At 65.2% G+C, this 55932-nt stretch carries 55 protein-coding genes (2 of these 55 running past the window's edge); 33 read left to right on the forward strand and 22 right to left on the reverse strand.

Features of this window, described 5'->3' with window-relative positions:
• Positions 1–224 carry the 5' portion of an FAD-binding dehydrogenase gene (locus JQ603_RS16105; RefSeq protein WP_212340885.1) on the reverse strand. 1435 nt of this gene lie to the left of the window's left edge, so the window shows 224 of its 1659 coding nt (coding positions 1–224); it begins with the start codon at positions 222–224; its stop codon lies beyond the left edge, outside the window.
• 264 nt (positions 225–488) lie between these two features.
• On the opposite strand from JQ603_RS16105, the gene JQ603_RS16110 reads away from it, so the two are divergent.
• The 5 genes from JQ603_RS16110 (at position 489) to JQ603_RS16130 (ending at position 4802) form a co-directional block, all read left to right on the forward strand.
• Positions 489–1010, forward strand: a complete 522-nt coding sequence (locus tag JQ603_RS16110; RefSeq protein ID WP_212340886.1) for a hypothetical protein — start codon at positions 489–491, stop codon at positions 1008–1010.
• A 196-nt stretch (positions 1011–1206) separates the two neighbouring features.
• The gene (locus tag JQ603_RS38310) at positions 1207–1332 is read left to right on the forward strand and encodes a hypothetical protein (protein WP_271581449.1); all 126 of its coding nucleotides are present in this window, start codon (positions 1207–1209) and stop codon (positions 1330–1332) included.
• A gap of 18 nt (positions 1333–1350) precedes the next feature.
• Complete coding sequence (locus JQ603_RS16120) at positions 1351–1941, forward strand: SCO family protein (RefSeq protein ID WP_212340887.1); 591 nt, start codon at positions 1351–1353, stop codon at positions 1939–1941.
• A 90-nt stretch (positions 1942–2031) separates the two neighbouring features.
• Entirely contained in the window at positions 2032–2967 is a 936-nt protein-coding gene (locus JQ603_RS16125; RefSeq protein WP_212340888.1) for a transporter substrate-binding domain-containing protein, read from the forward strand.
• Between the two features lie 191 nt (positions 2968–3158).
• Positions 3159–4802, forward strand: a complete 1644-nt coding sequence (locus tag JQ603_RS16130) for a lysine--tRNA ligase (RefSeq protein ID WP_212340889.1) — start codon at positions 3159–3161, stop codon at positions 4800–4802.
• Between the two features lie 181 nt (positions 4803–4983).
• On the opposite strand, the gene JQ603_RS16135 is transcribed toward JQ603_RS16130, so the two are convergent.
• A complete protein-coding gene (locus JQ603_RS16135) occupies positions 4984–5736 on the reverse strand; it encodes a carbonic anhydrase (protein ID WP_212340890.1) in 753 nt (250 codons plus the stop codon).
• Between the two features lie 90 nt (positions 5737–5826).
• Positions 5827–6480: a S24 family peptidase gene (locus JQ603_RS16140; RefSeq protein WP_212340892.1), complete on the reverse strand. Its 654-nt coding sequence runs from the start codon at positions 6478–6480 to the stop codon at positions 5827–5829.
• Positions 6481–6787: 307 nt separating this feature from the next.
• On the opposite strand from JQ603_RS16140, the gene JQ603_RS16145 reads away from it, so the two are divergent.
• Positions 6788–7132, forward strand: a complete 345-nt coding sequence (locus JQ603_RS16145) for a DUF952 domain-containing protein (protein WP_212340894.1) — start codon at positions 6788–6790, stop codon at positions 7130–7132.
• Positions 7129–8226 carry a quinone-dependent dihydroorotate dehydrogenase gene (locus tag JQ603_RS16150; protein ID WP_212340896.1) on the forward strand — a complete coding sequence of 366 codons (1098 nt, stop codon included), beginning with the start codon at positions 7129–7131 and terminating at the stop codon, positions 8224–8226. The genes JQ603_RS16145 and JQ603_RS16150 overlap by 4 nt, the downstream gene beginning before the upstream one ends.
• A 171-nt stretch (positions 8227–8397) precedes the next feature.
• On the opposite strand, the gene JQ603_RS16155 is transcribed toward JQ603_RS16150, so the two are convergent.
• The 5 genes from JQ603_RS16155 to JQ603_RS16175 form a co-directional block, all read right to left on the reverse strand.
• Complete coding sequence (locus JQ603_RS16155; RefSeq protein ID WP_212340898.1) at positions 8398–9723, reverse strand: MATE family efflux transporter; 1326 nt, start codon at positions 9721–9723, stop codon at positions 8398–8400.
• Between the two features lie 3 nt (positions 9724–9726).
• Positions 9727–10461, reverse strand: a complete 735-nt coding sequence (locus JQ603_RS16160; protein ID WP_212340899.1) for an MBL fold metallo-hydrolase — start codon at positions 10459–10461, stop codon at positions 9727–9729.
• A 21-nt stretch (positions 10462–10482) separates the two neighbouring features.
• Positions 10483–10788 carry a DUF6460 domain-containing protein gene (locus tag JQ603_RS16165; protein WP_018644944.1) on the reverse strand — a complete coding sequence of 102 codons (306 nt, stop codon included), beginning with the start codon at positions 10786–10788 and terminating at the stop codon, positions 10483–10485.
• 120 nt (positions 10789–10908) lie between these two features.
• On the reverse strand, positions 10909–12570 hold the full coding sequence (locus JQ603_RS16170; RefSeq protein WP_212340900.1) for an ATP-dependent DNA ligase: 1662 nt from the start codon (positions 12568–12570) through the stop codon (positions 10909–10911).
• The gene (locus tag JQ603_RS16175) at positions 12567–13604 is read right to left on the reverse strand and encodes a ligase-associated DNA damage response exonuclease (protein ID WP_212341535.1); all 1038 of its coding nucleotides are present in this window, start codon (positions 13602–13604) and stop codon (positions 12567–12569) included. Before JQ603_RS16175 ends, JQ603_RS16170 begins: the two co-directional genes overlap by 4 nt.
• Before the next feature lie 136 nt (positions 13605–13740).
• Here JQ603_RS16175 and JQ603_RS16180 point away from each other — a divergent pair, with 136 nt between their 5' ends.
• From JQ603_RS16180 to pdeM, 4 genes are all read left to right on the forward strand, one after another.
• Positions 13741–14667: a class I SAM-dependent DNA methyltransferase gene (locus JQ603_RS16180; RefSeq protein ID WP_212340901.1), complete on the forward strand. Its 927-nt coding sequence runs from the start codon at positions 13741–13743 to the stop codon at positions 14665–14667.
• A 115-nt stretch (positions 14668–14782) separates the two neighbouring features.
• Entirely contained in the window at positions 14783–16012 is a 1230-nt protein-coding gene (locus tag JQ603_RS16185) for an ABC transporter substrate-binding protein (RefSeq protein WP_212340902.1), read from the forward strand.
• A 172-nt stretch (positions 16013–16184) separates the two neighbouring features.
• Positions 16185–18761 (forward strand): ligase-associated DNA damage response DEXH box helicase, encoded by a 2577-nt coding sequence (locus tag JQ603_RS16190; RefSeq protein ID WP_212340903.1) that lies wholly within the window; start codon positions 16185–16187, stop codon positions 18759–18761.
• Between the two features lie 50 nt (positions 18762–18811).
• Entirely contained in the window at positions 18812–19483 is a 672-nt protein-coding gene (gene pdeM / locus JQ603_RS16195) for a ligase-associated DNA damage response endonuclease PdeM (protein ID WP_212340904.1), read from the forward strand.
• A 140-nt stretch (positions 19484–19623) separates the two neighbouring features.
• Here the strand turns inward: pdeM and JQ603_RS16200 are convergent, their stop codons facing one another.
• Complete coding sequence (locus tag JQ603_RS16200; RefSeq protein WP_212341536.1) at positions 19624–20487, reverse strand: LysR family transcriptional regulator; 864 nt, start codon at positions 20485–20487, stop codon at positions 19624–19626.
• Between the two features lie 96 nt (positions 20488–20583).
• Here JQ603_RS16200 and JQ603_RS16205 point away from each other — a divergent pair, with 96 nt between their 5' ends.
• A complete protein-coding gene (locus tag JQ603_RS16205) occupies positions 20584–21495 on the forward strand; it encodes a DMT family transporter (protein WP_212340906.1) in 912 nt (303 codons plus the stop codon).
• Between the two features lie 175 nt (positions 21496–21670).
• Here the strand turns inward: JQ603_RS16205 and JQ603_RS16210 are convergent, their stop codons facing one another.
• The 3 genes from JQ603_RS16210 to JQ603_RS16220 form a co-directional block, all read right to left on the reverse strand.
• Positions 21671–22438, reverse strand: coding sequence for a TIGR02186 family protein (locus JQ603_RS16210; RefSeq protein ID WP_245003642.1), 768 nt, complete (start codon positions 22436–22438; stop codon positions 21671–21673).
• Positions 22438–23355, reverse strand: a complete 918-nt coding sequence (locus JQ603_RS16215) for a sulfite exporter TauE/SafE family protein (protein WP_212340908.1) — start codon at positions 23353–23355, stop codon at positions 22438–22440. Before JQ603_RS16215 ends, JQ603_RS16210 begins: the two co-directional genes overlap by 1 nt.
• 281 nt (positions 23356–23636) lie before the next feature.
• Entirely contained in the window at positions 23637–23975 is a 339-nt protein-coding gene (locus JQ603_RS16220) for a hypothetical protein (protein ID WP_212340910.1), read from the reverse strand.
• Between the two features lie 184 nt (positions 23976–24159).
• Here JQ603_RS16220 and JQ603_RS16225 point away from each other — a divergent pair, with 184 nt between their 5' ends.
• Complete coding sequence (locus JQ603_RS16225; RefSeq protein ID WP_212340912.1) at positions 24160–25506, forward strand: LssY C-terminal domain-containing protein; 1347 nt, start codon at positions 24160–24162, stop codon at positions 25504–25506.
• 40 nt (positions 25507–25546) lie between these two features.
• On the opposite strand, the gene JQ603_RS16230 is transcribed toward JQ603_RS16225, so the two are convergent.
• Together JQ603_RS16230 and JQ603_RS16235 are read right to left on the reverse strand one after the other, a co-directional pair.
• Positions 25547–29002: a tetratricopeptide repeat protein gene (locus JQ603_RS16230; protein ID WP_212340914.1), complete on the reverse strand. Its 3456-nt coding sequence runs from the start codon at positions 29000–29002 to the stop codon at positions 25547–25549.
• A gap of 309 nt (positions 29003–29311) precedes the next feature.
• On the reverse strand, positions 29312–29902 hold the full coding sequence (locus tag JQ603_RS16235; protein ID WP_212340916.1) for a PadR family transcriptional regulator: 591 nt from the start codon (positions 29900–29902) through the stop codon (positions 29312–29314).
• Positions 29903–30111: 209 nt separating this feature from the next.
• Here JQ603_RS16235 and JQ603_RS16240 point away from each other — a divergent pair, with 209 nt between their 5' ends.
• The 5 genes from JQ603_RS16240 to JQ603_RS16260 all read left to right on the forward strand — a co-directional run bounded on the left by JQ603_RS16240 (position 30112) and on the right by JQ603_RS16260 (position 36263).
• Positions 30112–30498 carry a nuclear transport factor 2 family protein gene (locus JQ603_RS16240; protein WP_211412971.1) on the forward strand — a complete coding sequence of 129 codons (387 nt, stop codon included), beginning with the start codon at positions 30112–30114 and terminating at the stop codon, positions 30496–30498.
• A gap of 57 nt (positions 30499–30555) precedes the next feature.
• Positions 30556–32346: an acyl-CoA dehydrogenase C-terminal domain-containing protein gene (locus tag JQ603_RS16245; protein ID WP_212340917.1), complete on the forward strand. Its 1791-nt coding sequence runs from the start codon at positions 30556–30558 to the stop codon at positions 32344–32346.
• A 9-nt stretch (positions 32347–32355) separates the two neighbouring features.
• Positions 32356–32643, forward strand: coding sequence for a hypothetical protein (locus tag JQ603_RS16250; protein ID WP_212340919.1), 288 nt, complete (start codon positions 32356–32358; stop codon positions 32641–32643).
• A 49-nt stretch (positions 32644–32692) separates the two neighbouring features.
• The gene (locus JQ603_RS16255) at positions 32693–33901 is read left to right on the forward strand and encodes an acetyl-CoA C-acetyltransferase (protein ID WP_212340920.1); all 1209 of its coding nucleotides are present in this window, start codon (positions 32693–32695) and stop codon (positions 33899–33901) included.
• Between the two features lie 148 nt (positions 33902–34049).
• A complete protein-coding gene (locus JQ603_RS16260; RefSeq protein ID WP_212340922.1) occupies positions 34050–36263 on the forward strand; it encodes an FAD-dependent oxidoreductase in 2214 nt (737 codons plus the stop codon).
• 536 nt (positions 36264–36799) lie between these two features.
• Here JQ603_RS16260 and JQ603_RS16265 read toward each other — a convergent pair.
• From JQ603_RS16265 to gstA, 3 genes are all read right to left on the reverse strand, one after another.
• The gene (locus tag JQ603_RS16265; RefSeq protein WP_212340924.1) at positions 36800–37108 is read right to left on the reverse strand and encodes a hypothetical protein; all 309 of its coding nucleotides are present in this window, start codon (positions 37106–37108) and stop codon (positions 36800–36802) included.
• Positions 37109–37304: 196 nt separating this feature from the next.
• Positions 37305–37649, reverse strand: coding sequence for a hypothetical protein (locus JQ603_RS16270; protein WP_212340926.1), 345 nt, complete (start codon positions 37647–37649; stop codon positions 37305–37307).
• Between the two features lie 114 nt (positions 37650–37763).
• Entirely contained in the window at positions 37764–38378 is a 615-nt protein-coding gene (gstA, locus tag JQ603_RS16275) for a glutathione transferase GstA (protein ID WP_212340928.1), read from the reverse strand.
• Positions 38379–38504: 126 nt separating this feature from the next.
• On the opposite strand from gstA, the gene JQ603_RS16280 reads away from it, so the two are divergent.
• From JQ603_RS16280 to JQ603_RS16290, 3 genes are all read left to right on the forward strand, one after another.
• Entirely contained in the window at positions 38505–39002 is a 498-nt protein-coding gene (locus tag JQ603_RS16280) for a MarR family winged helix-turn-helix transcriptional regulator (protein ID WP_018644966.1), read from the forward strand.
• Positions 39003–39101: 99 nt separating this feature from the next.
• Positions 39102–40472 carry a glutamate--cysteine ligase gene (locus JQ603_RS16285; RefSeq protein ID WP_212340930.1) on the forward strand — a complete coding sequence of 457 codons (1371 nt, stop codon included), beginning with the start codon at positions 39102–39104 and terminating at the stop codon, positions 40470–40472.
• 187 nt (positions 40473–40659) lie between these two features.
• A complete protein-coding gene (locus tag JQ603_RS16290; RefSeq protein WP_212340932.1) occupies positions 40660–41226 on the forward strand; it encodes a PAN domain-containing protein in 567 nt (188 codons plus the stop codon).
• Positions 41227–41356: 130 nt separating this feature from the next.
• Here the strand turns inward: JQ603_RS16290 and JQ603_RS16295 are convergent, their stop codons facing one another.
• The 3 genes from JQ603_RS16295 to tldD all read right to left on the reverse strand — a co-directional run bounded on the left by JQ603_RS16295 (position 41357) and on the right by tldD (position 44237).
• Positions 41357–41923, reverse strand: coding sequence for a nucleotidyltransferase family protein (locus JQ603_RS16295; protein WP_212340933.1), 567 nt, complete (start codon positions 41921–41923; stop codon positions 41357–41359).
• Between the two features lie 113 nt (positions 41924–42036).
• A complete protein-coding gene (lepB, locus tag JQ603_RS16300) occupies positions 42037–42813 on the reverse strand; it encodes a signal peptidase I (RefSeq protein ID WP_212340934.1) in 777 nt (258 codons plus the stop codon).
• Positions 42810–44237 (reverse strand): metalloprotease TldD, encoded by a 1428-nt coding sequence (gene tldD / locus JQ603_RS16305; RefSeq protein WP_212340935.1) that lies wholly within the window; start codon positions 44235–44237, stop codon positions 42810–42812. Before tldD ends, lepB begins: the two co-directional genes overlap by 4 nt.
• A gap of 89 nt (positions 44238–44326) precedes the next feature.
• Here tldD and JQ603_RS16310 point away from each other — a divergent pair, with 89 nt between their 5' ends.
• Complete coding sequence (locus tag JQ603_RS16310) at positions 44327–44815, forward strand: GNAT family N-acetyltransferase (RefSeq protein WP_212340936.1); 489 nt, start codon at positions 44327–44329, stop codon at positions 44813–44815.
• 37 nt (positions 44816–44852) lie between these two features.
• Here JQ603_RS16310 and JQ603_RS16315 read toward each other — a convergent pair whose 3' ends face one another.
• Positions 44853–45398: an invasion associated locus B family protein gene (locus JQ603_RS16315; RefSeq protein WP_212340937.1), complete on the reverse strand. Its 546-nt coding sequence runs from the start codon at positions 45396–45398 to the stop codon at positions 44853–44855.
• A 447-nt stretch (positions 45399–45845) separates the two neighbouring features.
• On the opposite strand from JQ603_RS16315, the gene coxB reads away from it, so the two are divergent.
• The 9 genes from coxB (at position 45846) to JQ603_RS16360 (ending at position 52937) form a co-directional block, all read left to right on the forward strand.
• Positions 45846–46685, forward strand: a complete 840-nt coding sequence (coxB, locus tag JQ603_RS16320; RefSeq protein ID WP_212340938.1) for a cytochrome c oxidase subunit II — start codon at positions 45846–45848, stop codon at positions 46683–46685.
• Positions 46686–46774: 89 nt separating this feature from the next.
• Positions 46775–48403 carry a cytochrome c oxidase subunit I gene (gene ctaD / locus JQ603_RS16325; protein ID WP_018644975.1) on the forward strand — a complete coding sequence of 543 codons (1629 nt, stop codon included), beginning with the start codon at positions 46775–46777 and terminating at the stop codon, positions 48401–48403.
• 61 nt (positions 48404–48464) lie between these two features.
• A complete protein-coding gene (locus tag JQ603_RS16330; protein WP_212340940.1) occupies positions 48465–49409 on the forward strand; it encodes a heme o synthase in 945 nt (314 codons plus the stop codon).
• 7 nt (positions 49410–49416) lie between these two features.
• Positions 49417–49581, forward strand: coding sequence for a CoxF protein (locus JQ603_RS16335; protein ID WP_183245705.1), 165 nt, complete (start codon positions 49417–49419; stop codon positions 49579–49581).
• Between the two features lie 5 nt (positions 49582–49586).
• Entirely contained in the window at positions 49587–50225 is a 639-nt protein-coding gene (locus JQ603_RS16340; protein ID WP_212340942.1) for a cytochrome c oxidase assembly protein, read from the forward strand.
• 79 nt (positions 50226–50304) lie between these two features.
• Entirely contained in the window at positions 50305–51201 is an 897-nt protein-coding gene (locus tag JQ603_RS16345) for a cytochrome c oxidase subunit 3 (RefSeq protein WP_212340944.1), read from the forward strand.
• 97 nt (positions 51202–51298) lie between these two features.
• Positions 51299–51700: a DUF983 domain-containing protein gene (locus tag JQ603_RS16350; RefSeq protein WP_212340945.1), complete on the forward strand. Its 402-nt coding sequence runs from the start codon at positions 51299–51301 to the stop codon at positions 51698–51700.
• Entirely contained in the window at positions 51697–52449 is a 753-nt protein-coding gene (locus tag JQ603_RS16355) for an SURF1 family protein (protein WP_212340946.1), read from the forward strand. Before JQ603_RS16350 ends, JQ603_RS16355 begins: the two co-directional genes overlap by 4 nt.
• Positions 52450–52568: 119 nt before the next feature.
• Complete coding sequence (locus JQ603_RS16360; protein ID WP_212340947.1) at positions 52569–52937, forward strand: nuclear transport factor 2 family protein; 369 nt, start codon at positions 52569–52571, stop codon at positions 52935–52937.
• Between the two features lie 119 nt (positions 52938–53056).
• On the opposite strand, the gene JQ603_RS16365 is transcribed toward JQ603_RS16360, so the two are convergent.
• Positions 53057–54376 (reverse strand): ATP-binding protein, encoded by a 1320-nt coding sequence (locus tag JQ603_RS16365; protein WP_212340948.1) that lies wholly within the window; start codon positions 54374–54376, stop codon positions 53057–53059.
• Between the two features lie 86 nt (positions 54377–54462).
• Between JQ603_RS16365 and JQ603_RS16370 the strand changes: the two genes are divergently transcribed.
• The gene (locus tag JQ603_RS16370; protein WP_212340949.1) at positions 54463–55107 is read left to right on the forward strand and encodes a response regulator transcription factor; all 645 of its coding nucleotides are present in this window, start codon (positions 54463–54465) and stop codon (positions 55105–55107) included.
• 547 nt (positions 55108–55654) lie between these two features.
• Positions 55655–55932, forward strand: partial view of a threonine synthase gene (gene thrC, locus JQ603_RS16375; RefSeq protein WP_212340950.1) — the start only. It continues 1141 nt past the right edge of the window; the window shows 278 of its 1419 coding nt (coding positions 1–278); the start codon lies at positions 55655–55657; the stop codon falls past the right edge of the window.

The following is a 55932-nucleotide window of genomic DNA, read 5'->3' on the forward strand; positions in this document are numbered from 1 at the left end:
TCCTGCATCGCGAGCTCGAAGGAGTCCTTGATGCCGAGCCGGCGCTGCTCCGGCGAATCGACCAGGAACAATCCGCCGAACGACCAGAACGCCTGGCCGCCGAGCGACTGCTCGCCTTCCTGGTCCACAACGATGACGCGCTTGCCCGCGTCCGCGATCTCGGTGGCGGCGACGAGGCCCGATAGTCCCGCGCCGACCACGATGACGTCCGTTTCCTCAGCCATGCGTTTCCCCCTCCATGAGTTCCCCCGGTAATTGCCCGGATTGAAGCCAGCGCTCGTAACTGAGATCAAGGGCGCGGCGCGTAAGACCTCATTAACTTGTTCCAGTTTGGGATAGAGACCGGCTTGGTGCAGCGCGGACGCAACACTGGATTTGAATTTGTTTTGATCCAGCCGACCTGCCTAGACAAAACCTTGGTTACGACGGACGCTAGCACTGCATCACCACCTGACACGCAGATTCGAATTCGACCGGGGCGGGGGACAATGAAGTTTCTGACGGGGTTGCTTGCGGCGGTTCTCTTGATCGCGGGCATGGGGGCTTCTCACGCAGTGGTTCGGATCGCGGATGACCGCGGCGGCCGGATTGGAACCTACGTCGACAGATACCAGGACCTCAGGCAATCGGGCGAGACCGTCATCATCGACGGCCTCTGCGCCTCGGCCTGCACCATCGTCCTCGGAGCCATTCCCCACGACCGCATCTGCGTGACCTCGAGCGCGACGCTCGGCTTCCACGCCGCCTGGGATTTCGGCACCAATGGCCGCGCCGTCACCAATCCCGAAGCAACCCAGATGCTCTACGCGATGTATCCCTCGCAGGTGAAACGCTGGATCGCGCAGCGCGGCGGCCTGACCCCGCACATGCTGTTCCTGAGGGGGAAGCAGCTCCAGGCCATGTACAGGCCTTGTTACCTCGACGCCCAGGCCTCGACGATCAAGCCGTCGCGCCGGTCCCTCCCGCAAGTGGAGCAGGTCGAGACGGCCCGGGGCCAGCTCCTCCACTGAAATTCGCCGCATGACGGGGTCATTTGGCTCGCCAGCGGCGCCTTGTCTGCTGGCGGCGCCTTGCCCGCAGGCGGGCTAAAGCCTATCTGAAAGCCTGGGAACCGGGGCCTTCGCCCCCATCGTTGTCATGGCTCAACCACTGCACCCGGGACATCCGCTACAGGACAATTCGCCCACTGCCGGCCGGACGCCGTCCGTGCTGCTCTTGGCGGGCGCGGGTGCCGGCGGGCTGGTCGTGATCGGCGCGTTGGCGCTGTGGTTCCACTACGGCAGCCAGGTGTTCTTCGAAATGATCAGGACCGGTTTCGCCGCCTGCTTCTGACCCGACAGGAAGTTTTCTATGAGTTCCGCCGCCCGTCCGCTGGTGATCGCGACCGCCTTTGCCGCAAGCCTCGTCCTTGGGCTCCTGATCATGTTCTGGGCCATGGGCGGGGTCAGCAAGGTGGCGCAGCCCGCCGCGATCGGCGGCCCGTTCCAGCTCACCGACCAGAACGGCAAGGCCGTCACCGACAAGAGCCTGAAGGGCAAGCCGACCCTGATCTTCTTTGGCTACACCCATTGCCCCGACGTCTGCCCGACCTCGCTGTTCGAGATCTCGGAAGTGATGCGCGCGATGGGCAAGGACGCCGACAAGGTCAATGCCGTCTTCATCTCGGTCGACCCCGAGCGCGATACGCCGGCGGCGATGAAGGACTATTTGTCGAGCTTCGATCCGCACCTCGCGGGCCTTAGCGGCGATCCCGCCGAGACCGCCAAGGTCATCACCTCCTACCGGGTCTATGCCAAGAAGGTCCCGACCAAGGACGGCGACTACACCATGGACCACACCGCGCTGATCTACCTGATGGACCGCGACGGCCGCTTCGTCTCGCCGTTCAACCTGAAGCGGACCCCGGAAGAGGCGGCGGCCGACCTGAAGCGGTATCTTTGAGCTTCACCCTGGCCGCAATCGGCGCTCGCGTTCCCGGGTGGATGGTCTATAAGGCCCTCTGATCCCAACGAAATTCATTGCTTTCGGCCGATGGCTCCATCGCAACAGGCGAAATCGTTCAAATCTGTCCGTGGCTTGCTGGCAGGGCTCGCTGCCGGCCTGTGCCTGCTCACAGGCCTGCCGAGCGCGAACGCCCAGGCCCCGGCCAAGCAGCCCCCCTCGGCGCCCCAGGCGCCCCCGCAAGCCGCGCCCCAGGCTGCCCCCCAGGCCGTGCCCGGGTTCTGGGACCCGCGCCGGCGCCCGGAGCGACCGGACCTGTCGCGCCTCACCGTGATCCGCTTTTTGACCGAGACCGACTATCCGCCGTTCAACTACACCGGCGCCGACGGCAATCCGGCCGGCTTCAACGTCGATCTCGCCCGCGCGCTGTGCGACGAGATCAAGGTCACCTGCACGGTGCAGATGCGCCGCTTCGAGACCCTGGTCGACGCGCTCACCTCCAACCGCGGCGACGCCATCATCGCCTCGATGGCGGTGAGCCCGCAGCTGCGCGCCCGCGTCGACTTCACCGATCCCTATTACCGCGTGCCGGCGCGCTTCGCCTCGCGCAAGGATGCGGTGATGCCGGAGATCCGCCCCGAATATCTCGAGGGCAAGAAGGTCGGCGTCATCGCGGGCTCCGCGCATGAGGCGTATCTGAAGGCGATGTTCACCGACGCCGAGCTGCACCCCTATCCCAACGACGACGCGATGCGCGCCGCGCTTCGCAAGGGCGAGGTCGACTTCATCTTCGGCGACGCCATCTCGCTGGCGTTCTGGATCAACGGCACCGATTCCGGCGATTGCTGCGCCTTCTCCGGCGGTCCCTTCGTCGAGAGCCGCTTCTTCGGCGAAGGCATCGGCATCGCCGTCCGCAAGGGCAACGACGTGCTGCGCCAGGCCCTGAACTGGGCTCTGTTCCGCGTCTGGGAAAAAGGCCGCTACACCGACCTGTGGCTGCGCTATTTCTCGGTGAGCCCGTTTTGATCGCTTCATCTCGTCGCGCTAGCGGCGAGCGAACCGCCGTAGGGTGGGCAAAGGCGCGCCAGCGCCGTGCCCACGTCTTCTAGAATGGTGGGCACGCTTCGCTTTGCCCACCCTACGATTCCCGCGCTAGTTGCTCTGCAACTTTTGCATTCTGCCCGGAAATCGCTATTTTCCGCGGCCCGGAGGCCTTAATGTCTGTCATCGATCTCGCCGCGAACCCGAGCGACCTGCGTGCGCTCGCCGAACAATCCAACGCCTGGCCGTTCGAGCAGGCGAAGGCCATTGTCGCGCGGCTGAAGAAAAGCCCGAAGGACGAGGTGCTGTTCGAGACCGGCTACGGGCCGTCGGGCCTGCCGCATATCGGCACCTTCGGCGAGGTCGCGCGCACCTCGATGGTGCGCCACGCTTTCCGCGTGCTCACCGAGGACAAGATCAAGACGCGCCTGCTCGCGTTCTCCGATGACATGGACGGGTTTCGGAAGGTGCCCGACAACGTCCCCAACAAGGAGATGCTGGCCGCGCATCTCGGCAAGCCGCTGACACGGGTGCCGGATCCGTTCTCCAACGAGTACCCGTCGTTCGGCCACCACAACAATGCGCGGCTTCGCGCCTTCCTGGATCATTTCGGCTTCGACTACGAGTTCGCAAGCTCGACCGACTACTACACATCAGGCCGTTTCGACGCGACGCTGCTGAAGATGTTAGCGGCCTACGACAAGGTGATGGCGATCATCCTGCCGACGCTCGGTCCGGACCGCCGCGCGACCTATTCGCCGTTCCTCCCCGTCAGCAAGACAACGGGAATCGTGCTGCAGGTGCCGATGATCCGCCGCGACATTGCCGCGGGCACCGTGACCTATGTCGACCCTGATACCAACCAGGAAGTCGAAACGCCGGTGACCGGCGGAAATGTAAAATGCCAGTGGAAGGCCGACTGGGCGATGCGCTGGGTCGCGCTCGGCGTCGACTATGAGATGGCCGGCAAGGACCTGATCGATTCCGTGAAGCTCTCCGGCGCGATCGCGAAGGCGCTCGGCGGCACGCCGCCCGAAGGTTTCAACTACGAGCTCTTCCTCGACGAGAAGGGCCAGAAGATCTCGAAGTCGAAGGGCAACGGCCTCACCATCGACGAATGGCTGCGCTATGCCTCGCCGGAATCGCTGTCGCTGTTCATGTACCGCGAGCCGAAGGCGGCCAAGCGGCTGTATTTCGACGTCATCCCGCGCAACGTCGACGACTACCAGCAATTCATCGACGGCTTTGCCAAACAGGACGGCAAGCAGCAGCTCGGCAATCCGGTCTGGCACATCCACAACGGCAAGCCGCCGCAGGGCGACATGCCCGTCACCTTCCAGCTGCTGCTGACGCTGGTGTCGTCGTCGAACGCGGAGAACGCCGAGACGCTGTGGGGCTTCATCGGCCGCTATCGTCCCGGCGTGAGCCCGCAGACGCATCCCAAGCTCGATGCGATGGTCGGCTATGCCATCAACTATTATCGCGACTTCGTCGCGCCGACGAAGCAGTTCCGCGTGCCCACGGACACGGAGCGCGCGGCGCTGCAGGACCTGCGCGATGCGCTCTCGCAGCTTCCGCAGGAGGCCTCCGCGGAAGACATCCAGAACGTCGTCTACGAGATCGGCCGCCGCGAGCCGTTCCTCGACCAGGTCAAGAAGGGCAAGGACGGCCGTCCGGGCGTGACGCTCGACTGGTTCAACATGCTCTACCAGGTCCTGCTCGGCCAGGAGAAGGGTCCGCGCTTCGGCTCCTTCGTCGCGGTGTACGGCGTGCAGAACGCGGTGAACATGATCGACGGCGCGCTGGCAAGGAGCGCGTGAGCGGAGTTGTAGGGCCGCAATGCTTCCTCAGCGTCGTCCCGGCGAAGGCCGGGACCCATACCGCGTGATCCATCGAGGAATGGCGGTCTTCGTCCCTACGAAGGCTTAACTACGAGCCTTCGCCACTGCGCCCTGTGGTTATGGGTCCCGGCCTTCGCCGGGACGACAAAGCTGCTTCAGCTCAAATCGACTTGAGCACGTAACGTCGGTTGTCCTTCTGCACCGGCCTTGCGTTCATCGGGTAGAGCTTTGCGAAGGCGGCGATATCGGTGGCCGACACCTCGATCGGCGTGGTCAGCAGCAGCCATTCGACCACTTCCGAGCAGGGCGGCGTCGTCAGCGAGCCGGAATAGCGGTAGTAGCTGAGCTTCGGCGGCAGCATGGCGAGCGGATCGATGCTCGCATCCGCCTTCACCGCGGGCCCTTCCGCCGTCGGCATGGTCTTGATGACCTTGGCAAAGGCCGGGTTCGGCCTGCCCTCCGCCATCAGCACGCCGACCACGGCGAGCCCGCCGGCATCGTTGCGATGGACGAAATGCGCTTCCATCGGAAAATTCTTGCCGCCGATCATGTGCTCGCTCGGCCGGTGGAAGTGCACCTGGAGCAGCTTGTATTTGACGTCGCCGAGCGTGAGCGTGCTGCCCTCGGCGAAATTGAGCTGGATCGTGTGCCCGTTGTTGACGATGGTGTCGGCGCTCTTGCCCCAGTTCAGCTTCAACGTCGGCAATTGCGACTTGATCGTCGTCTCGATGTCGATCGGCGATTGTTGCAGGCCGACCGCGCAGGCCTTGTTGGCTGCATCGAGATCGCCCCATTTGCCCGGACCGCCGGCGCCTTCATAGCTCCAATGCACGCCTTCCGCGGCGAAGGCCGGCTTGCACACCGGACACAGCGCAAGACCCGCGAGTGCTTTCAATGCGTGACGGCGATTCATCGTGGTCCCCCTCAGATCAATTCGATCGGCAATGCGCGCGCAACCTAGGCGAGAGGGATAGTGAGTCGCAATGGCAATCGCGCGTTGAATCTACTGGCTCGCCCACACGATCCTTGCGACCCACGCGACCTCACCCGTCGCCATCGCGCGCTCGCCCTGCGAGGCATCGAGCGGCTGCAATTCCAGCGCCTTTGCCGTGCGGCGCTTCAGGGTTGCGATCGTCAGCTCGCCCGCTCTGGTCTTCACCACGACGCGGTCGCCCTTGCGGATCGGTGCGCCGGGTGACACCAGGATGACGTCACCGTCACGATAGGTGGGCGCAAGCGTGTCGCCCGCGATCGCCAGTGCAAACGTCTGGCTGTCCTCGGGGATAGGAAGCGCGACTTCGGTCCAGCCCTTGCCCGATGGAAGGCCGGACTCGTCGAAGGCGCCGCTCGCGCCGGCGAGCGCCAGGCCGAGCAGCGGCACCGATCGGCCGTCGCCTGCCTCGTCGTCGACCAGCCTTGCGAAGGTGTCGATCGAGTCGCCGGTCGCCGCCAGCGCTTTCGCGATCGATTCGGTCGAGGGCCAGCGCTCGCGGCCGTCGGAGGTGACGCGCTTGGACCTGTTGAAGGTGGTGGGGTCGAGCCCGGCGCGCTTGGCAAGGCCGGACGGCGACAGGCCGGCGCGCGCCGCCAGCCGATCCAGCGCGACCCAGATCTGGTCGTGGGTCAGCATCCTCTGTGCTTTGGCCTGTCTGACCATGGAAGGTCCAGCCCGTCGCAACTCAGGAAAACTGTCCTCAAATCAACCGGTTTTCCGTTTTTCGCGCAAGGGGTGGCGGGAAAGCGGTTGTCGGGCGAACGGTATACCCGTTCGTGGCAAGGAAAACGCGCCAAAACAGGAATCTGGAGCGCCGTTCCGATTTCATCGGGACGGAATAGGCTCTAAGTCTTGAGTTCGGAAGGAGCGGCCTTTACGGTCGCGCCGGGGGTTTCAGGGACCCCAACAGACGAAAAAACCCAAGAGACTCAAAGAGCTGTCTCAAAGGGCAAACAGGGCTGCGTAAGCGGTGGTCAAGATCTACAAAATCTGTCCGGCATCGGCCTGGCGCGAGGCGGAACGGCAGGGCGTGTACCAGGGCAGCGCGGACGATTCGCGCGACGGCTTCATCCATTTCTCGACGGCCGCCCAGGTTCCCGAGACCTTGCGCAAGCACTTCGCCGGCCAGCGGGCGCTGTTTCTGGTCGAGGTCGACGGCGATGCGCTCGGCAGCGAGCTGCGCTGGGAGCGCTCGCGCAATGACGAGCTGTTTCCGCACCTCTATGGCGAGCTCGATCTCGGCGCGGTGATTTCGGTGATGAACCTCAACATGCGCTCGGACGGCGGTCACGACGTGCCGGAGCTTGCCCCGTGATCCGCGCTTTCGACGCTTTCTCGCTGCCGGTGCTGCGCTGGCTCGATCCGGAGGATGCGCATCGCCTCGCGATCCAGGGCCTGCGTTTCCTGCCGCCGGTCAAGCCGCGCCCTGACGATGCCAAGCTCGCGGTGCGCGCCTTCGGCCTCAACTTTCCCAATCCGATCGGCATGGCCGCGGGCTTCGACAAGAGCGCCGAGGTGCCGGACGCGCTGCTGCGGCTCGGTTTCGGCTTCGTCGAGATCGGCTCGGTGACGCCGAAGCCGCAAGCCGGCAATCCACGGCCGCGCCTGTTCCGGCTCGAGCGCGACGAGGCCGTTATCAACCGCATGGGCTTCAACAATGACGGCGCGGAAGTCGCGCTGCGCCGGCTCGCCGCGCGCGCGCAGCATGGCGGCATCGTCGGCGTCAATGTCGGTGCCAACAAGGATTCGCCGGACCGTGTCGCCGACTACGTCAAGCTGATCGAGACCTTTGCGCCGGTCGCGAGCTATTTCACCGTCAACGTCTCCTCGCCGAACACGCCGGGCCTGCGTAACTTGCAGGAAGGCGCGCTGCTCGACGATCTCCTCGCGCGCGTGATCGATGCGCGCGAGCGTGTCAGGCAGAAGGCCGGCGATACGCCGGTGCTGCTCAAGATCGCGCCTGATCTGAGCCTCGCCCAGCTCGACGACGTCGTGCAGGTCGCGCGCTCGCGCAAGGTCGACGGCATGATCGTGTCGAACACGACGATCGCGCGGCCGAGCACGTTGCGCGAGGAGATGCGGGCGAAGGAGCAGGGTGGCCTGTCCGGCCGGCCGCTGTTCCGCCTCTCGACGCGGATGGTCGCGGAGACCTATGTGCGCGTCGAGGGCGCGTTCCCCCTGGTCGGCGTCGGCGGCGTCGATTCCGGCGGCGCGGCGCTGACAAAAATCCGCGCGGGCGCGAGCCTGATCCAGCTCTATTCGTCGCTGGTCTACAAGGGCCTCGGCCTCGTCGAGGAGATCAAGCGCGACCTCACCTCGACACTGCTGCGCACGGGCCGGGATTCGCTGTCCGAAATCGTGGGCTCCGATGCGGCGACGCTGACTGCGGAAGACTGGCCGGGGCTGTAGCGCGGTCTCGTGCCCCGGCTCTGCGCAGCAGCGTTTCACGCTGCAGCGCGTCCGGGACACGCCTGTTATTGGAGGCTGCGTAGCCCGGATGGAGCGCAGCGCAATCCGGGAATCTCTCCGCGGGCACGAAGGCCCCGGATTTCGCTTCGCTCCATCCGGGCTACGATTCTTCTACGATTTCGGGAAAGTCACCCGATACAGCGCCGGATACCGCGCCCCCTGCAATCCGCCACGCGCGACATAGAACGCGATCAGCGCGCACCACAGTCCGGCATTGCCGAACGACTGCAGCGACAGCCAGACGCCGAAGAAGATCGCGAGCGAGACCAGCATCAGATTGCGCATCTCGCGCGCCCAGGTCGCGCCGACATAGATGCCGTCGAAGCCGAACGCGAACACGCCGGGAATGGGCGCAAGCACGATGAACGGCAGGAAGTCGCGCGCGGCGCGGCGGACGTCTTCGCTCGCCGTCATGAAATTGATGATATCAGGTCCGAACAGCGCGAACAGCACCGCGACGACCAGCGCGAAGCCGAGCCCCCACAGCAGCACCAGCCGGGTCGAATCCGAAAAACCTTTGCCATCTCGCGCGCCAAAGGTGCGGCCGCAGAGCTGCTGGGCCGCGTTCGCAAGGCCGTCGAGGAAGAAGGCGCTGACCAGCAGGAAATTGTTGAGCACGGAGTTCGCCGCCAGCGTGACGTCGCCGGCCCGCGCGCCCTTGGCGGTGAAGAACAGGAACACGGCGATCAGCGCCGCGGTGCGGATCAGGATGTCGGTGTTGACCGCCAAGAGCCGCATCAGCTTTGCGCGATCGAACAGCGTTGCGCGGGGCACGGCAAAACCGCCGGCGGCGTAGCGTCGGCAGACGATCACGCCGAGCACGAAGCCAATCGTCTCCGACAGCAGCGCGGCGATCGCGGCGCCCGCGATGCCGGTGTCGTAGACCAGCACCAGCAAGATCGTCGCCGCCATGTTGATGAGGTTGATGACGACCTGCAGCAGCAGCGCCGGATTGGCGCGAGCCAGTCCCACCAGCCAGCCGAGAATGACGTAATTGGCGAAGGCGAAGGGCGAGGACCAGATCCGGATCATGAAATAGGTCTTTGCGGCCTGCGTCACGCCCGCGCTGCCGCCCATCAGGTCGAACAGCACGGCGGCGAGCGGCAATTGCAGCGCGATCAGCGCCGCGCCGATCAGGCCGGCGACGATGAAGCCGCGCACCAGGATCACCGTCTGCTCGCGCGTCTCGCCGGCGCCGAGCGCCTGCGCGGTGAAGGCGAGCGTGCTCATGCGCAGGAAGCCGAACAGCCAGAACAGGCAGTCGAAGATAACGGAGGCCATCGCGACGCCGCCGAGCAGCGCCGCATCGTCGAGCCGGCCGATCGCGGTGGTCGAGACCACGCCGATCAGCGGCGTCGTCAGGTTCGCGACCATCGCGGGACCGGCAATGGTGAACACCTGCCGGGAGCCGATCTTGAGGGGAACGGGTGCGTGCATCTTTCAGAACACGAGCACCATGCCGTCTTCGGCGGCAAGGTGCGGCACGTCGTCCAGGCGCGACAGCATGTCGTCGCTCATATGGGTGAGGACGAGACGTTTTGCGCCGATTGCTGGCAAGTGCTGTTCCAAGGTCTTCAGGCTGAGATGGTTCTTGACCACCTTCTCGTACATATAGGCTTCGGCGATGAAAAGGTCCGCGCCATGCGCCAGGGGAATGAGCGTCTCCGTCCATTCGGTATCGGCGCTGTAGGCGAGCGTACGGCCCTCGGCCTCGACGCGGTAGGCGAGGAAGGGACCGCCGGATTCGCCGTGCACGACCGGGTAGGATGTCACGGTCACGGCGCCAAAGGATTGGCGTTGCTCGGGCGCAAGTTCGACGACGTTGAGCTCGAAGCGCTGTTTTGTCTTCGAGGAATGTTCGAACAGCGTCTCCATGACCTGCGTCAGCCGCGTCTCGATGCCTTGCGGGCCCGCGACCGTCAGCGGCCGCGCCCGCCGCGAGAATTGCGCGTCGAGCAGGACAAACGGCAGGCCGGCAAAATGGTCGCCGTGGAAATGCGTGATCAGGATCAGGTCGATGTCGTTGCGCTCGATCTCGAGCCGCTTCAGCGCCGGCAGGGCCGACGCACCGCAATCGATCAGAAAGTTCGCTTCGCGCCCCGAGACATGGAAGCAGGTGTTGAGCCTGCCGCCGGAACCGAAGGCGTCACCGCAGCCGACGAAACGCAGTTGCATCGGCTGCGCAACTCCTTGAGGTCAGCGGCCGCGCGGCGCGCCGAACACGCGCGACAGCAGCCAGATCGGGATCACGATCACCGCGCCGAGCAGGAAGTAGCGCCACAGCCAGTTGATGGTATCGAAGCCGAGATCCCAGAGACGCTGGAACAACAGGCGGATGCTGTAGATGATGTTCCAGGGGTCAAAGCCGATCGCGGCGAGCACGACGCCGACCAGGATCGAGAGCAGGACCAGGCGAAACGCCACCGCCAGCGGCGAGCCGCCGAGAAAGCGGTTCAGGCCGTCGCTGCGGCCGGCCGGCAAATCTCTGACGTCTTGGACCATCGCAAACTCCTCGAGCGGATTCGACCCCATTATAGGGCACGGCGAGGCACATGGGGAACCCGCAACGGGGCGTCAATCGGGTTACCGGAGTTTAATTCGGGCGAGCGCCGGGACGATGCCTCACACCTCGATCTCCGCCGGCTCCGCCTTCAGCATCTTTTCCAGTGTCTCCAGCCGGTCAGCCTCGCGCGGCGGCTTGTCCCAGCGCAGGCGGCTGATGCGGGGGAAGCGCATGGCGATGCCGGATTTGTGCCGCGGCGAGCGCTGCAGGCCCTCGAAGGCGACCTCCAGCACCAGCCCCTTGTCGCCCTCGTGAACGACATGGCGCACGGGACCGAATTTTTCGGTGGTGTTGCGGCGGACGAAGCGGTCGATCTGCAGGAGCTCCTCGTCGGTGAAGCCGAAATAGGCCTTGCCGACCGGCACCAGCTCGTCGCCGGCTTCGCCTGCCGTCCAGACACCGAAGGTGTAGTCGGAGTAATAGGACGAGCGCTTGCCGTGGCCGCGCTGCGCATACATCAGCACGGCGTCGATGATGTGCGGATCGCGCTTCCACTTCCACCATTGCCCTTTCGGCCGCCCCGGCAGATAGGGCGCATCGCGCCGCTTCAGCATCACGCCCTCGACGGCATCCGCGTCCTCGCCGGCGCCGGCGCTCGCGGGATCGGCGCGCGCGGCGGTCAGCGCGTCCCAGCTTGCGAAGGGAACGGTGGGCGACAGATCGATGCGGGCATCGCCGAGCTTCCTGACGAATGTCTCCAGCCGTTCGCGCCGCTCCGCGAAGGGCAGCTCGCGCAGATCATTCTCGTCGTCGCCGAGCAGATCGTAGGCGCGAAGGTGGATCGGAAACTCCTTGATCAGCTTTGGCGAGACGACCTTGCGGTTGAGCCGCTGCTGCAGGACGTTAAAACTCTGCACGCGGCCTTCGCGCAGGATCAATAGCTCGCCGTCGATCGCGCCGGGCAGATGCAGCGACGGCACGAGATCGGGAAAGCTGCCGGTGATGTCCTCGCCGGTGCGCGAATAGAGCCGCGCGGTGATGTGACCGCGATCATCGCGGCCGGCGACCGCCTGCACGCGGATGCCGTCCCATTTCCATTCGGCGATGTAGTCGGCGGGATCGAGCGCGGCGAAATCGCTGTCCTCGATCGCATGCGCCAGCATCACCGGGCGGAACGGCGCGGGATCGCGATTGACCGGCTTCTCGGCGCGCCCCTCCAGCCAGGCGAACAGGTCGAGATAGGGCGGGGCGAGCCCCGGCCAGATCAGCTCGATCTCGTGCGGATCCTTGTCGCCGAGCGCAGCCGCCGCAGTCTTGGCGAGGCGCGCGGAAATGCCGATGCGAAGTGCGCCGGTGACGAGCTTCAGGAGGGCCCAGCGGCCGGTCTCGTCGAGCTCGTCGAGCCAGCGTTCGAGCTGCTTCGGCAGCTCGGTCTTGCCGAGCGTGCGCAGCGTGGTCACGACCTCGGTGAGGGTAGGGGGAGGCGGGTTGTTGTGGGCGGCGAGCTCGGCCCTCGGCCACATCAGCGCGACCGTCTCCGAGAGATCGCCGACATAGTCGTAACTCAACCCGAACAGCACCTCATCGGTCCGCGCCGCGATGAGGTCGCGGATCAGCGCCGGCTTGGCGTGCTTGAAGCTAAGCGCGCCGGTCAGCGCGGCCAGCGCATAGCCGCGGTCGGGATCGCCGACCTCGCGGAAATAGCCGGTGATCAGCCGCAGCTTGTTGTTGCGGCCGGGCTCGTAGGCGAGGCGGTCGAGCAGTTCGGCGAAGCGGTTCATGCTTCGGCCTCGTCTTGAAGCGGCGTTTCGCTCTCCTCCTCGTCGCCATAGCCGACGAGATCGAGGGGCTGCGCTTTCAGGCCCTTGCTCCGGCACCAATGCACCAGCGCATCTTCCTGCCCGTGCGTGACCCAGATCTCGCCGGCGCCGGTCGCTGCGATGGTTGCGGTTAGGCCGTCCCAATCGGCATGGTCGGAGATCACCAGCGGCAGCTCGACGCCGCGCTGCCGCGCGCGGGCGCGCACGCGCATCCAGCCCGAGGCGAAGGCCGTGACGGGATCGGGAAAACGACGGGTCCAGAGATCAGAGGTCGCCGACGGCGGCGCCAGTGTGATGGTCCCGGCCAGCGCCGCCTTCTTCACGCCCTTCACCGGCCTGAGCTCGCCGAGGTCGATGCCGCGGCTCTGGTAGTATTCGGTGATCGTCTCCATGGCGCCATGCAGATAGATCGGCGCGTCATAGCCGGCTTGGCGCAGCAGCGCGATCACGCGCTGCGCCTTGCCGAGCGAATAGGCGCCGACGAGATGGGCGCGCTCGGGAAACAGTGCGACGGAGGCGAGCAGCTTCTTCACCTCGTCGCTCGCATCGCCGTGCCGAAACACCGGCAGGCCGAATGTGGCTTCGGTGATAAAGACGTCGCATGGCACCAGCTCGAACGGCGCGCAGGTCGGGTCGGGCGCGTCCTTGTAGTCGCCGGAGGCGACGATGCAGGTGTCCTTAGCTGTCACCGCGATCTGCGCCGAGCCCAGCACATGGCCGGCGGGGTGAAACTTGACGCGGACGTCGCCGAGCCGGATCTCCTCGCCATAGCGGATGACTTGCGTCGAGCCGGCAAAATTCTCGCCATAGCGCAGCCGCATCATATCCAGCGTTTCCTGCGTCGCCAGCACGGCACCATGGCCGGCGCGGGCATGGTCGGAATGGCCGTGGGTGATCACGGCGCGCTTCACCGGGCGGACGGGATCGATATGGAAACCGCCGGGCTTGCAGCACAGGCCGGCAGCAGCTGGCAGCAGGATGTCTTGCGGACGCATGGACATCATATAGGCAGCGGTGCTCCGATATTCACCCGTCATGCGCGGGCTTGACCCGCGCATCCATCGTCCTAAAGAGTTCCTTTTTTGATGGATTGCCGGGTCAGGCCCGGCAGTGATGAGTGTTGGTTCTTCAATGCCGCTCCGCCTGTTCCTGACCTCCGGCGATCTCATGGCCGACCGCCGTTTCGAGTTCGCGCGCGACCTCCAGCTCAAGGGCGACCTGGTCGCCGCCGCCGACCTCCTGGAGCAGGCGATCGAGCTCGCACCGAACTTCACCTCGGCCTGGTTCACGCTCGGCGAGATCCGTCAGCAGCTCGGCGAGCGCGACAAGGCCATCGCGGCCTTTCGCAAGGCCCTTGACTCCGATCCTGAGGACCAGCACGGCGCCGGCCTGCACCTGATGCGGCTCGGCGATGCGCAAGTTGCGGAGATGCCGAAGGCCTATGTGCAGGCGCTGTTCGACCAGTACGCGCCGCGCTTCGAGCACGCGCTGATCAACGATCTCGGCTATCGCGCCCCTGCGCTGATCTTCAAGGCGGTGCTGGCCGCGCGCGTCGCCGCCAAGAAGCCGGCCTTCTTCAAGCGCACCATCGATCTCGGCTGCGGCACTGGCCTGGCGGCCGCCGCCTTCGCCAAGCAGGTCGATCATTTCATCGGCATCGATCTGTCGCCCGGCATGATCAAGGAAGCGCGCGCGACGAACCTCTATGCCGAGCTCGAGGTCGCCGACATGATCGAGGGCCTGCGCACCAGGAGTGACGGATGCGCGAACCTCGTGGTCGCGGCCGACGCCTTCGTCTATCTCTCCGACCTCGCGCCGGTGCTTAACGAAGCGAAGCGCGTGCTCGTATCGGGCGGCGTGCTCGCCTTCACGCTGGAGACGCATGACGGCAGCGGTATCATGCTCGGCGAAGGTTTGCGCTATGCCCACTCGGCGGAATATGTGCGCGGCGCCATCGCGAAAGCCGGGCTCAAGCTTCTAACGCTCGAGCCGGCCTCGCCGCGCAACGAGAACAACGAGCCGGTGCGCGGCCTCGTCGTCGTCGCCGAGAAAACTTGAGTCTAGGCGCTAATTTACGCTGATTTGAGCGTCATTGCGTCGCAAAGCGACGACTTCCTACTTGCGAGCCGAGCTGCGATGTCAGCACAATGCGCGCATCAGGGAGAAACAAATAATGACAAAGAATCCATCGCGGCGCGATTTCGGCGCCGGTGCGCTCGCCACCATTGCAGCATCCACATTGCCTGCGCCCTACGTCTGGGCCGCGGAGAAGAAATACGACGCCGGCGCCAGCGATACCGAGATCAAGATCGGGCAGACCGTGCCGCATTCCGGCCCCGGCTCGCTCTACGGCGTGCTCGGGCGCGTCGGCGAGGCCTATTTCCAGATGCTGAACGAGAAGGGCGGCATCAACGGACGCAAGGTCAAGTTCCTGACCATGGACGATGCCTACAGCGCACCGAAATGCGTCGAGGCGACGCGGCGCCTAGTCGAGCAGGAGGAGGTGCTCGCGCTGTACGGCTCGCTCGGCACCGCGCCGCAGACCGCCGTGCACAAATACCTGAACTCCAAGGGCGTGCCGCAGCTCCTGCTCAACACCGGCGCGTCGAAGTGGAACAACCCGAAAGAGTTCAAATGGACGATGGCGGGCTTGCCGCTCTATCCGACCGAGGCGCGCATCCTGGCGCGGCATGTCGTTGCCGTGAAGCCGAATGCGAAGATCGGCATCCTCTACCAGAACGACGATTTCGGCCGCGACTTCCTCGGTCCCTTCAAGAAGGTGCTGGCGGACGCCGGCGGCACGGCGCAGGTGATCATGGAGCAGACCTACGATCTGACCGAGCCGACCGTCGATTCCCAGCTCATCAATCTCTCAAAGTCCGGCGCCGACGTCTTCTACAACATCTCGACCGGCAAGGCGTCGTCGCAGTCGATCCGGAAAGTGGCCGAGCTCGGCTGGAAACCGCTGCAGCTGCTGTCCGCGGGCTCCACGGGCCGCTCGATCCTCAATGCCGCGGGCCTGGAGAACGCCGCCGGCATCGTCGCCATCCGCTACAACAAGGAGGTCGGCCTGCCGAAATGGGAGAAGGACCCCGACGTGATGGCGTTCGAGGAGCTGCGCAAGAAGTACACGCCGGCGATCGACCCCGACAACACCATTGCCTTTGCCGGCTACGGCCAGGCCGTCACCATGGGCGAGATCCTGCGCCGCTGCGGCGATGACCTCACCCGCGCCAACGTCTTGAAGCAGGCCTCGACGCTCGCGGGCTTCCACTCGCCCTATTTCCTCGACGGCGTCACCTACAGCTACACGCCCGAGGACTACACGCCGATGAAGACGCTCTTCATCTCCACCTTCACCGGCAAGGACTGGGACATCTCCGACAAGCCGATGTCGGAGTAGGGTCTCTCCGCAATCGAGGTGCCGTAGGGTGGGCAAAGCGAAGCGTGCCCACCACCTTTTCCGGTCAGAGAGATGGTGGGCACGGCGCGATGCGCCTTTGCCCACCCTACGGGAGTTCGTCGTAGCTCCCACCCCCTCGACGAAGCCACCCCCACGGCTTACCTCTTATGCCGTGCCGCCCCGCATCCTCAAAATCCCGGCCGAGCCGGCCACGCTGCTGCCCGACCGCTTCAACGCGTGGTTCGCGTCCCGCGGCTGGTCGCCGCGTGAGCATCAGCTGGCGCTGCTGAAGAAGGCGCGCGAGGACGCCAGCGCGCTGCTGATTGCGCCGACCGGCGCCGGCAAGACGCTGGCGGGATTTTTGCCGACGCTGGTGGAGCTTTCGACGACGGCGGCCGAGCGCAACGCCGGCGCGAAGCAAAGCCTCGTTTCCACCGGCCGCAGCGTGCAGCGCAGCGCCGGCCTCCACACCCTCTACATCTCTCCGCTGAAAGCGCTCGCCGTCGACATCGCGCGCAACCTCGAGCGCCCCGTTGCCGAGATGGGCCTGCCGATCAAGATCGAGACCCGCACCGGCGACACGCCGGTGTCGCGGCGCCAGCGGCAGCGGCGCTATCCGCCTGACGTCCTGCTGACCACGCCGGAGCAGCTCGCGCTGCTGCTCTCCTCCGACGACGCGCCGTTCCTGTTTTCCTCGCTCAAGCGCATCGTGCTCGACGAGCTGCACGCGCTGGTCACCTCCAAGCGCGGCGATCTGCTCTCGCTCGGCCTTGCGCGATTGTGGCGCCTCGCGCCGCAGATGCGCGCGATCGGCCTGTCGGCGACGGTGGCCGAGCCGGAGCAGCTCGCGCGCGTCCTGGTGCCGCAGCCCGATGGCAAGGAGGATGCCGCGGACATCGTCGTCGCCGGCGGCGCCGCGCCGCCTGAGGTCGAGATGCTGGATACGCGCGAGCGCCTGCCCTGGGCCGGCCACAGCGCACGCCACGCGCTCCCCGAGATCTACGAGCTGATCAAGGCCAACAAGACCACGCTGGTCTTCGTCAACACCCGCAGCCAGGCCGAGATGCTGTTCCAGAATCTCTGGAGCATGAACGACGACGGCCTTGCGATCGCGCTGCATCACGGCTCGCTCGACGTCGCCCAGCGCCGCAAGGTCGAGGACGCGATGTCGGCGGGACGCCTGCGCGGCGTGGTCTGCACCTCCTCGCTCGACCTCGGCGTCGACTGGGGCGATGTCGATCTCGTCGTCAATATCGGCGCGCCCAAGGGCTCCTCGCGCCTGATGCAGCGCATCGGCCGCGCCAATCACCGCCTCGACGAAGCCTCGCGCGCGGTGCTGGTGCCCGCCAACCGCTTCGAGGTGCTGGAGTGCCGCGTCGCCATCGACGCCATCGCCGAGAATGCGCAGGACACGCCGCCTTTGCGCACGGGCGCGCTCGACGTGCTGGCCCAGCACGTGCTCGGCTGCGCCTGCGGCGAGCCGTTCTTCAGCGACGAGCTCTACAAGGAGGTCCGCACCGCCGCGCCTTACGCAGATATCTCGCAGCAGGATTTCGACGACGTCGTCGATTTCGTGGCGTCCGGCGGCTACGCGCTGAAGACCTATGAACGCTTCGCCCGCATCAAGCAGGACAAGGAGGGCCGCTGGCGCGTCGCCAATCCAAAGGTGCGGCAGAGCTACCGGCTGAATGTCGGCACCATCGTCGAGGACGACATGCTGAAGGTGCGGCTGGTGCGTTCGCGCGGTGGCGGTACCGGGTCGACCGGGGTGATCGCGCGCGGCGGCAGATTGCTGGGCGAGATCGAGGAAGGCTTCATCGAGGGCTTGAGCCCCGGCGACACGTTCGTGTTCAGCGGCGAGGTGGTGCGCTACGAGACGCTGGTCGAGGACCAGGTCTATGTCTCGCGCGCGCATGACAAGGACCCGAAGGTGCCCTCCTATATGGGCGGCAAGTTCCCGCTCTCGACCTATCTTGCCGAGCGCGTGCGTCGCCTGCTCGATGACGGCCGCGCATGGAAAGGCTTGCCTGAGCAGGTGCGCGATTGGCTGTCGCTGCAGAAGGATGTATCGCGCGTGCCCGCGGTGCGCGAGCTGCTGGTCGAGAGCTTTCCGCGCGCCAACAAGCATTATCTGGTCTGCTATCCCTTCGAGGGGCGTCTCGCGCACCAGACGCTCGGCATGCTGCTGACGCGGCGCCTCGAGCGCGCCCGCGCGCGGCCGCTCGGCTTCGTCGCCAACGAATATGCCGTTGCGATCTGGGGGCTCGGCGATCTCTCCTTCATGATCCGCGACGGCCGGATCGATCTCAACACGCTGTTCGATCCTGACATGCTCGGCGACGATCTCGAAACCTGGCTCGCGGAATCCGCGTTGATGAAGCGCACGTTCCGCAACTGCGCCATCATCTCCGGCCTGATCGCGCGCCGCCATACCGGCGAAGAGAAGAGCCGCCGCCAGGTGCTGTTCTCGACCGATCTCGTCTACGACGTGCTGCGCAAGCACCAAGCCGATCACGTCCTGCTCCGCGCCGCGCGCGCCGATGCGGCCACCGGCCTGCTCGATCTGCGCCGCTTGGGGGACATGCTGATGCGCATCCAGGGCCGCATCACCCACCGGGAACTCGACCACGTCTCCCCGCTTGCGGTGCCCGTGATGCTGGAAATCGGCCGCGAGTCAGTTTATGGCGAAGCTGCAGACGAGCTTTTGGCGGAAGCCGCCGGCGAGCTCGTCAAAGAGGCGATGGGATAGCAGCAGGTTTCGACGTGACGGCAGGCGCGCTGGTTTCAGGAGCTGAGGACATGCGCGTTTCCAGGGTCATCATCAGCGATGTGACCTTCGCGGCCGATCTGTCCGGCGCGCTGTTCTGGGAAGAGCAGCGCCTGCTCGTCGTCTCCGACCTGCATCTCGAGAAAGGTTCGAGCTTCGCCACGCGCGGCGTGCTGCTGCCACCCTACGATACCATCGCGACACTCGGCCGGCTCGCTGCTGTCATCTCCCGCCATGATCCTCGCGTGGTCATCGCGCTCGGCGACAGCTTTCACGATCGCACCGCGCATGAGCGCCTGTCGGCCGAGGACCGCGATGCGGTGGCCGCACTCCAGACCGGCCGCGACTGGATCTGGATCTCGGGCAATCACGATCCCATGCTGCCGCGCGATCTCGGCGGCGCCATCGCCGACGAAGTCGCGATCGGTCCGATCACCTTCCGTCACGAGCCGACCGGCGCGCCCGGCGAGATTGCCGGCCATTTGCATCCCAAGGCCCGAATCTCCGCGCGCGGCCGCTCGCTGGAGCGCCGCTGCTTCGCCAGCGACGGCATGCGCGCCGTGATGCCCGCCTTCGGCGCCTATGCCGGCGGCCTCAGCATCCGCGACGCCGCCTTCGCAAGGATCTTTCCGAAGAACGGCTTCGTCGCCCACCTGCTCGGCGACCGCCGCGTGCACGCGATCGCCGCGTCGCGGTGTTACTAACGCTCAGGCTTCGTAGGGTGGGCAAAGCGTAGCGTGCCCACGTTCTGCTCATTCGGTTCGAGATCGTGGGCACGGCGCCTCGCGCCTTTGCCCACCCTACAAGACCTTTCGTGTGGCAAAGGGTGTACGATCGCAACAGCTCACGCCGCCTTCGCCTGCACGTCCTCGCAGAACTCCGCCAGCCTATCCGCGAGCCGCAGCGTCGCGGGGCTCGCATCCGGCGAGGCCATCAGCGCCACTTCCGTCTTGTTGATCGGCGCAAAGCCGTCCTTGGCGGTCAGCACGCGGTGGTCGGACTGGATCGACATCTCCGACAGGATGCTCAGCCCCATGCCGGCGGCAACGGCGGCCTGGATACCGGCGAGGCTCGACGACGAATAGGCCATGTGCCAGGCGCGCCCGGCGCTTTCCAGCGCGTGGATGGCGCCGGCGCGGTAGAGGCAGCCGAGCGGAAAGCCGATCAGCGGCACCGACGCGGTGTCGACGTCGACCGGGTGGCTCTTGCTGGTGACCCAGTGCACCCGCTCCGGCCACACCGCGATCGCGCCCTTCTCGCCGGCCGCGCGCTTGTAGAGCGCGAGATCTAGCTCGCCGCGCTCGAGATCGCGGGCGAGGTTCTTGCTCTGGTCGGCGCGCACGTCGAGGCGCAGGCCAGGATGCGAGCGCGAGAACGTCCCCAGCAGTTTCGCCAGCCGATAGGCCGCGAAATCCTCGGGGATGCCGAGCCGGATCGCGCCTTCGCCGTCCGGCTGGCGCAGCACGTAGCGCGCTTCTTCCGCAAGCGACAGCAGCCGCCGCGCATAGGACAGCAGCCGCTCGCCGGCCTCAGTGGGGCGCACATCCTTGCCGTCGCGGTGCAGCAGCACCTGGCCGACATCCTCCTCCAGCCGCTTGATCTGCTGGCTCACGGTCGATTGCGTGCGGTGGACCCGCTCGCCGGCGCGGGTGAAGCCGCCGGCCTCGACCACCGAGACGAAGCTGCGCAGCAGCTCGAGATCGAGCATCGCTGCCTCCATTCGAAAATCCACTGACAGGAAGTTAATCATTTAATTTCCAAATGACAAGCGGCGTCCCTAGATCGAGGTCAGGAGAAATGCCTCATGTCGCTTGCCCCCTCGATTTCGGTTCCCCGCAGCCGGTTCAACACGCTGCCGCTCGCCATCGGCCTGTTCTGCCTGCTCTGGAGCTATGCCTTCGTCGCCGGCAAGATCGGCGTCACCCATTGCCCGCCATTGATCCTGCTCGCCGCCCGCTTCTCGCTCGCCGGCATTTTGATCCTGGGCGCCACGCTGATCCGCGGTGAGGCCTGGTCGCTGTCCTGGCGCGACGCCGCCGTCTTCGCCGTGCTCGGCATCGCCAACAACGCGCTTTATCTCGGACTCGGTTATACCGGCCTGCAATCGGTCTCCGCCGGTCTCGGCGGCCTGATCGTCTCGGCCAATCCGGTGTTCACGGCCGCGCTCGCCACGCTGCTGCTTGGCGAAGGCATGACGTGGCGCAAGGCGAGCGGCCTCCTGCTCGGCATCGTCGGCGTGACGGCGATCGTCTGGCATCGCCTGTCGGTCGGCACCGACTCCGCTCACGGCATCGTCTTCACGCTGGCCTCGCTCGCCTCGATCGTCGTCGGCACCATTTTGTTCAAGCTGCTGGCGCCGAAGGGATCCCTGTGGATCGGCAACGGCGTGCAGAACCTCGCTGCCGGTATCGTGCTGACGCCGGTCGCGCTGACCTTTGCCGATATCCACGCGATCGACTTCACGCCCAGTCTGATCGGGGCCTTCGCCTTCCTCGTGCTCGGCGGCTCGATCCTCGCCTACTGGCTCTGGTTTCATCTCTTGAAAGTCTGCGGCGCCACCGCCGCCAGCGCCTATCACTTCCTGATGCCGCCGCTCGGCATGCTGTTCGCGTATCTCGTGCTCGGCGAGTATGTCGAGGCCCGCGACCTGCTCGGCATCATTCCGGTCGCGCTCGGCATTTATCTGGTGACACGGCCGGCGAAGGGGGCGTCGTAAGCAGGCTGCCACAATCTCGACTGTCATGCCCCGGCTTGACCGGGGCATCCAGTACGCCGCGGCGGTTGTGGTGAGAGCGAGCTCTCCGACGAAGGCCTCTGGAATGCTGGATCGCCCGGTCAAGCCGGGCGATGACGAGCAGAGAGAGTGACGCGCCCCAGAATGAACGCGTGGCTCAATCCTTCCTGAACACGATCGACGCCATCCACCCCGTCATCAGCGCCATCGCCACCGTGGCGAGGCCGTAGATCAGGCCGTTCTGCCGCGCGGTGGTCGCGACGAACTGCTCGAAGCCGACCTTGACGATCTCGAAGGCGGTCTCGGTCTTGGTGACCAGTGCGCCGTTCGCGAACAGCTTGATCTCGACCTCATAGGTGCCGATCGGCACCTCCGCGGGCAGCGGAATGCCGGTGCGGAACAGCGTCGGCGTCAGGAACGTCACCGCGCTCGGATCTTCGCGATAGAGCCCGCGCTGGGTGCGCAGGCGGATGAAGGCCGAGCGGAACGCGTCGTTCGGCACCACGTCGGCATAGTCGCCGCTGACCCGCTGGGTCAGCCGCACGTTGTTGAGTCCGATCTGCTGCCGCCGCGCGATCTCGGGCGAGGTGATGGCGTCGAACGGGCGGTTGGCGAACAGCGCCAGATAGCTCGGCACCTGCAGGAACTGCCGGTAGTCGGTGTTGATCCAGATGCCGAACGTGCGTTCCTTCCGCCGCGTCACCATGTCGGCGCGCGGGCCCATCACGGTGACCACGAGATCGTAGGCGGTGCGGTCGGCGGGCGTCGTCGTGTCCTTCTCCACCGAGCCGAACAGCACCAGCTCCTCGCCGGAATAATTCGGCGTCACCGTGACGCGATGGTTGGAGACCGACACGATCAGCCGCTCGGCGCGTGCGACCGAGCCGAGCAGCAGGACGACAAGAAGGGCGAGCAGCGTGCGCATCAGGTGCTCACTCCCAGCTCGCGGATGGTGAAGAGATCTTCGGGCCGGATCACCAGCTCGATCGCGAAGCGGACGCCGACCGAGAGGATCAAGAGGCCCAGCAGCAGCCGCAGCTGCTCGCCGCGGATCTTCTGGCCGGCGCGAGCGCCGAACTGCGCGCCGGTGACGCCGCCGACCATCAGGATCAGCGCCAGCACGGCATCGACCAGGTGATTGGTCACGGCGTGCAGCATGGTCGCGACCAGCATGGTGACGAGGGTGAGGACCATCGAGGTCCCGATCACCGTCGAGGTCGGCACCCGCAGGACATAGATCATGATCGGCACCAGGATGAAGCCGCCGCCGATGCCCATGATGGCGCCGATGAAGCCGATCACGATACCGACGATCACGATAGGAATCACCGAGAGGTAGATCTTCGAGCGCTTGAAGCGCATCTTCAGCGGCAGGCCGTGGATCCAGTTGTGCGTGCGCCGCGGCGGCACCGCGCCGCGCCGCGTCCGCATCAGCGCGCGCAGGCCCTCGGAGAACATCAGGCTGCCGACGGTGGTGAGCAGCACCACGTAAGAGAGCGCGATCATCAGGTCGAGCTGGCCGAGCGCGCGAAGCTGCGTGAAGGTCCACACGCCGAGCGCCGTGCCGGTCACGCCGCCGCATAACAGAACGCTCGCCAGCGCCGGATCGATCGCGCGCCGCCGCCAGTAGGAGAGGGCGCCTGAAAACGAGGACGCCGCGATGTGGCTCGCCACCGAAGCGACCGCAACGGCCGGCGTGATGCCGATGAAGATCAGGAGCGGCGTCATCAGGAAGCCGCCGCCGATGCCGAACATGCCGGAGACGAAGCCGACCGCCGCGCCCATCGCCAGCACCAGGAAGACGTTGACCGGAAGATCGGCGATCGGGAGATAGAGCTGCATCGAGCCTGGTCCGGCGGACGATCGAAGACTGCGGAATGCTCGCGCAGGACGCGCAGGACGAGCGATTGCCGCGTTCCTCACATAGCCGAAAACGCCGCGCCGCGGGACAACGAATTGAACACGGCGCGGCGTTTTTCGCAACAAACCTGTGCCCTGAGCCGAATTCAAGGCACTGCATCTGCGGCTTCTCTTGCCTGGAAATAGCCCAGCCCGGTTACGGCTCGCGCGAACGGCGTGCCTCCATACACGCCTGAACAGCGATGCGGGCGGCGAAGGTCGCGCTAATCGCAGCCAGTGATGCGCTGGACCGCCTTTGTGTACTTCAGATGAAGCGAGCTGTTAGCCGTGTCCGAAGCGGCATTACGACCCAGCATGCGATCCGAGTCCAGGCATGTTTGGAGGTCTTGCTGGATGTGCGAGCACGACCCCAGGGCGTTCTTCTCGGCCTCTTCCTTCGACATTCCAAATCCAACAAACGTCTGCACTCGACCGGCCTCGGTGTCGGCCGCCGATACGAGAGTGATTTCCGAAATGTAGTAAGACGAGCACGAAGCGGCGAGGGCCGCGGTGGACGTACCGGGCATTCCCAGCCAGAGGACGACCAGCGCGGCCGTCTTCATGTTGGTTCTCCGGTTTGGACAACGATCGTCTTGCCTGCGCGACCAGTTGAGAACGCCCATCGTTGTGCTCCATTGTGGCACCCGAACTGGCGATTGCCGCCATCGAAAGGGGTCCGAAGCGTTGATGCAGATCAACAGCCGAGCATCGTCAGCCCGGGACGATAGCCGAGGTAGAGGGACGTGAATGCGCCTGATCCGCATCGTCCTGACGAAAAGGCCGGGTGGCAAGATGAACGAGAATGTCGTCGCTCTTCTCAATCCCATCAAAACGATCAGGGCGCACAAGATCCTGAGTGTCGCGTTTCTGGCTCTCGCGCTGACGCTGATAGCGGTCGTCAACTCATTTCGGTTTTCACCAGATCCGAGCGGAGATGCAAGTTTCATCAACCGCGCCCAGCAGAAGTCCGTACCGGGAATCAAGGTGAGTGCGAGCGCACTCGGAGCGGATGAGAGCGAAAGGAGCTTTGGTGAAAATCTGGCCGGCTACAACATTCAACCCGTCTGGCTGTCGATCGAGAACGAGACCGATGAAGCATTGGCGCTTCTCCCGGTCACCATGGATCCCGATTATTATTCCGCCTATGAGGTCTCCTACAGATTCCACGGCGCTCTGTCATGGTTCGCCAACCGGGCCCGTGACGAATTCTTTCTCAAGCGCCAGATGCCGAGCGACCTTGCGCCGCACAGCAAGACGACAGGCTTCGTCTACGGGGTTCTGGATGCCGGCATCAAATATGCGCACATCATGATCGTCGGGAAGGGCCGCGTGGAGAGCTTCGACCTTGCGCTGTTGGTTCCAGGGCCGCCGTTCGTCGGCACCAATATTCGGGCCGAGAAACTCTATCCCGGCACGAAGATCGAGGAACTCGATCTTTCGTCATTGCGGGAGAGATTTGCAAACTTCGACTGCTGTACCAAAGGGCCTGAGGGGAAACGTGATGGCGATCCGCTCAATCTCGTCATCATCGAAAGCAAGCAAGACCCCATCGTCCCTCTTATTGCCCGCAGATGGCACCTTGCCAGACAGCTCGATTTTGCAAGCGCGATCGAGACCGCGCGCGCTTTCCTGCTTCGAGATCCGTATCAGACGTCGCCCGTGAGCCCGCTTTACGTATTCGGCCGCAGGGAAGACGTCGTCGTTCAGAAAGCCCGGTCCACCATCAATGAGCGCATTCACGCGCGATTTTGGCTGACGCCGTACACCTTCGATAATCGAAGGGTGTGGGTCGGCCATGTGAGCCGGGATATTGGTGTCCGCCTGACCGATCAGACATGGAATTTGACCACGCACAAGATTGCGCCCGACGTCGATTTCGATCGGGCCTATTTTCTTCAGGATCTCATCATGTCCGGATTCAGCGAGCGATTCGGTTACGTCAATGGCGTCGGAGCCGCACCACCATCCGCGCCGCGTGCAAATCTGACAGGCGACCCCTATTACACCGATGGATTGCGCGCGGTCATATTCCTGTCGAATCAAATAACGCCGCTCGGCGAGATCGACAGGCTTGCCTGGGAAACGCCGCCGTAGTGCGAGGGCCCCTGTTCGCAGGGCGCTATCGCATCGCGCTTCAGTGCGCAGCGGAGGCCGAGCGCTTGGCGGCGACCGGCTTCGGCGCGGGCTTCGCATTCGCCTGCGGCGCGCTGTCCCAGCCGCCATTCGGGGTTGCAACATTGACGGCGTCGTCGGGCTGCGGCTCGGCGCTGAAAGTCTGGATCGCGAGCTTGGCGGCGGCGAGCGATTGCGGGTCGAGCCGCTTCGCCACATCGTCACGCTTGCTGGCAGCATCCGCATCGCCCTGCGCGGCCGCGAGGCTGAACCATTTGTAGGACTCGGCGAGGTTCTGCTCGACGCCGATGCCGCGGGCATAGAGGATGCCGAGGTTGAACTGGCTGTCGGCGACGCCGCGATCGGCAGCTTTCCGGAACCACTGCGCCGCGCTCTTGTAGTTGGCGCCGCGTCCGCCGCCGTCGGCATCGAGCACGGCGAGATTGTGCATCGCCTTGGCGTTGCCGCGCTCGGCGGCCTGGGTGTAGTAGCGGCGCGCGATGTCGGCGTCCTTCTTCACCCCGAGGCCCTTTTCATAGAGCGTGCCGAGGCGGAAGGTCGCGGGCACCACGCCGGCCTGCGCCGCGCGGTCGTACCACTTCGCCGCTTCGTCGTAATTGGTGGCAACGCCCTTGCCTTCCGCAAAGCGCAAGCCGATCTCGTAGGCCGCGGTCGCATCGCCCTTCATCGCAGCGGTGCGCAGGGCCGGGCCGCCGATGCCATCAGGCAGCTTCTCGCTCGGCGGCACCTGGATGAGGCCGAGCCGCGCACGGCTGGTGCCCGACAGCGCGCCGGTGATGTCGCTGCTCGCAGCAGGCGGCGGCACTGCCGCGGCCGGCGCCTGCGGGATTTCAACCGAGGCCGAGCTGCCGGAATTGGGCGCGGGCACCGGCGCGGTATTGTTCTGCGATTGCCGTCCGATCGGCGTCGGCGAGGTCATCGACGGCGTGATCTGCTCGGGCGCGGCCGGCTTGATCTCGACCGGCGGTGGCGCAGCCTGCGGTGCCGGCTCGCTCGGAATGTTCTGCATCGCCTGCGGTGCGGGCGGCGCGCTGCTGCCCTCGAGCAGGTTCATCGCCATCTTGAAGGTGCCGAGCACGATCACGACCACGCTCGCGCCGACCAGCAGCGAGCGGATTTTCGAGGTGATGGTCGAGCCACCTTCCTGGCCCTTCTCCTTGGCGCGGGCGATCGCGGCCTTGGCGCCACGGGCCGGCTTCTCGGGTGGCTGCGCGGCGGCGGCCTGGGCCGCGCGGCGCGCGGCCGCGATGAAGCTCGACGACGACACCGGCTCCTTTGGAGCTGCGGGAATTTCGCTGATCGCGCTCTCGGAGGCGGCAATGCGCTCCGACGGCGTGGCGACGCGCCCGCCCGGCCGCGTGCCCGGCTCGAGCGGATGATCCGGCGGCAATTCCGGCGCGATCGCAGCGCGCGGGGGCGCCGTGTGCGGCTCCAGGATCTCGCTGATCGCACGCGGCGGCAAGGGTGGTGCGGCTTGCGGCGCCTGCGGCACCGGCGGCGGCGCAGCCGGGGCGGCGGCATGGAATTCACGCGGCGCAGCGACGAAGGCGGAGTGCGGCGGCTGCTGCTGCATGGCGGCCGGGTTCGGCAGCTCGGGCTTCGGATCGTATTTCGGCGGCTGTGCTTGCGGCCGCGGGTCGCGCGCCACCGGCGCGGGCTCCATCGGCGCGGCCATTGGCATCGGCATCGGCTGCGGCGCAGGAGCCGGCGGCGCGCTGCGCACCGCGCGCAGATCGCCCTCGATCATGGAGAGGCGATCGACGACGTGGCCGAGTGCGCTGTGCACGGCGTCGAGCGAGTCCTGGGTGCTGCGGTTGGTCTCGGCCTGGCTGAAGCGGATGTCGGAGAGCTCGCGCTTGACGAGATCGACCACGCCGGAATCGACAGGCGGTGCGGCGCTGCGGCTCTCGGCGAGCGCCGAATAGGTCGCCTGCTGGCGTTCCAGGTGCCTGAGGATGTCGTGCAGCCCGTCCTCGACGCGGCTCAAATTGCCGTTGCGCGGATCGGCGGCGGCCTCGATCCGCTCCAGCAGATACGAGACGCGCTGTTCGAGATGCGCGAAGGTCGAGGCGGAATCGTTGCCGACCTGCATGCGGTCGAAGCGATCCGACAGCGCGCGGATGGCGGCTTCCAGATGCTCGGTGCTCTCTGACGGCTGCGGCCGTTCGCGGGTTTCGAGCGCGGCGGTGAGCGCGGCGATGCGCTGCTCCAGCACCGCAAAGCTGTCGCCGTGGCCGGAGGCGCGGGTGATCTGGTCGACCTTGGACGACAGCAGCTGGACGTCCTCGGACAGCCGGCCCAGCGCCTCGTTGGAGGCGACGTTGGAGACGATGCCGCGCAGCGCGGCGATCGCGCCTTCGAGCTGGCGCACCGTCGAGGGATCGTCATTGGCGCGCAGGATCAGGTCGAGCTTGGCGCCGAGATTGCGGATCGCCTCGTCATAGCCGGTGAGCTGCTCGGCCGGCGTCAGCGTGCGCAGCACCTGCTTGATGTCGGACAGCGCGCGCTCGATGCCTGACAGCACCTGGCCGTCGGTGCCGTTGGAGCGGGTCTCGTCGATGCGCCGATGCAGCGAGCGGATTTCGTTCTCGATCGATTCGATCGCGCGCCGCGGCATCGCCTCGGTGATGGCGGTGCGGATCTCCGCAAGCTCGCTGCGGAAGGCATTGATGGCCTGCTCGGTATTGTCGGGCCGCTGCAGCGCTTCGATCTGGCTCGTGATCTTGAGCAGATGGCGTTCGAGCGCCGAGAAATCCGGCCCCGGCTGCGGTGGCGGCGGAGCATAGGCCGGCGCGGGCGGCGCCATTGGTGCCATGGTCGGCGCGTAATGTGCTGCGGGTGCAATCGACGGCGCTGAGCGTGGCGGCATTTGCCTCGGCGCAAAGCCGTCAAGCTCGCTCTGGCGCGCGGTGATCTCGGCGACCGCGACGTCGAACGAGGCGGGGCTCAGGGGTGGTGAGCTGCGATAGACTTGAGCTGCCGCGCGCTCGACTGCATCGGCCTGGCGCTGGCGCGCCTCAACCGGTGACGGCGCGGGGGCTGGCCGCGGCGCCTGAGGCTGCTGCGGCTGAGGGCGGGAGATCTGCGACAGCCGCGCGTCGAGCCGCGAGATCGCGTCGTTGAGCTGGCGCGCGACGCCCTGCTCGCGCGAGACGTCTCTTTCACGAGAAGAGTCCTGGCGCGGCGCGGGCTTTGAAATCCGCTCGATCTGCTGGGTGATCGCGTCGAGCCGCTGGTGGATGTCCGCGACTTCGCGGCTCTCCTGGCTCGGCATGTGTTGCGGACGTTGATCCTGACGCTGATCGTAAGGTCCGCGAAAGTTTGGCGGGGCAGTTTCGCCGAGCGTGGAATTGAGCCAATCGTTGAGCGACATGCCCGCGCGACGCGCAGCAGCTTCGGCCCGCTCCCTTACGGATGGATCGATGCCGTCAACACTCCACGATACGCGCGAATTCATGACTCTGTCCGGTTCCGACTCCGGCGCCCCACCCGGCGCCTCCAGCCTCCCCACGCGTGCCGGTTGCAAAGACAATCGAATTTGGCGCGGGTCGTCTGCCTCGAAAACCGACTTTTTCCTGTTACGGTAAATAACGGGTTAAGGAATGCGGCGCGGGTGTCTTAAAGTTGGGCGAGGGGAACCTTGGGGGCCATGCGCGAAGGTGCGTAGCCCGGATGGAGCGCAGCGCAATCCGGGGCAAGGGGTGCTCGGGGGCGAAGACCCCGGATTACGCTGCGCTCCATCCGGGCTACAGGCCGGCGCTTTCCCTCAGCCCTTCCCCTCGCGCTTGCCATCCTCGATCGGCACCACCGCGGCCTTGCCGCTCATCGTCGACAGCGCTTCGAGGGCCTCCTCGCAAAAGTCCGCCACCATCTGCTCGTGGCGGGCCCCTAAGCGGAGCAGGAGCAAATTGCCGAGATCGAGCCGGCCTTCCGCCGTGCCGTCCGGAAAGCGCTTCTTCAGGATGCGTACGTAATTGGCGTGGCGGTCGCGATGGTGCTCCAGGCGGGCCATCAGGTCGGTGCGCAGCGGCTCGATGTCGATGCTGTCCAGCGCATGGAGGCGAACCAGCAGGTCGTCCTTGGTCGAGGCCGGCGTGCTTGGCCGCGCGGCCCAGTGCCGCAGCGCTGTTCTACCTTCGGGCGTGAGCGTATAAACCAGCTTGTTGGGCTTGCCCGTCTGCACGATCTCGCGGCCCTGGATGTAGCCGCGGTCGCGCAGCTTGGAGAGCTCGCGGTAGATTTGCTGGTGGTCGGCCTTCCAGAAGAAGCCGATCGAGGAATCGAACGTCTTGGCGAGCTCGTAGCCCGTCATCGGCCGTTCCGTCAGGCATGCGAGGATTGCGTCGCCCAGTGCCATGACTGGCCTCCTTCTTCGACCTTGACTAACTCGCTTGACTTTATGCGCATCGGCGCATATGCGTCAATGTGCATATGAGGCGGCCCAAGGATGGGGTCAAAGACCCCACCCGAAAACCCAGCGAAATCAAGCTGGGCGCTACTGTGCATGGGGTTGTTTTCGCTTTTTTGCCAAGGCTCCTGGAAAGCCCTTTAGGGAGGCACCCGAGAATGACCGGCCTCGATTCCTGGTACGCCTACATGAAGTCTCATGACCGCACTGCGCTCTGGGACCTCCTGCATCCTGACGCCGTGTTCGAAAGCCCCGTGGTGCATTCGCCACAGCGCGGCCGCGACATCACCTTCAAATACCTCTCCAGCGCCGAGAAGGTGCTCGGCGGTCCCGGCTTCACCTATGTCGGTGAGTGGAAAAGCGCCGATGGCGCCGTGCTCGAATTCAAGAATGTCATCGACGGCATCGAGATCAACGGTGTCGACATCATCACCTTCGATACCGAGGGACGCATCACGCATTTCAAGGTGATGGTGCGTCCGCTCAAGGCGATCAACATGCTGCACCGCCTGATGGCGGAGCAGCTTGCCGCCGCCCAATCATAAGCCCAACATCACCACTTCAAGGCCCAATGACTTCAAGGCTAATGCCGGGAGAACGCCATGCCGATCTATAAAGCCCCCGTCGAAGACGTGAACTTCCTGCTCAACGACGTCTTCCAGATCGATCGCTACGACAACCTCGCCGGTTTTTCCGATGCGTCGAGCGACGTGCGGGAGGCGATCCTCGGAGAAGCCGCCAAGCTTTCGGAAGAGGTGCTCCAGCCGCTGAATCGTGTGGGCGATCTCGAAGGCTGCAAGCGCACTGAGGACGGCAGCGTCATCACGCCGAAGGGATTCAAGGACGCCTTCAAGCAGGTTGCCGAAGGTGGCTGGCTCGGCCTGTCGGCGCCAACCGAGTTCGGCGGCCAGGGCCTGCCGGTGACGCTCTCGCAGGCGGTCAACGAATTCCAGATCTCGGCCAACATGGCGTTCTCGATGTATGGCGGCCTCACCATGGGTGCGACCGCCGCGCTGCTCGTTCATGGCTCGCCGGAGCAGAAGAAGACCTACGTGCCGAAGATGATCGCGGGTGAGTGGACCGGCACCATGAACCTGACCGAGCCGCATTGCGGCACCGACCTCGGCATGCTCCGCACCAAGGCGGTGCGCCAGGCCGACGGCAGCTTCAAGATATCGGGCACCAAGATCTTCATCTCGGCCGGCGAGCATGATCTCGCCGACAACATCATCCACCTCGTGCTCGCCCGCATCGAGGGCGCGCCCGCCGGCATCAAGGGCGTGTCGCTGTTCGTGGTGCCGAAATTCCTGGTGAATGCCGACGGTTCGGTGGGGCAGCGCAACGGCGTCGTCTGCGGCTCGATCGAGCACAAGATGGGCATCCACGGCAATTCCACCTGCGTGATGAACTACGACAACGCCACCGGCTGGCTGATCGGCGAAGAGAACAAGGGCATGCAGGGCATGTTCGTGATGATGAACGAGGCTCGGCTCGGCGTCGCCGTGCAGGGCCTCGCGCAGTCCGAGGTCGCCTATCAGAACGCGGTCGCCTATGCCCGCGAACGCATCCAGGGCCGCGCGCTCACCGGCGCCAAGGCGCCGGACAAGCAGGCCGACCCGATCATCGTGCATCCCGACGTGCGCCGCACGCTGCTCTCGATCCGCGCCTTCAACGAGGCCGCGCGCGCCTTCGTGATGTGGACCGCGCTGAAGAGCGACGTCGCCCACCGCTCGGAGGACCCGAAGGACCGCCAGGCCGCCGACGACCACATGGGCCTGATGACCCCGGTGCTGAAGGGCTTCCTCACCGAGTACGGTTTCGCCAACGCGGTGCAGGCGCAGCAGATGTATGGCGGCCACGGCTACATCGCCGAGCAGGGCATGGAGCAGTTCGTGCGCGATGCGCGTATCGCCATGATCTATGAAGGCGCCAACGGCATCCAGGCGCTGGACCTCGTCGGCCGCAAGCTGCCGCGCGACGGCGGCCGCGCCATCATGGCCTTCTTCGGCGAGGTCATGGCCTTCGCCAAGGAGAACGGCGGCGACGAGGCGATGAAGCCGTTCATCACCCCGCTCTCGGCCTCCCTCGGTCATCTCCAGCAGGCCACGACGTGGTTGATGCAGAATGCGATGATGAAGCCCGACAATGCGGGCGCGGCCGCAACCGACTACATGCATCTCTTCGGCTTCGTTGCGCTCGGCTACATGTGGGCGAAGATGGCGAAGGTGACGAACGCCAAGATTGCCGAGAGCGGGGCCACGCCCTATCTCTCGACCAAGCTCGTCACCGGCCGCTTCTTCATGGAGCGGATGCTGCCGGAAACCGCGGCCAATCTCGCGCGCATCCAGTCCGGCTGCGCCACCATCATGGAACTGCCCGCGGAAGCGTTCTGAGGAGTTTCGATGTCGGCGGCGGAGGCGATCGTTGCGGAGTTTCGCGCCTTCGGCGCCGGGCTCCGCCGCGACAAGTTCTGCGTACGCTCCGCCCTCGACATCGTCGACCGCTGCGAGACCAATGGTGTCGGAATTCTCGGGATAGAGGGCTTTTACCTGACCGACACCACGACCGTCCCCAAACTCGATCATGTCCTCGATCTGAGCGCCGGGATGAAGGCTTACGACACCGCGCGGCAATTCCTTCGCCACGGCGAAGGGCTGCCGCTGTTCTACGAATTCACGTTCCAGGAATGATCCCGATCGCGTTGCGGTCGTAACCAATAGCTGCAATCAGGAGGCTCCCATGGCAGATGCCTATATCTACGATCACGTCCGCACCCCGCGCGGGCGCGGCAAGGCCGACGGCGCGCTGCACGAGGTGACCGCGCTTGCGCTCGCCACCGTGCCGCTGAAGGCGCTGAAGGACCGCAACAACCTGCCGGAAGACTCGGTCGACGACGTCGTGCTCGGCGTGGTCGATCCCGTCGGCGAAGCCGGAAGCGACATCGCGCGCTTCGCCGCGCTGAAGGCCGGTCTCGGCGAAGCCGTCCCCGGCGTGCAGATCAGCCGCTTCTGCGCCTCCGGCCTCGACGCCGTGAACTTTGCCGCCGCCCAGGTGATGAGCGGCCAGCATGAGCTCGTCATCGGCGGCGGTGCCGAATCCATGAGCCGCGTCGGCATCGGCGCCTCCGGCGGCGCGTGGCCGATGGACCCCTCGATGGCGGTGCCGGCCTATTTCATGCCGCAGGGCGTCTCGGCCGATCTGATCGCGACCAAATACGGCTTCTCGCGCGACGACGTCGACGCCTACGCCGTGCAGAGCCAGCAGCGGGCCGGCAAGGCCTGGGACGAGGGCCGCTTCAACAAGTCGGTGGTGCCGGTGAAGGACATCAACGGCCTCACCATCCTCGCCAAGGACGAGCACATGCGTCCTTCGACCACGATGCAGTCGCTGGCGCAGCTGCAGCCGTCGTTCACGATGATGGCGCAGATGGGCGGCTTCGATGGCGTCGCGGTGCAGTCGCACCCGGAGATCGAGCGCGTCAATTACGTGCACCACGCCGGCAACTCCTCGGGCATCGTCGACGGCGCCGGCGCCGTGTTGCTCGGCAGCAAGGAGGCGGGCAGCAAGTATGGCCTCAAGCCTCGCGCGAAGATCCGTGCGTTCGCGAATATCGGCTCTGAGCCGGCGATGATGCTGACCGGTCCGGTCGACGTCACCGAGAAGCTGTTCGCGCGTTCCGGCATGAAGAAGTCGGACATCGACCTGTTCGAGCTCAACGAGGCCTTCGCCTCCGTCGTGCTGCGCTACATCCAGGCGTTCGACATCGACAATGCCAAGATCAACGTCAATGGCGGCGCCATCGCGCTCGGTCATCCGCTCGGCGCCACCGGCGCGATGATTCTGGGCACCGTGCTCGACGAGCTCGAGCGCACCAACAAGTCCACGGCCCTTGTGACGCTGTGCATCGGCGGCGGCATGGGCACCGCGACCATCATCGAGCGGGTGTAACGAGCTGCCGTAGGGTGGGTTAGCCGAAGGCGTAACCCACCATTCCACGGCGAGAGAAGTGGTGGGTTACGCTTCGCTAACCCACCCTACGAGATCTCAAGTCAACCGCCGCGCCTGAGATCGGCTGCGGCACCGAGGAGCAACCACTATGTCGTACAAGAACTTCAAGGTTGAGACCGATTCCGACGGCATCGCGCTCGTCACCTGGGACATCCCGGGCCGTTCGATGAACGTGCTCGACGAGACCTCGACCAGCGAACTCGACGCGATCGTCAAGGCGACCACGGCTGATGCGTCCGTGAAGGGCGTCGTCATCACCTCGGCGAAAGAGGCGTTCTGCGCCGGCGCCGACCTCTCCATGCTCGAAGGCATGAACCAGGCCTACGCCAAGGTTTTCAAGGAGCAGGGCGAGACCGCCGCGAACCAGATGCTGTTCGACCAGAGCCGCCGCTTCTCGCAGGTGCTGCGCTCGATCGAAACATCAGGCAAGCCGTGGGCGGCCGCGATCAACGGCCTCGCGCTCGGCGGCGGCTTCGAGATCACGCTGTGCTGCCACTATCGTGTGGCGGCCGAGAATCCCAAGACCCGCCTCGGTCTGCCCGAGGTCAAGGTCGGCCTGTTCCCCGGCGCCGGCGGTACGCAGCGCGTGCCGCGCCTGGTGCCGCCGCAGGACGCCATGACCATCCTGCTCAAGGGTGATCCGGTCACCGTCGACAAGGCCAAGGCGCTCAACCTGATCCACGCCATCGTTCCCGCCGCCGACCTCATCAAGGCCGCGAAGGAGTGGATCAAGGGCGGCGGCAAGGCGGTCGCGCCCTGGGACGAGAAGGGCTTCAAGCTGCCCGGCGGCCCTGTGTTCTCGAAGGCCGGCATGATGATGTTCCCGGCCGGCAACGCGATCTATCGCCGCGAGACCTACGACAACTATCCGGCCGCGCGCGCGATCATGAGCTGCGTCTATGAAGGCCTGCAGTTGCCGATCGACGCCGCGCTCCGCGTCGAGTCGCGCTACTTCACCTCGGTGCTGCGCTCGAAGGAAGCGGCCGCGATGATCCGCAGCCTGTTCCTGTCGATGCAGGAGCTCAACAAGGGCGCGCGCCGTCCGAAGGACGTGCCCCCCACCAAGGTGAAGAAGATCGCCGTGATCGGCGCCGGCTTCATGGGCGCCAGCGTCGGCTACGTCTCGGCCCGCGCCGGCCTCGACGTCGTCCTGATCGATCGCGACCAGGAGAGCGCCGACAAGGGCAAGGCGCATGCGCAGAAGGTGATCGAGGATCAGATCAAGAAGGGCCGCGCCAAGCCGGCGGATGCCGAAGCATTGCTCGCGCGCATCACGCCGACCGCGGACTACGCGGCGCTGAAGGACGTCGACCTCGTGATCGAGGCCGTGTTCGAGGACCGCAAGGTCAAGGCGGACACCTTCGCCAAGGCGCAGGAATATATGAAGTCGGACGTGATCTTCGCCTCGAACACCTCGACGCTGCCGATCACCTCGCTGGCCGAGAGCTTCAAGGACCAGGGCAAGTTCATCGGCATCCACTTCTTCTCGCCGGTCGAGAAGATGATGCTGGTCGAGATCATCCTCGGCAAGAACACCGGCAATGCCGCGCTGGCGACCGCGCTCGACTATGTCCGTCAGATCGGCAAGACGCCGATCGTGGTCAACGACTCCAGAGGCTTCTTCGCCAATCGCTGCGTCGGCCGCTACGTCGCCGAAGGCAACGAGATGTTCCTCGAGGGCGTGCCGCCGGCGATGATCGAGAACTGCGCCAAGATGGCCGGCATGCCGGTCGGCCCGCTCTCGCTGTCGGACGAAGTCGCGCTCGATCTCGGCCTCAAGATCATGAAGGCGACCGAAGCCGATCTCGGCCCCAACGCCATCAATCCCGATCAGAAGAAGCTGATGGTGGAGATGGTCGAGAAGCAGGGCCGTCTCGGCCGCAAGAACAGCAAGGGCTTCTACGACTATCCCGAGAAGGGCAAGGGCCAGAAGAGCCTGTGGCCGGGTCTCTCCGCGCTGCAGCCGAAGCAGCTCGACCCCGATACGCTCGATATCGAGGAGCTGAAGCAGCGCTTCCTGGTGGTGCAGGCGGTGGAAGCCGCGCGCACGGTCGAGGACAACGTCATCACCGATCCGCGCGAGGCGGATGTCGGCTCGATCCTCGGCTTCGGCTTCGCGCCGTTCACCGGCGGCACGCTGTCCTATATCGACTTCATGGGCACGAAGAAGTTCGTCGAGCTCTGCCACAAGCTGGAAGCGAAATACGGCTCGCGCTTCACCCCGCCGAAGCTGCTCGAGGAGATGGCTGCGAAGGGAGAGACCTTCTACGGGCGGTTCGCGCCGAAGAAGGCGGCAGCCTGATCTGATCGTTTAACTTCGTAGCCCGGATGGAGCGCAGCGAAATCCGGGACAGAGCTTCCGACACGTGAGACCCCGGATTGCGCTTCGCTCCATCCGGGCTACGCGACAACAACAAAGGCCGGATCATCGATCCGGCCTTTTTCTTTTGCGCATCCTCACAGTTGCATCAGATTTGTTCCAGGTTGTGGAACCGCTCACAGAATCGGGATAGGAACCGTGCCAGAGTCCCCGCTGCCGCGGCGTCGCGCAATTGTCATAGGCGCGCCAAAGCGGCGCCGTTCTTTTGCTTGGCCCTGGCACTAGTCTTGCTGCGGGTCAGGGTCACGAATCGCGTTGGGACACTTGCCGATTTTCTCGGCAAGCCGAAGACGAAGAGAAAGCTGCCCTTGATGAACTCCTTGGTGCTGCGGAAGACCGCGCTCGGTCGCGATCTTGCCGCGAAATATGCTGTTGCGTCCGCAACTGGCCTTCTCTCATCGCAGCAGAAGCCGGCGCGCCTGCGCCGCAAGGGCCCGGCGCTCTGGGTCGCGTTGGCGCTACTTGTGCTGGCGGCCGATTTTTGGCTGGCCTATCTCGCCTGGCTCGCCGTCGACCTCGTCATGCGGTGAGACCGCGCGAGCGTGCAGCAGATACGATGCCGCGAGATAGCCGAGCTGGGAGGCGACAAGACAAACGGCAATGACGGTCACGCCCCCCACCATCCCGAAATCATACGTGCGAAGAACGATCGCCGAGACAATTGCGATCAACGGCGAGACCACGACCAGCGCCCAGATCCTGAAAACGCGACCTGTCGCGATTCCCACCAGCGCGCTTGCAACGATCAGGACGATGGCAATCGTCAACTTAAACTCCGATGAGAGTGCAAATATTCTTCAATCAACGCCTCAAGCTCGCCCGCTTTACGCGTGCTGACAAGACAGCGCCACTTACATTTGGCGAACAGTCGTTCATAAGTCTAATCAAGGTACGATGATCCGGCGGAACGGGTTCGCGCCGCGCTGCGGCGAATAAAAAGGCCGGATCGTTGATCTGGCTCTCTTACTTGCTGTCGCCGAACGGCGAGAACGCGCGGCCCGAGACCGCATCGTCGGCGAGACTGGCTTTCCAGGTTCCTTCGTCGGCCCTGTCAATGCGGACCTCGAAGCGCCAGCCATTCTGGTTGGTGAAGGCGATCTCCGTTCCGCCCTTCCTCTTGGCGTAGCTGCACGGATATTCGGTCGGCCGGTCCGGAAAGACGATCTTTCCTTCCTTGCTCTCGAACACGGCCGAGGTGACCTGCGCATGGACCATGAAGATGCAGCTGCGTTGCGGCGTGACCGGCGTCGACAAGCCGAGCATCGCGAGCGGGGCGCCGGCGGCGGTCATGAGGACGATCATGTTCATGGGGCAACAGTCTCGCGGAGATGGTCCTTCGACGTCGCGGCCGGTCGAATGGTTCACAACGAAGAAAGGCCGGATCCTCGATCCGGCCTTTCGCTTGTTCCGTCTTGCGAGCGCCTACTTCGCCTGCGCGAGCCCTTCCTTCTTCAGCGCCTCCTGCACCTGGGGGCGCGCGGCGACGCGGGCCTTGTAGGCGGCAAGGTGCGGCATCGCGGTGAAGTCGAACTTCATCCGGTCGGCCCAGGTCAGCATCGTGAAGAGATAACCGTCGGCCACCGTGAACTGCTTGCCCATCAGGTAGTCGCGGCTGGCGAGCTGGCTATCGATGTATTTCAGCTTGCCCATGACGCGGTCCTTGAAGAAGGCCTTGGCCTCGTCGTTCAGGGCGGGGGCGAACATCGGGCCAAAACTCTTGTGCACCTCGGAGGTGAGGAAGTTCAGCCATTCGAGCAGCTTGTAGCGCTCGGCGCTGCCATGGGCGGGCGCCAGCGCCTTGGCTGAGGCCTGGTCGGCGATCATCTGGACAATCACCGGGCCTTCGGTCACGATCTCGCCGCTGTCGAGGCCCAGCGCAGGGACCTGGCCCTTGGGGTTCAGCTTCAGATAATCCTCACCATCTTCGAGCTTCTTGGCCCGGATATCGACCTTGACCAGTTCGTAGGGTAGGCCGGCTTCCAGGAGCGCGATGTGGGGGGACAGGGAGCAGGCCCCGGGCGAGTAATAGAGCTTCATGGAATTTCCTCCTCTTGACGCTTGGCTACGGCGAAGGAACGCCTACATGCATCTGCATGCAATAGTCAAGATTGATGCACGTGCATCGAGTGAGGTAAGAGACGGGCGACGAGCTTGAGCGGGACCATGAAACGCAAACCATCGACCGAGGCAACCTCCGCCTGGATCCGCCTGATGCGGGTGCAGAGCCGCGTGCTCGACTGCGTCGAGCAGGACCTGAAGAAGGCGGGCTTCCCGCCGCTGGCCTGGTATGACGCGCTGCTCGAGCTGTCGCGCGCCCCCTCCGGCGAGCTGCGGCCGGTGGAACTCGAACGGCAGATGCTGATCCCGCAATACTCCACCTCGCGATTGATCGACCGCCTGGTCGACGAGGGGCTCGCCTCCCGGCGCGAATGCAAGATCGACAAGCGCGGCCAGTTCGTGGAGATCACCGAAGCCGGCCGCGAACTGCAGAAGCGGATGTGGGGCGCCTATTCTGCCGCGATCGAGAAATATGTCGGCTCGAAACTGTCCGATGCCGATGCCGTCAAGCTCAGCGGCCTGCTCGACCGGCTGGGCTGCTCGTGCGGTGAGATGAAGCTGCCGCCCGTCGCCAACGTCAACGAAAGCACGCCGTCGCGATGATTGCGCGGCAACCAGCACGTCCGCGCACCCGGTGGGTTCGCGGACGATCCCCTTCACCCCGCGCGCATTCGGTCGAAGCGCCTTTGATTAGAGTTTGATATGGCGCGAGACCAGATCGATATGACGCCGCTGCAGTCACGTGACGAGCTCGTCGCGTGGTTCGAGGCCGGCTGCAAGGACCCGTCCGAATTCCGCATGGGCACCGAGCACGAGAAGACGCCGTTCACGCTCGAAGGCCACCGTCCGGTGCCCTATGAGGGCGCGCGCGGCATCGGCGCGCTGCTCGAAGGCATGAAGCTCCTGCTCGGCTGGGAGCCGATCATGGAGAAGGGCAACATCATCGGCCTCTACGACGTCACCGGAGGCGGCGCGATCTCGCTCGAGCCGGGCGGACAGTTCGAGCTCTCGGGCGCACCGGTCGAGAACGTGCACCAGACCCAGAGCGAGCTGATGGCGCATCTCGCCCAGGTGCGCGAGATCGCGACGCCGCTCGGCATCGGCTTCCTCGGTCTCGGCATGACGCCGTCCTGGTCGCGCTCGGACATCCCGGTGATGCCCAAGGGCCGCTACAAGATCATGACCAATTACATGCCGAAGGTCGGCCAGTACGGCCTCGACATGATGTACCGGACCTGCACGGTGCAGACCAATCTCGACTTCTCCTCCGAAGCGGACATGGTCAAGAAGCTGCGCGTGTCGCTCGCGCTCCAGCCGGTCGCAACCGCCCTGTTCGCCAACTCGCCCTTCACCGAAGGCAGGCCGAACGGCTTTCTCTCCTTCCGCTCCGAGATCTGGCGCGACACCGACAATGCGCGCGCCGGCATGATGCCGTGGGCGTTCGAGGACGGCATGGGCTTTGAGCGCTATGTCGACTATGCGCTCGACGTGCCCATGTATTTCGTCAAGCGCGGCGAGGACTACATCGACGTCTCGGGCTCCTCGTTCCGCGCCTTCTTCGACGGCCGCAACAACAATTTGCCCGGCGAGCGTCCGACGCTGTCGGACTGGGCCAACCATCTCTCGACGATCTTCCCGGAAGTGCGCCTCAAGCGCTATCTGGAAATGCGCGGCTCCGATGGCGGCCCCTGGGGGCGCCTGCCGGCGCTGTCGGCATTCTGGGTCGGGCTGCTCTATGACGACGTGTCGCTCGATGCCGCCTGGGACCTGGTGAAGCACTGGAGCGCGCATGAGCGCCAGGCCCTGCGCGACGACGTGCCGCGCTTCGGCTTCAAGTCGCGGATCAAGGACCGTTATCTGTTCGAGATCGCCAAGGAATGCCTCGTTCTGGCCCATGCCGGCCTGCGCCGGCGCGGCCGGATCGACCAGCTCGGACGCGACGAGACCCGGCACCTCGAGCCGCTCGACCGCATCATCGATTCCGGCCGGACGCCGGCCGAGGAAATGCTCGAGAAGTTCAACGGCCCCTGGAAGGGCTCGGTGGAACCGGCCTACGCGGAATACGCGTTCTAGAGCCTGTTTGGGCATGATCCTCTCGGAAAACCGCGTCACGCTTTGTGCGAACGCGGGTCTTCGGGGCCGGATCATGCTTTAGGCCAACGACGGGGATTTCGGCCGTTCATCGCCCATACAGGTTTGCGGCGATCAAATGGTCGGCCGAAAAAACCTGAGCGTCGTCAATAACTCGAAAGCAGTTCCGATGGGGAAGGGCCGCCTGCGTGGGGCCGTGATGGCGAGCGTCGTGGCATGCGTCACGCTGCTTTCGCTCGCGTTTGCGAGCGTGCCGGCGCGCGCCCAGACGGCCTTCGACCGGCCAGGCGGCGACTATTTCAACACGCCGGTCACCTCGGGCGACCCCGAGGATTGCGCGCTGCTGTGCGAGCGCGACCGCAAGTGCCGCTCCTGGAGCTTCAGCTATCCCGACATCGACGGTGCCGCGGCGGTGTGCTGGCTCAAGAACACCGTGCCGCCGCGCGTGCCCGGCAGTTGCTGCATCTCCGGCGTCCGCGGCGCCGGCGTGATCGAGCCGCGCGTCGAAGGCGTGGAAACGTCGATCGACCGCCCCGGCGGCGATTTGCGCAATTTCGAGCTCAAGGACGGCGAAAGCGTAGAGGCCTGCAAGGCCGCCTGCACCGCCGACAGCAAGTGCCGCGCCTTCACCTACGCCCGCCCCGGCTACACCGGGCGCGAGGCGCGCTGCTTCCTGAAAAAGGAAATCAAGCCGCCGCGCAGGAAGGCGGGGTTCACGTCGGGCGTGGTGCGGTAGGCGGGATGCCGTAGGGTGGGTTAGCTGTGCGGCTGCGCGAAGCGCAGTCCGCGCGGCGTAACCCACCTCTTCTGCATCCGCGGAGATAAACAGTGGTGGATTACGCTTCGCTAATCCACCCTACGGTACTTCACTCCGCCGCGATCACCGTGAGCTCCGGCCATAGCGTTTTCCATCGCCCGGCCTTCACCGCGTAATTCGCCGCTGAAAAATTCGGCCCCGGATTTGGCCGCGCGATCAGCCCTACGACATCGCCAAAGCCGCGCGGCGCGTAGACCTCGTAGCCATCGCCTGCGCGCCTGACGCCGATTTGCGTGTTCTGCGTGAGGAAGCGGTCGATGCCCTCCGTCGAGCTTCTCAGGGGCGGATAGGGCAGGCCGTGCTTGCCGGGATACCACAGATGCACGCGTGCCTGGTTGCGGATCTCGACCTTGACGCCGAGCTGCGCCAGCCGCTCATGCAGCTTGCGGATCACCGCATCCTCTGCCTCCCACGAGGTGTCAGGGTCGAAATAGAACGCGTCGTAGTCGGCGATGCCGTGATCGATGGCGCGGCCGGTGAGCACGTTCCATACGGTCTGCACCAGGCATCCCGAGACCAGCCATGCATCCGGCAGAGCGAGCCGCGCGAGCTCGTCGACGATCGCTGCGTTGATCGGATTGCGCAGGGCGAGAGCGAGAAATTCGTCGCGGGTCATCGGGAAATCGCAGGGTGGGCAAAGGGGCGCTCTTCGCGCGCCGTGCCCACCATCTCTCCACGTTGCGACAGATGTGGTGGGCACGCTTCCGCTTTGCCCACCCTACGATCCCGTCAATGCACGGCGGTGAAGAATCGCGCGAGCCGGAAGCCGGACAGCCAGGTCCAGACCGGCTGGCTGCGCATGCCGAGATCCCAGGAGCCGACCACCGCGTCGGCGCGCCCGATCAGATTGTCGACCGGCAGCAGGCCGACGCCGCCGGAGCGCAGGGGCACGCGGCTGTCGGCGGAGTTGTCGCGGTTATCGCCGAGCACGAACAGATGGCCTGCGGGCACCGTCACTTCCTGCGTGTTGTCGAGCGGGCCGTTGTCGCGCATCTTGAAGATCAGGTGCGAGACGCCGTTCGGCAGCGTCTCGACATAGCGATAGGCCGGTTCGCTGCCGCCATTGTCGTCTTCCGCTGAGCCAACGCCGTCCGGCTTCAGCTCGGCGGGGCGGTCGTTGATGAAAAGCTGGCCCTGCCGCATCTGGATGCGGTCGCCGGGCAGGCCGACGACGCGCTTGACCCAGGCCTGCGAGCGATCGCCGGGCCAGCGGAACACCACGACGTCGCCCTGCTTCGGCGTCTCCGCGAAGACACGGCCGCTCTCGGGCAGGTTGATCTGGATCGGCAGCGACGAGGTGCCGTAGCCATAGGGGAATTTCGAGGCGAGCAGCGCGTCGCCGATCAGCAGCGTCGGCTCCATCGAGCCCGACGGCACGTAGAACGGCTCGGCGAGCGCGCCCTTGGCGATGAACACGGCGACGACAATGCCGGCGAGCTGAACGATCTGCCCGCCCCAGCCGCTGCTCTTGCGCTTGGCCGGTGCAGTTACTTTTTCAACGCTCATGCGCCTGTTCCACCCACGGTGATGCGTTCCATCAGAAGCGACGGCTGGCCGACGCCGACCGGCACGCCCTGGCCGTTCTTGCCGCAGGTGCCGATGCCGGTGTCGAGCGCGAGGTCGTTGCCGATCATGCGGATGCGATGCAGGTCGGTCGGCCCGTTGCCGATCAGCATCGCGCCCTTCAGGGGCGCGCCGATCTTGCCGTTCTCGATCTTGTAGGCCTCGGTGCACTGGAATACGTATTTGCCCGAGGTGATGTCGACCTGGCCGCCGCCGAAATTCGCGGCGAACACGCCGTTCTTGACGGAGGCGAGGATCTCGGCCGGATCGCGGTCACCCGCGAGCATGTAGGTGTTGGTCATGCGCGGCATCGGCACATGGGCATAGCCCTGACGACGGCCGTTTCCGGTCGGCTTCATGTTCATCAGGCGGGCGTTCTGACGGTCCTGCATGTAACCGACCAAAATGCCGTCCTCGATCAGCACGGTGCGGTTGGTCGGGGTGCCCTCGTCGTCGATCGAGAGCGAGCCGCGGCGCGAGGCGATGGTGCCGTCGTCGACCACGGTGACGCCCTTGGCCGCGACCTGCTGGCCCATCAGGCCGGCAAAGGCCGAGGTCTTCTTGCGGTTGAAGTCGCCTTCGAGGCCATGGCCGACCGCTTCATGCAGCATCACGCCGGGCCAGCCGGCCCCGAGCACGACGTCCATCTCGCCGGCGGGCGCCGGAATCGATTCCAGATTGACGAGGGCCTCGCGCAGCGCGCCGTCGGCGGCATCGCGCCAGTTCTTGCTCTCGATGAATTCGGCATAGCCGGCGCGGCCGCCATAACCCTTGCTGCCGCTCTCCTGACGGTCGCCCTGGCCGGCGACGACGGAGATGTTGACGCGTACCAGCGGGCGGATGTCGCGATAGCTTTCGCCGTCGGGCCGCAGGATCTCGACCACCTGCCAGGTCGCGCCGAGGCTGACGCTGACCTGCCGCACCCGCGGATCCTTGTCGCGCAGATAGGCGTCGATCTCGGCCAGCAGCTTGACCTTGGTCTCGAAGCCCGGCGCATCGAGCGGATTATCGTCACTATAAAGCCGCACGTTGGTATGCGCCGGCGGGGCCGCAAAGCTGCCGGAGTAGCCGCCGCGCACGGCCGCGACCGCGTCGGCGGCGCGAATCAGCGCCGGCAGCGACACGTCGGAAGAGTGCGCGTAACCCACCGCGTCGTCCTTGACGGCGCGCAGACCAAAACCCTGCGAGGTGTCGTAGGTCGCCTGCTTCAGCCGCCCATTGTCGAACATCAGCGCTTCGGTCTGGCTGTATTCCAGGAACAATTCGCCGTCGTCGGCGCCGGCGAGCCCGCGCGCGACCTCGTTGCGAACCTGGTCGCGGTCGAGATTGGCACGGTCGAGCAGGGAGGTTGTGGCGGGGTTGGTCATCGATCACCCATTGTCGGAGAGATGTCGGGCAAGATAATGGCTTCCGAACCGTTCGGCGAGAGGGCGGGGCGTCACATTACCGAAACGACATGATTGAAATCATTGCCATATCCGAAGCGCAGATCGAAAGCTTCCATCGCGCGCTCGACACCATCGCACGGGAGCGGCGCTATCTGGCCTTTCTCGAGGCGCCTCCGCTGGAGGCGACGCGCAGCTTCGTCCTCGACATGATCGCGCAGGGGAATCCGCAATTCATTGCGCTTTCCGGCGGGGACGTCGTCGGTTGGTGCGATGTCAGGCGCCATCCACGCTCGATCTACGCCCATGGGGGCATCCTCGGGATGGGAATTTTGCAGCCTTTTCGAGGGCAGGGCCTCGGAACACGGCTGATCACGACGACGCTCGCCGCCGCGCAAGGATCGGGCATGACGCGGGTCGAGCTCTCTGTTCGCGAGAACAATCTGAGCGCGATTGGGCTCTACAAGAGGGTCGGCTTTGCCGTCGAGGGATTGTCGCGCAACGCCGTCAGGATCGACGGCGTGTATGAGAACATCATCCAGATGGCGCTGCTGTTCTAGGGATGACGGGATTTAGAACGTGCGACCGGATATCGCCCTACGGCAGCTTGTCGTAGCCCTCGCCGAGCCCGTTCAGGCTGAGCGGGAAGCCGATGCCTTCTTCCGGGGTCTCGAAGATGATGAAGGTGGCGGTCTTGGCGTTCCGGAGCTGGCCGAGCAGCTTGTCGTCCATGACCACCTCGGCGACGCAGCCATTGGGCAGGCAGCGCACGAAGCCGGCGCGGCCGACGTCCTGGTTGTCGAGCTTGAGGCCGAGGCCGGAGGGCAGGAGGACGCCGAGCGGGGCGACCACCCGCATCAGGCGGCTCTTCTGGTCGGCGGTCTTGAGCACGATCACGGTCAGGCCGGCATTGGAGCGGTCTTCCGCCACCACGCTCTGGATCAGGGCGCACTGCTCGGTCTGGGCGCCCGGCGGGGTGTCGCAGCGGATCTGCCAGTCGCCATGGACGGAGCGCACCGCGCCCTGCGCATGGGCGAGGCCCGGAAGTGCGAGGAGAACGACCGCAGCCAGCAGGGCTGCCAGCGCCGAGAGGCCGTTAGCCTGCCTTGTAGCCTGCCTGGCCATGCATCTCGTAAGCCCCATCGGGGTCGGTCCCTCTGCTCGCTTGGGTCGCCTGCGCGGGTGGACTGATACGGAAATGACGGCGTCTTGAAGGCAATTCCCAAGCAAATTCCGCGCCGCCGAGGCCGCCACTGCCGGCCCGAATCAGGTTCCTGTGCGGCCGTCCGCAAGTGCCTACAACGGGCAATTCCGCTGTCAAGCCGCGGCATCCCGGGAAACGGTAATTTTGTCTGATGTTACTAGGAAATATCTTGCGGGTGATCGCTGGCAGACGGGGCTCAAGACTGCATTGCGATAGATCAAGAATTATGGTTTGAGAGGCTTGATTTCGGCGTTCTAGCGATCTGGCCCCAATTCCTCTTAGAGGTATTCTTGAGCGGCGGTTTGTCAGACGGACGAATCGAATAAGCGTTTCCCGGAAACAGGGGAATGCACTTGGGGTGATTTCGTAAGGGGAGCGCGAACGGCATGAGGATGTCGATGGGCCGGGTAGGCCGGCATTTGCTGGGATTGGCCGTTGCTGGCCTGACGCTGGCGACGGGCGGCGCGGCATTCGCCGAGCTTGGACAGCCGGCACCGTGGGAGTGGACGCTCCAGCAGTCCGGCTCGCCGGTGATGGACAACATCGTCTGGTTCCACAACTTCCTGTTCGTGCTGATCACGCTGATCACGCTGTTCGTCCTGGCGCTGCTGATCATCGTGGTCATCAAGTTCAACGCGAAGGCCAATCCGGTGCCGTCGCGGACCACCCACAACACGCTGATCGAGGTGGTGTGGACCCTGGTTCCGGTGCTGATCCTGGTCGGCATCGCAGTGCCGTCGTTCCGCCTCTTGTTCCTGGAGCTCGACATACCGAAGGCGGATCTGACGGTGAAGGCGACGGGCAAGCAGTGGTACTGGTCGTATGCCTATCCCGACAACGGCAAGTTCGAGTTCGACTCGCTGATGGCCCAGGACAAGCAGCCCCGCCTGCTCGGCGTCGACAACGAGATGGTGGTGCCGGTCAACAAGGTGGTTCGCGTCCAGGTCACGGGCGCCGATGTCATCCACGCCTTCGCGCTGCCGGCTTTCGGCGTCAAGATCGACGCCATCCCGGGCCGGCTGAACGAGACCTGGTTCAAGGCTACCAAGACCGGCATGTTCTACGGTCAGTGCTCTGAACTCTGCGGCAAGGATCACGCCTTCATGCCGATCGCGATCCGCGTGGTCAGCGACCAGGAGTTCGCCTCCTGGGTCGAGACGGCGAAGAAGAAATTCGCGAGCGGCGGCACCAGCACCTACGCCTCCGCGGCCGGCCCGACGCAGTAAGCGCCGGGTCGAGGCTCGAGGGGACCGAAAGCGACATAAAAGGGCGGGACCTCCAAAGGTCCGATTGGGACGCAAGGCAGGATTTGAAAATGGCAACGAGCGCAGCGGCACACGGCGATCACGCGCAAGACCACGGACATGACCACGAGCACGCCCATCCGACCGGATGGCGGCGCTACGTCTATTCGACCAATCACAAGGACATCGGCACGATGTACCTGATCTTCGCGGTCATCGCCGGCATCATCGGTGCCGCGATGTCGATCGCGATCCGGGCCGAGCTGATGTATCCGGGCGTGCAGATCTTCCACGAGACGCACACCTACAACGTCTTCGTGACCTCGCACGGCCTGATCATGATCTTCTTCATGGTCATGCCCGCGATGATCGGCGGGTTCGGCAACTGGTTCGTGCCGCTGATGATCGGCGCGCCCGACATGGCGTTCCCGCGCATGAACAACATCTCGTTCTGGCTGCTGCCGGCCTCCTTCGCGCTGCTCCTGATGTCGACCTTCGTCGAGGGCGAGCCGGGCGCCAACGGCGTCGGCGCCGGCTGGACCATGTACGTTCCGCTGTCGAGCTCCGGCCACCCGGGCCCGGCCGTCGACTTCGCGATCCTGTCGCTGCATCTGGCGGGCGCCTCGTCGATCCTGGGCGCCATCAACTTCATCACCACGATCTTCAACATGCGCGCGCCGGGCATGACCCTGCACAAGATGCCGCTGTTCGTGTGGTCGATCCTGGTGACGGTGTTCCTGCTGCTGCTGTCGCTGCCGGTGCTCGCCGGTGCGATCACCATGCTGCTCACCGACCGCAATTTCGGCACGACGTTCTTCGCGCCCGACGGCGGCGGCGACCCCGTGCTGTTCCAGCACCTGTTCTGGTTCTTTGGTCACCCCGAGGTGTACATCCTGATCCTGCCCGCCTTCGGCATGATCAGCCAGATCGTGTCGACCTTCTCGCGCAAGCCCGTGTTCGGCTATCTCGGCATGGCCTACGCCATGGTCGCGATCGGCGGCATCGGCTTCGTGGTCTGGGCGCACCACATGTACACGGTCGGCATGTCGTCGGCGACGCAGGCCTATTTCGTTGCTGCCACGATGGTGATCGCGGTCCCGACCGGCGTGAAGATCTTCTCGTGGATCGCCACGATGTGGGGCGGCTCGATCGAATTCCGCGCCCCGATGATCTGGGCGGTGGGATTCATCTTCCTGTTCACGGTCGGTGGCGTCACCGGCGTCGTGCTGGCGAATGCCGGCGTCGACCGCGTGCTGCAGGAGACCTATTACGTCGTCGCGCACTTCCACTACGTGCTGTCGCTCGGCGCCGTGTTCGGGATCTTTGCCGGCTGGTACTACTGGTTCCCGAAGATGTCGGGCTACATGTACAACGAGACGCTGGCGAAGGCGCACTTCTGGGTCACCTTCATCGGTGTGAACCTCGTGTTCTTCCCGCAGCACTTCCTCGGCCTGTCGGGCATGCCGCGCCGCTACGTCGACTATCCCGACGCGTTCGCGGGCTGGAACCTGGTCTCGTCGGTCGGCTCCTACATCTCCGGCTTCGGCGTCCTGATCTTCCTCTACTGCGTGCTCGACGCCTTCATGAAGAAGGTGCCGGCGGGCGACAATCCGTGGGGTGCGGGTGCGACCACGCTCGAGTGGACGCTGCCCTCGCCGCCGCCCTTCCACCAGTTCGAAGTGCTGCCCCGCGTGCAGTAATCGATCTCCCGCGGCGCCCGTGACGGGCGCCGCGGCTCTATAACGAAGCGAGTTGAATTAAGTGTCCGTCCTCGACCACAACGCCGCCGACATCAATCCCCGCATCTCCGAAGCGGAGGTGAGCGACTACATCGCGCTGCTCAAGCCGCGGGTGATGTCGCTGGTGATCTTCACCGCGCTGGTCGGGATGGCGATGGCGCCCGGGCATTTCCACCCGGTGCTGGCGATCACCTCGCTGCTCTGCATCGCAGTCGGTGCCGGTGCCTCCGGTGCGCTCAACATGGCGCTCGAAGGTGATATCGACGCCAAGATGTCGCGCACGGCCAATCGGCCGATCCCGCGCGGCCGCATCACCCGTCCCGAGGCGATGGCGTTCGGCACGACGCTCGCCTTCTTCTCGGTGATGACGCTCGGCATCCTCGTCAACTGGATCGCGGGCGCGCTGCTCGCCTTCACGATTTTCTTCTACGTCGTGATCTACACGATGTGGCTGAAGCGCTGGACCGCGCAGAACATCGTGATCGGCGGCGCCGCCGGCGCGCTGCCGCCGGTGGTGGCCTGGGCTGCGGTGACCGGCACGGTCGACGTCGAGCCGCTGCTGCTGTTCGCCATCATCTTCTTCTGGACCCCGCCGCATTTCTGGGCGCTGGCGCTGTTCCGCTCCGACGATTATGCGCGCGCCGGCATTCCGATGCTGCCCAACGTCGCCGGCCCCGACGCGACGCGTCTGCAGATCCTGCTCTACACCGTCGTGCTGATCGCGGTTGCCGCCGCGCCCTGGGCGCTCGGCTATTTCGACGCCGTCTACGGCGTGGTCTCGCTGATCCTCGGCGCCGGCATGCTGGTGCTCGCGATCAACGTCTATCTGCGCCGCGAGCGCAGCCAGTCGCTGCGTGCGACCCGAAAACTGTTTGCTTTCTCGATCCTGTATCTGTTCGCGCTGTTCGCGACCCTGCTGGCCGAGGTCGTGTATCGGGCGCTTGCTCCGATGGTTGGGGGCGCATGAGGCGGGAATGGCTGACAAACGCGAGCCAGATGGAATCGTCCTCACCGAGGCGCAGCAGAAGAGCCGTCGTCAGCGCTCCATCGCCATTGCTTTGGCGCTCGGCGTGCTCGTGGTGCTGTTCTTCGCCGTCACCATGGTCAAGGGACCGGCAGTGCTAGTCCGGCCGATGTAGGAAACATGGATCACGAGCCGACCATATCGCAGGACATCAGCGCCAAGCCGGCCAAAAGCCGCGGGCTGGGCCGCGATGTGGTGGTTGCGTCCATCTGCGGGGGAGTGGTCGCGCTGATGGTCGGCGCCTCCTATGCGGCGGTGCCGTTCTACAACTGGTTCTGCCGCGCCACCGGCTTCAACGGCACGACCCAGGTCGCGACCTCCGCACCGGTCACCGGGCCGATCGCACGGAAGATCGCGGTGCGCTTCGATTCCAACGTCGCGCCCGGCCTGCCCTGGAAGTTCGAGCCGGAGCAGAACGAGATCGAGGTCAATATCGGCCAGGTCGTGACCGTCTTCTACACCGTGACCAACCAGGCCGCGCGCACCACCGCAGGGCAAGCCGCCTACAACGTCGCGCCGCTGACGGTCGGCTCCTACTTCCAGAAGATCAACTGCTTCTGCTTCACCGAGCAGACCATGGCGCCGGGCGAGAAGCGCGAGATGCCGGTCGTGTTCTACGTCGATCCCTCGATCGCCGACGATCACGAGAACGACGGGCTCAGCACGATCACGCTGTCCTACACGTTCTATCCGGTGAAGGATCCGGTGGTGAAGCCGCTGGCATCGGGCGAGGACGACAGACGCAAGGGAAATCTCTGACCGCCGCGCCCATCGCTCGGCAGGTCGGAAACAAGGGGATAAGTGCCTGATAGGCACGGGATTGAGGAGAGAGACGGAAATGGCGACGGCGCATACCAAGCATCACGACTATCACCTGGTCGATCCCTCTCCCTGGCCGGCCGTCGGTTCGCTCTCGGCCTTCATCATGGCGGTCGGCGCGATCGCCTGGATGCATCACATGTTCGCGGCCGCCCCGATCGTGTTCGGCGTCGGCACCGTCGGCGTGCTCTACACCATGGCAAGCTGGTGGGGCGACGTGATCAAGGAAGCCCAGTACAAGGGCGACCACACCCGCGTGGTGCAGCTGCATCACCGCTACGGCATGATCCTGTTCATCGCCTCCGAGGTGATGTTCTTCGTGGCCTGGTTCTGGGCCTATTTCAACGCGGCGCTGTTTCCGGCCGACGCCGTCCATGCCACCCGCGATGCGGTGTTCGGCTGCGGCCTCGGCACCCAGGCCGGCGCCTGTGCGGTGCCCGGCACCTGGCCGCCCAAGGGCATCGAGACCTTCGATCCCTGGCACCTGCCGCTCCTCAACACGCTGATCCTGCTGACGTCGGGCACCACGGTGACCTGGGCCCACCACGCGCTGCTCGAGAACGATCGCCAGGGCCTCAAATACGGCCTGATCCTCACCGTCGTGCTCGGCGCGCTCTTCACCTGCGTGCAGGCCTTTGAGTACAGCCACGCGGCGTTCTCCTTCGCCGGCAACGTCTATGGCGCGACCTTCTTCATGGCGACCGGCTTCCACGGCTTCCACGTGCTGGTCGGCACCATCTTCCTGATCGTGTGCCTTGCGCGCGCCTATGCCGGCCACTTCACGCCGAAGCAGCATCTCGGCTTCGAGTTCGCCGCCTGGTACTGGCACTTCGTCGACGTGGTCTGGCTGTTCCTGTTCCTCTGCATCTATGTGTGGGGACGCGGTGCCGAGGCCATGGCTCACGGCGCGCACTGAGCTGTGATGGATTGATTGGAAAGGGCGGCCGCAGGGCCGCCCTTTCGCTTTCCGGCCGCCGCAAGATTCTGCGGGAAATGTGATAAAGTAAGCCGTCATGAACGATACCGCCGGTCCATCCGAGCCTGAGACCACCGTCCTGCAGAGCGCGATGCGCGGGCTTGCCTGCAAATGTCCGCGCTGCGGCCAGGGCAAGCTCTATGCGGGCTTCCTCAACCTCGCCCCCGCTTGCGAGCGCTGCGGCCTCGACTATGCCTTCATCGATTCCGGCGACGGTCCGGCGATCTTCATCATCATGCTGGCCGGCGCCATCGTGGTCGGCTGCGCACTGGTCGTCGAGGTCAAGTATCAGCCGCCGTTCTGGCTGCATGCGGTGCTCTGGCTGCCGCTGATCCTCGCCACCACGCTGCTGCCGCTGCGTTCCATGAAGTCGCTGCTGATCGCGCTGCAATTCCATCACAAGGCGGCGCCGGGCCGGCTGATCGACCGCGCGAAATGAACGAGACCGCGCGTAAGCCCCGCGTGGCCGGCTTCGCGCTGTTCACGCTTTTCCTGACTGCCGTCTTCGTGGCTCTCGGCGTCTGGCAATTGCAGCGCCGGACCGCCAAGCACGAGCTGATCGCGGCGCTCACCGAGCGTCTGGCGGCGGCTCCCATTGCGCTGCCGCCGGCTGCACAATGGGCGGCGCTGAACCCCGCCCGCGATGAATTCCGCCGCGTCAGCTTCACTGCGACCTACGCTCCGCTGCCTGACGCGATGGTCTATTCGTCCGGCTCCGCCGTGCGCAAGGACGCTTCCGGTCCCGGCACCTGGGCCTTCCTGCCGGCGCGGCTTGCGACCGGCGAGATGGTCGTGATCGATGCGGGCTTCATCGAGAACACGATGCAGGACCGCAGCGTCGAGGACCGTGCGGTGAAGAAGCTCGTCACCGGGCAGCCGGTCGCGCTCACCGGCTATCTCCGCTTCCCCGAGGCACCGGGCTGGATGACGCCGGCGGCGAACCGCGACAAGCGGCTCTGGTTCGTGCGCGATCATCTCGCGATCGCAAGTACGCTCGGCTGGGGCGCGGTGGCGCCGTTCTATGTCGACCTGGAGCAGCCGGCGCCCGACAACGGAATCCCGCGCCCCGGTGCGCTGGACGTGCATCTCAAGGACGATCACCTGCAATACGCCGTCACCTGGTTCACGCTCGCGGGCGCCGTGTTGATCGCCTTCGGCGTCTGGGTGAGAGCGCGGCGCGAAGGTTAATGGCGCCCGTAGGTTCCCGGAGGGAACCCGGAATCGCCCGGGCTTTATTATTCAGCGCGTATTCACGAGTGTGATCCTAAGCCGCGCTTGAGTTTGTCCGCGGCAGATAGGAATGCAGCGTGAGCGATTTCGATCAGATGGGAATTGTCGTCGACTGGGTGGATGCCTGCAGGAAGGGCGACCTCGGGATGTTGCTCGACCTCTATGCGGACGATGCGCAGGTCGAGTGCATGTGCAACGGCACGCAGCATTACCATCGCGGCCGGCGCGAGCTCGAAAGCTACTGGGGATCGCGGCTCAGCGCCTACCTGGCGGCGGGTTTCGGGCTGGAAGAGATCGAGCCGGCGCCGGATGGCGTCGATCTCGAATATTCCGTCGCGGGCGCCCTGCGTATCCACGCCTCGTTTCGCTTCAGCCCGGAAGGCAAGATCTACAGCACGCTGTGCACGCCGGCGCGACAGAACGCGCATGACGGCTGCGCGTGCTAAAGCATGATCCGGAAAAGTGCGAAGCGGTTTTCCGGAAAGATCATGCGTAAACAACAACCAAAAGCGCGATGACGATTCATCCAAATCTCATCGCGCTTTAGCCAATCGCGCAGGCCGTCTCACGCCCTCTCCACGGGGAGGCGGCAGCGCACACAGGTTCGGTCGTCCGTGCGCAGCAATGACAGCGACCCGCTGAGTGCGCGCACGCGCTCATGCATGCCGGTCAGGCCGCGGCCGAACAAATTGCCCGCGGGAAAGCCGCCGCCGTCGTCGGAAATCTCGATGACGAGCGCGTCGCCGACGATAGCCGCCTGCACATCGGCGTTGCTCGCTCCGGCATGGCGCAGCACGTTGGTCAGCGCCTCCTGGATCACGCGATAGACGGTCTGGGCCAGTGGTCCGTCGATCGCGTTGAGGCCGGGATCGATCGTGGCCGTCAGGCCGATATCAGGTGCCTGCTTACGAAAATTCCGAAGCAGCGTCTGCACGCTCGTCTCCAGCCCCAATTCCTCGATGTAGAGCGGGCGCAGCCGGTCGAGGATGCGGCGGTTGGTCTGCTGCAGCGCCTCGACCGATTGCAGCACCTCCTCCGCCGAATTGCCGAGATTTCCTGCCGGTGGCGAGGCCTCGATCAGCGAGATCGCGCCGGCGCGGATGCTGAACAGCAGCGGGCCGAGCTCATCGTGCAGCTCGCGGGCGAGATCGCGCCGCTCGTCGTCCTGGAGCGATACCAGGCGGTGCATCAGGTCGCGATTGTCCTGGCTCAATTGCGCGAGCGTTGTGGCCAGGGCGTTCGCCGCCTCGCAGCTGCGCCGGATCTCGGGCGGCCCTTCGATCGGGATCGGCGTCGCGTAGTCGCCGCGCCGAATTCGCGTCAGTCCTTCGCCGAGATATTGCAGCGGGCGCACCACCGATCCCGCGAAGAGATAGGCGATGGTGCCGGTGAGCGCCATCAGCACGACGACAAGGCTGGTCAGTGCGAGGAAGCCGATCCACTTCTCGAACAGGTCGGCCGACAGGTCCGGCAGGAACACGATGTCGCCGACATGCCTGCCATCGATGACCACCGGCGACGCAGCGTCAATGTCCGGCATGGTCAACAGGTGGAGAAACCACTGCGGCACCGTCTGCAGGTTGCGCAGACCGTCCTTCGCGGAGGGAATGGGACCCGCCTCCATCGCGCGGAATTGGATATCGGAGGAAGCGTCCAGGGAGTGGACAAAGGCCAGAAGCGTCTTCTGCGGATCGTCCGAGGCGCGCAGCGTGTTGTTGAGTGCGGCGGCGATCACCCTGGTCGAGCGTCGGGCCGGCTCATTCTCGTCGGCCAGTTGACCGGTTGCAAATATCTGCAGCAATATGGCGCCCAAGACCAGCGCCGCGAGAAAACCTGCGCCGAGCGGAAGAAACAGTTGCGTTCTGAAGGAAAGTCGTTGCCACATTAGGTCAATTCTAACGCGCATCGGCGTGATTTGCTCTTTCCATTTGTTCCCGCCGGTCTATGAGTCGAAAAACGAGAGAGCGCGCGATGCAAGATATTGCCAAGCCGGCGACCCGAATCCTCATTGTCGACGACCACCCCGTGGTATTGTCCGGCTGCCGTACCCTGTTTGCCTCCGACCATTCGATCCGGATCGAGGAGGCCAGCGACGCCAAATCCGGGCACCGCGCCTATGTCAGCAAGCGGCCCGACGTCACCGTGATCGACATCAGCCTGCCCGATGTCTCCGGCTTCGAGCTAATGCGACGCATACGCAAAGACGATCCCGAGGCCAAGATCATCATGTTCAGCATGAACGACGATCCGGCCTTCGTGGTGCGGGCGGTCGAGCTTGGAGCGCAGGGCTATGTCTCCAAGGGCGACGATCCCCGGATCCTGCTGAAAGCGGTGCGAAAGGTGGCCGCGGGCGACAATTTCATCTCGCCGCAGCTGGCGGAGGCCGTGACATTCTCCGGTGCCGCGATCAAGGCCAATCCGGCCTCTCAGATGACGCCGCGGGAGCTGGAGATTCTCCGCCTGCTCGGCCGCGGCGACAAGATCGTCGAGGTCGCCGAGGCGCTCGGCATCTCCTACAAGACCGTCGCCAACACCACGTCGCTGCTCAAGCAGAAGCTTGGCGCCAAGAACCATTCCGACCTGATCCGGATCGCAGTGGAAATCGGGATGAGCTGACCTGCCGCCAGCGACCGAACCGGCTGCTCCAGGATGCAGCGGTTCGGCCGACGGATCGGCGCCTGCGCCGGCCGGGCAATGCATGGCCGACAGCGGACGCTATCCGCCGACACAATGGGCCGGGGCGGCGTTCGTTCCTGCCTGACGATCGGAATTTCAGGAAAAAGAGGCAAAGTACTCACTCAATCTGCCGTGTCTGCAGCAGCGGTATTCGCGCGCACCGGGAGAAATAGGAACATTTGCCGGCGTGCGCGGTTTTGGCCCTTGACGATTTCGTGACAGGCGACGAAAGCTTGCACCAACAGTTTTAACGGGCAGGCGTCCCGGACGAGTCAAACCGGTCTGCACATATCAACGACAGACCTTCCAAGAGAGGGCTGCGGCATCGCCGCAGCCCTTTTCGTTTGAAGGACCCCGGCGGGAAGCGGTTTCCCGATGCCGCAAAACACTTTATGGTGGCTCAAGGCCTCTGGCTGTTGACAAGTAATTTCGTAAAATCAAGGGCTTACGGGTCTGGCTCAGGCTCGGCCGGCCTTTGGAGGGCAGTTTGACTCGTTATATCTCGACCCGGGGCGAGGCCCCTGAACTTGGCTTCTGCGACGTGATGCTGACCGGGCTTGCCCGTGACGGCGGCCTGTATGTACCGGCGACGTGGCCCCAGCTCCCGGCCGAGACCATCGCCAGCTTCTTCGGCCGCCCCTATTGGGAGGTCGCGGTCGACGTGATCCGTCCCTTCGCCGGCGGCGAGATCTCCGATGCCGAGCTCGGCCGCATGGCCAACGAGGCCTATGCCACCTTCCGCCATCCCGCCGTGGTGCCGCTGCG

Source organism: Bradyrhizobium liaoningense (genome assembly GCF_018130825.1).
GTDB classification, from domain to species: domain Bacteria; phylum Pseudomonadota; class Alphaproteobacteria; order Rhizobiales; family Xanthobacteraceae; genus Bradyrhizobium; species Bradyrhizobium liaoningense_B.

What these genes read in the sequence shown, in the direction of transcription:
- JQ603_RS16340 (WP_212340942.1), top strand. Translation starts at nt 49,587, where the DNA reads ATGGATCACGAGCCGACCATATCGCAGGACATCAGCGCCAAGCCGGCC.
- JQ603_RS16185 (WP_212340902.1), top strand. Translation starts at nt 14,783, where the DNA reads ATGACAAAGAATCCATCGCGGCGCGATTTCGGCGCCGGTGCGCTCGCC.
- JQ603_RS16170 (WP_212340900.1), bottom strand. Translation starts at nt 12,570, where the DNA reads ATGAACCGCTTCGCCGAACTGCTCGACCGCCTCGCCTACGAGCCCGGC.
- JQ603_RS16315 (WP_212340937.1), bottom strand. Translation starts at nt 45,398, where the DNA reads ATGGGGCTTACGAGATGCATGGCCAGGCAGGCTACAAGGCAGGCTAAC.
- JQ603_RS16120 (WP_212340887.1), top strand. Translation starts at nt 1,351, where the DNA reads ATGAGTTCCGCCGCCCGTCCGCTGGTGATCGCGACCGCCTTTGCCGCA.
- JQ603_RS16125 (WP_212340888.1), top strand. Translation starts at nt 2,032, where the DNA reads ATGGCTCCATCGCAACAGGCGAAATCGTTCAAATCTGTCCGTGGCTTG.
- JQ603_RS16180 (WP_212340901.1), top strand. Translation starts at nt 13,741, where the DNA reads ATGCCGCTCCGCCTGTTCCTGACCTCCGGCGATCTCATGGCCGACCGC.
- JQ603_RS16230 (WP_212340914.1), bottom strand. Translation starts at nt 29,002, where the DNA reads ATGAATTCGCGCGTATCGTGGAGTGTTGACGGCATCGATCCATCCGTA.
- JQ603_RS16160 (WP_212340899.1), bottom strand. Translation starts at nt 10,461, where the DNA reads ATGCAACTGCGTTTCGTCGGCTGCGGTGACGCCTTCGGTTCCGGCGGC.
- ctaD (WP_018644975.1), top strand. Translation starts at nt 46,775, where the DNA reads ATGGCAACGAGCGCAGCGGCACACGGCGATCACGCGCAAGACCACGGA.
- JQ603_RS16370 (WP_212340949.1), top strand. Translation starts at nt 54,463, where the DNA reads ATGCAAGATATTGCCAAGCCGGCGACCCGAATCCTCATTGTCGACGAC.
- coxB (WP_212340938.1), top strand. Translation starts at nt 45,846, where the DNA reads ATGAGGATGTCGATGGGCCGGGTAGGCCGGCATTTGCTGGGATTGGCC.
- pdeM (WP_212340904.1), top strand. Translation starts at nt 18,812, where the DNA reads ATGCGCGTTTCCAGGGTCATCATCAGCGATGTGACCTTCGCGGCCGAT.
- JQ603_RS16215 (WP_212340908.1), bottom strand. Translation starts at nt 23,355, where the DNA reads ATGCAGCTCTATCTCCCGATCGCCGATCTTCCGGTCAACGTCTTCCTG.
- lepB (WP_212340934.1), bottom strand. Translation starts at nt 42,813, where the DNA reads ATGAGCGTTGAAAAAGTAACTGCACCGGCCAAGCGCAAGAGCAGCGGC.
- JQ603_RS16310 (WP_212340936.1), top strand. Translation starts at nt 44,327, where the DNA reads ATGATTGAAATCATTGCCATATCCGAAGCGCAGATCGAAAGCTTCCAT.
- JQ603_RS16225 (WP_212340912.1), top strand. Translation starts at nt 24,160, where the DNA reads ATGCGCCTGATCCGCATCGTCCTGACGAAAAGGCCGGGTGGCAAGATG.
- JQ603_RS16165 (WP_018644944.1), bottom strand. Translation starts at nt 10,788, where the DNA reads ATGGTCCAAGACGTCAGAGATTTGCCGGCCGGCCGCAGCGACGGCCTG.
- tldD (WP_212340935.1), bottom strand. Translation starts at nt 44,237, where the DNA reads ATGACCAACCCCGCCACAACCTCCCTGCTCGACCGTGCCAATCTCGAC.
- JQ603_RS16130 (WP_212340889.1), top strand. Translation starts at nt 3,159, where the DNA reads ATGTCTGTCATCGATCTCGCCGCGAACCCGAGCGACCTGCGTGCGCTC.
- JQ603_RS16245 (WP_212340917.1), top strand. Translation starts at nt 30,556, where the DNA reads ATGCCGATCTATAAAGCCCCCGTCGAAGACGTGAACTTCCTGCTCAAC.
- JQ603_RS16345 (WP_212340944.1), top strand. Translation starts at nt 50,305, where the DNA reads ATGGCGACGGCGCATACCAAGCATCACGACTATCACCTGGTCGATCCC.
- JQ603_RS16250 (WP_212340919.1), top strand. Translation starts at nt 32,356, where the DNA reads ATGTCGGCGGCGGAGGCGATCGTTGCGGAGTTTCGCGCCTTCGGCGCC.
- JQ603_RS16175 (WP_212341535.1), bottom strand. Translation starts at nt 13,604, where the DNA reads ATGCGTCCGCAAGACATCCTGCTGCCAGCTGCTGCCGGCCTGTGCTGC.
- JQ603_RS16155 (WP_212340898.1), bottom strand. Translation starts at nt 9,723, where the DNA reads ATGCACGCACCCGTTCCCCTCAAGATCGGCTCCCGGCAGGTGTTCACC.
- JQ603_RS16235 (WP_212340916.1), bottom strand. Translation starts at nt 29,902, where the DNA reads ATGGCACTGGGCGACGCAATCCTCGCATGCCTGACGGAACGGCCGATG.
- JQ603_RS16335 (WP_183245705.1), top strand. Translation starts at nt 49,417, where the DNA reads ATGGCTGACAAACGCGAGCCAGATGGAATCGTCCTCACCGAGGCGCAG.
- JQ603_RS16240 (WP_211412971.1), top strand. Translation starts at nt 30,112, where the DNA reads ATGACCGGCCTCGATTCCTGGTACGCCTACATGAAGTCTCATGACCGC.
- JQ603_RS16365 (WP_212340948.1), bottom strand. Translation starts at nt 54,376, where the DNA reads ATGTGGCAACGACTTTCCTTCAGAACGCAACTGTTTCTTCCGCTCGGC.
- JQ603_RS16350 (WP_212340945.1), top strand. Translation starts at nt 51,299, where the DNA reads ATGAACGATACCGCCGGTCCATCCGAGCCTGAGACCACCGTCCTGCAG.
- JQ603_RS16255 (WP_212340920.1), top strand. Translation starts at nt 32,693, where the DNA reads ATGGCAGATGCCTATATCTACGATCACGTCCGCACCCCGCGCGGGCGC.
- JQ603_RS16135 (WP_212340890.1), bottom strand. Translation starts at nt 5,736, where the DNA reads ATGAATCGCCGTCACGCATTGAAAGCACTCGCGGGTCTTGCGCTGTGT.
- JQ603_RS16220 (WP_212340910.1), bottom strand. Translation starts at nt 23,975, where the DNA reads ATGAAGACGGCCGCGCTGGTCGTCCTCTGGCTGGGAATGCCCGGTACG.
- JQ603_RS16260 (WP_212340922.1), top strand. Translation starts at nt 34,050, where the DNA reads ATGTCGTACAAGAACTTCAAGGTTGAGACCGATTCCGACGGCATCGCG.
- JQ603_RS16280 (WP_018644966.1), top strand. Translation starts at nt 38,505, where the DNA reads ATGAAACGCAAACCATCGACCGAGGCAACCTCCGCCTGGATCCGCCTG.
- JQ603_RS16285 (WP_212340930.1), top strand. Translation starts at nt 39,102, where the DNA reads ATGGCGCGAGACCAGATCGATATGACGCCGCTGCAGTCACGTGACGAG.
- JQ603_RS16140 (WP_212340892.1), bottom strand. Translation starts at nt 6,480, where the DNA reads ATGGTCAGACAGGCCAAAGCACAGAGGATGCTGACCCACGACCAGATC.
- JQ603_RS16355 (WP_212340946.1), top strand. Translation starts at nt 51,697, where the DNA reads ATGAACGAGACCGCGCGTAAGCCCCGCGTGGCCGGCTTCGCGCTGTTC.
- JQ603_RS16205 (WP_212340906.1), top strand. Translation starts at nt 20,584, where the DNA reads ATGTCGCTTGCCCCCTCGATTTCGGTTCCCCGCAGCCGGTTCAACACG.
- JQ603_RS16270 (WP_212340926.1), bottom strand. Translation starts at nt 37,649, where the DNA reads ATGAACATGATCGTCCTCATGACCGCCGCCGGCGCCCCGCTCGCGATG.
- gstA (WP_212340928.1), bottom strand. Translation starts at nt 38,378, where the DNA reads ATGAAGCTCTATTACTCGCCCGGGGCCTGCTCCCTGTCCCCCCACATC.
- JQ603_RS16200 (WP_212341536.1), bottom strand. Translation starts at nt 20,487, where the DNA reads ATGCTCGATCTCGAGCTGCTGCGCAGCTTCGTCTCGGTGGTCGAGGCC.
- JQ603_RS16290 (WP_212340932.1), top strand. Translation starts at nt 40,660, where the DNA reads ATGGGGAAGGGCCGCCTGCGTGGGGCCGTGATGGCGAGCGTCGTGGCA.
- JQ603_RS16210 (WP_245003642.1), bottom strand. Translation starts at nt 22,438, where the DNA reads ATGCGCACGCTGCTCGCCCTTCTTGTCGTCCTGCTGCTCGGCTCGGTC.
- JQ603_RS16295 (WP_212340933.1), bottom strand. Translation starts at nt 41,923, where the DNA reads ATGACCCGCGACGAATTTCTCGCTCTCGCCCTGCGCAATCCGATCAAC.
- JQ603_RS16110 (WP_212340886.1), top strand. Translation starts at nt 489, where the DNA reads ATGAAGTTTCTGACGGGGTTGCTTGCGGCGGTTCTCTTGATCGCGGGC.